This window comes from Paraburkholderia caribensis, assembly GCF_002902945.1.
GTDB lineage: Bacteria > Pseudomonadota > Gammaproteobacteria > Burkholderiales > Burkholderiaceae > Paraburkholderia > Paraburkholderia caribensis.
Genome location: NZ_CP026101.1, coordinates 2697632 through 2755302, shown reverse-complemented (window position 1 = coordinate 2755302; position 57671 = coordinate 2697632). Strand labels below are relative to the sequence as shown.

At 58.9% G+C, this 57671-nt stretch carries 44 protein-coding genes and 4 pseudogenes (1 of these 48 cut by a window edge); 16 read left to right on the top strand and 32 right to left on the bottom strand.

Going from position 1 to position 57671, the window contains the following annotated elements; all coding sequences use genetic code 11:
* Positions 1–304 precede the first annotated feature (304 nt).
* The 4 genes and pseudogenes from C2L66_RS12260 to C2L66_RS41425 all read right to left on the bottom strand — a co-directional run.
* On the bottom strand, positions 305–1111 hold the full coding sequence (locus tag C2L66_RS12260) for a hypothetical protein (protein ID WP_060599888.1): 807 nt from the start codon (positions 1109–1111) through the stop codon (positions 305–307).
* A gap of 57 nt (positions 1112–1168) precedes the next feature.
* Positions 1169–1624 (bottom strand): hypothetical protein, encoded by a 456-nt coding sequence (locus C2L66_RS12255; RefSeq protein ID WP_060599890.1) that lies wholly within the window; start codon positions 1622–1624, stop codon positions 1169–1171.
* 79 nt (positions 1625–1703) lie between these two features.
* Positions 1704–2765, bottom strand: coding sequence for an integrase domain-containing protein (locus C2L66_RS12250; RefSeq protein ID WP_233444912.1), 1062 nt, complete (start codon positions 2763–2765; stop codon positions 1704–1706).
* A 1363-nt stretch (positions 2766–4128) separates the two neighbouring features.
* A pseudogene (locus C2L66_RS41425) lies at positions 4129–4471 on the bottom strand (hypothetical protein); the annotation flags it as partial.
* A 231-nt stretch (positions 4472–4702) separates the two neighbouring features.
* Between C2L66_RS41425 and C2L66_RS12235 the strand changes: the two are divergent.
* From C2L66_RS12235 to waaA, 4 genes are all read left to right on the top strand, one after another.
* A complete protein-coding gene (locus tag C2L66_RS12235; protein ID WP_060599893.1) occupies positions 4703–6097 on the top strand; it encodes a phosphomannomutase/phosphoglucomutase in 1395 nt (464 codons plus the stop codon).
* Positions 6098–7055: 958 nt separating this feature from the next.
* Positions 7056–8057, top strand: a complete 1002-nt coding sequence (gene waaC / locus C2L66_RS12230) for a lipopolysaccharide heptosyltransferase I (protein WP_036003260.1) — start codon at positions 7056–7058, stop codon at positions 8055–8057.
* 196 nt (positions 8058–8253) lie between these two features.
* Positions 8254–9138, top strand: a complete 885-nt coding sequence (locus C2L66_RS12225) for a Kdo hydroxylase family protein (RefSeq protein ID WP_054928736.1) — start codon at positions 8254–8256, stop codon at positions 9136–9138.
* Positions 9139–9229: 91 nt separating this feature from the next.
* Positions 9230–10531: a lipid IV(A) 3-deoxy-D-manno-octulosonic acid transferase gene (gene waaA / locus C2L66_RS12220; RefSeq protein WP_060599894.1), complete on the top strand. Its 1302-nt coding sequence runs from the start codon at positions 9230–9232 to the stop codon at positions 10529–10531.
* Positions 10532–10760: 229 nt separating this feature from the next.
* On the opposite strand, the gene C2L66_RS12215 is transcribed toward waaA, so the two are convergent.
* Together C2L66_RS12215 and C2L66_RS12210 are read right to left on the bottom strand one after the other, a co-directional pair.
* Positions 10761–11366, bottom strand: a complete 606-nt coding sequence (locus C2L66_RS12215) for a hypothetical protein (RefSeq protein ID WP_060599895.1) — start codon at positions 11364–11366, stop codon at positions 10761–10763.
* A gap of 458 nt (positions 11367–11824) precedes the next feature.
* Complete coding sequence (locus tag C2L66_RS12210) at positions 11825–12631, bottom strand: hypothetical protein (protein WP_148654559.1); 807 nt, start codon at positions 12629–12631, stop codon at positions 11825–11827.
* A gap of 289 nt (positions 12632–12920) precedes the next feature.
* Here C2L66_RS12210 and C2L66_RS12205 point away from each other — a divergent pair, with 289 nt between their 5' ends.
* On the top strand, positions 12921–13346 hold the full coding sequence (locus C2L66_RS12205; RefSeq protein WP_060599898.1) for a hypothetical protein: 426 nt from the start codon (positions 12921–12923) through the stop codon (positions 13344–13346).
* Positions 13347–13632: 286 nt separating this feature from the next.
* On the opposite strand, the gene C2L66_RS40630 is transcribed toward C2L66_RS12205, so the two are convergent.
* A complete protein-coding gene (locus C2L66_RS40630) occupies positions 13633–14028 on the bottom strand; it encodes a DUF6228 family protein (RefSeq protein WP_060599901.1) in 396 nt (131 codons plus the stop codon).
* A 1210-nt stretch (positions 14029–15238) separates the two neighbouring features.
* Here C2L66_RS40630 and C2L66_RS12200 point away from each other — a divergent pair.
* Positions 15239–16060 carry a DUF2971 domain-containing protein gene (locus tag C2L66_RS12200; protein WP_148654561.1) on the top strand — a complete coding sequence of 274 codons (822 nt, stop codon included), beginning with the start codon at positions 15239–15241 and terminating at the stop codon, positions 16058–16060.
* Between the two features lie 344 nt (positions 16061–16404).
* Here the strand turns inward: C2L66_RS12200 and C2L66_RS12195 are convergent, their stop codons facing one another.
* Complete coding sequence (locus C2L66_RS12195; protein ID WP_158660357.1) at positions 16405–17199, bottom strand: hypothetical protein; 795 nt, start codon at positions 17197–17199, stop codon at positions 16405–16407.
* 967 nt (positions 17200–18166) lie between these two features.
* Between C2L66_RS12195 and C2L66_RS40625 the strand changes: the two genes are divergently transcribed.
* Positions 18167–18535, top strand: coding sequence for a hypothetical protein (locus C2L66_RS40625; RefSeq protein WP_148654563.1), 369 nt, complete (start codon positions 18167–18169; stop codon positions 18533–18535).
* 46 nt (positions 18536–18581) lie between these two features.
* On the opposite strand, the gene C2L66_RS12185 is transcribed toward C2L66_RS40625, so the two are convergent.
* The 3 genes from C2L66_RS12185 to C2L66_RS40620 all read right to left on the bottom strand — a co-directional run bounded on the left by C2L66_RS12185 (position 18582) and on the right by C2L66_RS40620 (position 22303).
* Complete coding sequence (locus tag C2L66_RS12185) at positions 18582–19607, bottom strand: hypothetical protein (protein ID WP_060599907.1); 1026 nt, start codon at positions 19605–19607, stop codon at positions 18582–18584.
* Positions 19608–19706: 99 nt separating this feature from the next.
* Positions 19707–20087 (bottom strand): hypothetical protein, encoded by a 381-nt coding sequence (locus tag C2L66_RS12180; protein ID WP_060599910.1) that lies wholly within the window; start codon positions 20085–20087, stop codon positions 19707–19709.
* 500 nt (positions 20088–20587) lie between these two features.
* Positions 20588–22303 (bottom strand): hypothetical protein, encoded by a 1716-nt coding sequence (locus C2L66_RS40620; protein ID WP_148654564.1) that lies wholly within the window; start codon positions 22301–22303, stop codon positions 20588–20590.
* Between the two features lie 972 nt (positions 22304–23275).
* Here C2L66_RS40620 and C2L66_RS12175 point away from each other — a divergent pair.
* From C2L66_RS12175 to C2L66_RS41615, 6 genes and pseudogenes are all read left to right on the top strand, one after another.
* Complete coding sequence (locus tag C2L66_RS12175; RefSeq protein WP_148654565.1) at positions 23276–24118, top strand: glycoside hydrolase family protein; 843 nt, start codon at positions 23276–23278, stop codon at positions 24116–24118.
* Between the two features lie 52 nt (positions 24119–24170).
* Positions 24171–25406: a caspase family protein gene (locus tag C2L66_RS12170; protein ID WP_158512153.1), complete on the top strand. Its 1236-nt coding sequence runs from the start codon at positions 24171–24173 to the stop codon at positions 25404–25406.
* Positions 25407–25761: 355 nt separating this feature from the next.
* A protein-coding gene (locus tag C2L66_RS12160; protein ID WP_098021519.1) for an IS3 family transposase occupies positions 25762–26849 on the top strand; the annotation gives its coding sequence in 2 pieces (ribosomal slippage) (positions 25762–26023 and positions 26023–26849; 1089 coding nt in all).
* Between the two features lie 100 nt (positions 26850–26949).
* Positions 26950–27165 (top strand): annotated as a pseudogene (locus tag C2L66_RS12155) (IS3 family transposase); the annotation flags it as partial.
* A gap of 1172 nt (positions 27166–28337) precedes the next feature.
* The gene (locus C2L66_RS12150; RefSeq protein WP_060599915.1) at positions 28338–30998 is read left to right on the top strand and encodes a M12 family metallopeptidase; all 2661 of its coding nucleotides are present in this window, start codon (positions 28338–28340) and stop codon (positions 30996–30998) included.
* Positions 30999–31103: 105 nt separating this feature from the next.
* Entirely contained in the window at positions 31104–32156 is a 1053-nt protein-coding gene (locus C2L66_RS41615; protein WP_060599917.1) for a hypothetical protein, read from the top strand.
* Between the two features lie 16 nt (positions 32157–32172).
* Here the strand turns inward: C2L66_RS41615 and C2L66_RS41610 are convergent.
* The 4 genes and pseudogenes from C2L66_RS41610 to pdxR form a co-directional block, all read right to left on the bottom strand.
* Positions 32173–32301: pseudogene (locus tag C2L66_RS41610) on the bottom strand (calcium-binding protein); the annotation flags it as partial.
* Positions 32302–32869: 568 nt separating this feature from the next.
* Positions 32870–33604 (bottom strand): IS6 family transposase, encoded by a 735-nt coding sequence (locus C2L66_RS12140; RefSeq protein ID WP_060599919.1) that lies wholly within the window; start codon positions 33602–33604, stop codon positions 32870–32872.
* Positions 33605–34012: 408 nt separating this feature from the next.
* Positions 34013–34645, bottom strand: coding sequence for a HEAT repeat domain-containing protein (locus C2L66_RS12135; protein WP_060599921.1), 633 nt, complete (start codon positions 34643–34645; stop codon positions 34013–34015).
* Positions 34646–35803: 1158 nt separating this feature from the next.
* Positions 35804–37246, bottom strand: a complete 1443-nt coding sequence (pdxR, locus tag C2L66_RS12125; RefSeq protein ID WP_060602519.1) for a MocR-like pyridoxine biosynthesis transcription factor PdxR — start codon at positions 37244–37246, stop codon at positions 35804–35806.
* A 161-nt stretch (positions 37247–37407) separates the two neighbouring features.
* On the opposite strand from pdxR, the gene C2L66_RS12120 reads away from it, so the two are divergent.
* Together C2L66_RS12120 and C2L66_RS12115 are read left to right on the top strand one after the other, a co-directional pair.
* On the top strand, positions 37408–37854 hold the full coding sequence (locus C2L66_RS12120; protein ID WP_060599925.1) for a carboxymuconolactone decarboxylase family protein: 447 nt from the start codon (positions 37408–37410) through the stop codon (positions 37852–37854).
* A gap of 459 nt (positions 37855–38313) precedes the next feature.
* Positions 38314–39744: pseudogene (locus tag C2L66_RS12115) on the top strand (IS1182 family transposase).
* A gap of 283 nt (positions 39745–40027) precedes the next feature.
* Here the strand turns inward: C2L66_RS12115 and C2L66_RS12110 are convergent.
* The 5 genes from C2L66_RS12110 to C2L66_RS12090 all read right to left on the bottom strand — a co-directional run bounded on the left by C2L66_RS12110 (position 40028) and on the right by C2L66_RS12090 (position 44083).
* Positions 40028–40315 (bottom strand): phosphatidylserine/phosphatidylglycerophosphate/cardiolipin synthase, encoded by a 288-nt coding sequence (locus tag C2L66_RS12110; RefSeq protein ID WP_148654566.1) that lies wholly within the window; start codon positions 40313–40315, stop codon positions 40028–40030.
* Between the two features lie 511 nt (positions 40316–40826).
* Complete coding sequence (gene ureG, locus C2L66_RS12105) at positions 40827–41468, bottom strand: urease accessory protein UreG (protein WP_054928733.1); 642 nt, start codon at positions 41466–41468, stop codon at positions 40827–40829.
* A 32-nt stretch (positions 41469–41500) separates the two neighbouring features.
* Positions 41501–42181 (bottom strand): urease accessory protein UreF, encoded by a 681-nt coding sequence (locus C2L66_RS12100; RefSeq protein WP_060602520.1) that lies wholly within the window; start codon positions 42179–42181, stop codon positions 41501–41503.
* On the bottom strand, positions 42168–42818 hold the full coding sequence (ureE, locus tag C2L66_RS12095) for an urease accessory protein UreE (protein ID WP_060599929.1): 651 nt from the start codon (positions 42816–42818) through the stop codon (positions 42168–42170). Before ureE ends, C2L66_RS12100 begins: the two co-directional genes overlap by 14 nt.
* A gap of 62 nt (positions 42819–42880) precedes the next feature.
* Positions 42881–44083 carry an RNA-guided endonuclease InsQ/TnpB family protein gene (locus tag C2L66_RS12090; protein WP_060599930.1) on the bottom strand — a complete coding sequence of 401 codons (1203 nt, stop codon included), beginning with the start codon at positions 44081–44083 and terminating at the stop codon, positions 42881–42883.
* A gap of 14 nt (positions 44084–44097) precedes the next feature.
* Between C2L66_RS12090 and C2L66_RS12085 the strand changes: the two genes are divergently transcribed.
* Positions 44098–44385, top strand: coding sequence for a transposase (locus C2L66_RS12085; RefSeq protein ID WP_409372562.1), 288 nt, complete (start codon positions 44098–44100; stop codon positions 44383–44385).
* Positions 44386–44401: 16 nt separating this feature from the next.
* Here C2L66_RS12085 and ureC read toward each other — a convergent pair whose 3' ends face one another.
* The 12 genes from ureC to C2L66_RS12025 form a co-directional block, all read right to left on the bottom strand.
* Positions 44402–46108 (bottom strand): urease subunit alpha, encoded by a 1707-nt coding sequence (gene ureC / locus C2L66_RS12080; protein ID WP_054928731.1) that lies wholly within the window; start codon positions 46106–46108, stop codon positions 44402–44404.
* Positions 46109–46148: 40 nt separating this feature from the next.
* The gene (locus C2L66_RS12075) at positions 46149–46454 is read right to left on the bottom strand and encodes an urease subunit beta (protein WP_007735637.1); all 306 of its coding nucleotides are present in this window, start codon (positions 46452–46454) and stop codon (positions 46149–46151) included.
* A gap of 10 nt (positions 46455–46464) precedes the next feature.
* Entirely contained in the window at positions 46465–46767 is a 303-nt protein-coding gene (gene ureA, locus C2L66_RS12070) for an urease subunit gamma (protein WP_006048588.1), read from the bottom strand.
* 139 nt (positions 46768–46906) lie between these two features.
* The gene (locus tag C2L66_RS12065) at positions 46907–47710 is read right to left on the bottom strand and encodes a transporter substrate-binding domain-containing protein (protein ID WP_060599932.1); all 804 of its coding nucleotides are present in this window, start codon (positions 47708–47710) and stop codon (positions 46907–46909) included.
* 231 nt (positions 47711–47941) lie between these two features.
* A complete protein-coding gene (locus tag C2L66_RS12060; RefSeq protein WP_060599934.1) occupies positions 47942–48823 on the bottom strand; it encodes an urease accessory protein UreD in 882 nt (293 codons plus the stop codon).
* A gap of 33 nt (positions 48824–48856) precedes the next feature.
* Positions 48857–49549 carry an urea ABC transporter ATP-binding subunit UrtE gene (urtE, locus tag C2L66_RS12055; protein WP_036003283.1) on the bottom strand — a complete coding sequence of 231 codons (693 nt, stop codon included), beginning with the start codon at positions 49547–49549 and terminating at the stop codon, positions 48857–48859.
* 795 nt (positions 49550–50344) lie between these two features.
* Positions 50345–51208: an urea ABC transporter ATP-binding protein UrtD gene (gene urtD, locus C2L66_RS12050; protein ID WP_054928726.1), complete on the bottom strand. Its 864-nt coding sequence runs from the start codon at positions 51206–51208 to the stop codon at positions 50345–50347.
* Complete coding sequence (gene urtC / locus C2L66_RS12045; protein WP_054928725.1) at positions 51208–52395, bottom strand: urea ABC transporter permease subunit UrtC; 1188 nt, start codon at positions 52393–52395, stop codon at positions 51208–51210. The genes urtD and urtC overlap by 1 nt, the downstream gene beginning before the upstream one ends.
* 1 nt (position 52396) lies before the next feature.
* Complete coding sequence (urtB, locus tag C2L66_RS12040; RefSeq protein WP_082433718.1) at positions 52397–54079, bottom strand: urea ABC transporter permease subunit UrtB; 1683 nt, start codon at positions 54077–54079, stop codon at positions 52397–52399.
* A 178-nt stretch (positions 54080–54257) separates the two neighbouring features.
* Complete coding sequence (gene urtA, locus C2L66_RS12035) at positions 54258–55559, bottom strand: urea ABC transporter substrate-binding protein (RefSeq protein WP_054928724.1); 1302 nt, start codon at positions 55557–55559, stop codon at positions 54258–54260.
* A gap of 484 nt (positions 55560–56043) precedes the next feature.
* Positions 56044–57516 carry a DUF3443 family protein gene (locus C2L66_RS12030; RefSeq protein WP_082670317.1) on the bottom strand — a complete coding sequence of 491 codons (1473 nt, stop codon included), beginning with the start codon at positions 57514–57516 and terminating at the stop codon, positions 56044–56046.
* Positions 57513–57671, bottom strand: partial view of a DUF2844 domain-containing protein gene (locus tag C2L66_RS12025; RefSeq protein ID WP_060599938.1) — the end only. It continues 291 nt past the right edge of the window; only the last 159 of its 450 coding nucleotides appear in the window; its start codon lies off the right edge, out of view; its stop codon occupies positions 57513–57515. Before C2L66_RS12025 ends, C2L66_RS12030 begins: the two co-directional genes overlap by 4 nt.

Genomic DNA, 57671 nt, shown 5'->3' with positions numbered 1-57671 from the left:
TCTCAGGTCCCCGCACCGGTGACAAAGCTGCTTTGCTGCGGCCGGTGCTGGCGAGGTGCCGGTTGGTATGCCACGAGAAGCCGCCCCTGTTGTGGTCTGGGCGCGGACCGGCGCACAGGGGATCAAACTTGACTTCGTGGCTGAAGCGATAGTGCATCGACGCTTTCCTGACCTAAACGGATTTCCTGAAGTCGCGCCTTCGGCGATCGGAGGCCGAGTAGTCGCGCGGATCAACGGACCTTGAGTGGAAGTGGGCCGTTAATCCGCCTTGCAGCTTCGTTACCCGGAGGCGTATTAAAAGCCCTTAATCGAGTGCCTCTGTCCTCGCGCGCTTACGGTTCGTAGTTGGCGCGCATTCGGCACGCCACTCGTCCTGCGAAATGCACGGTAGGCCGAGTGTGTCGGCGACACGTTTGAACGCATCCGCAGTGCCCAGGAGATCGCGCTGCGCGATTACTTTATGAGCGAGCGCATGCACGATTTTTTCAGGCGCGCCATTGACCCGCGCCGAGGTCAATTCCGTTTCGAAATCGACCGCGCGGTTCAAGACAGCGGCGATCGGCATCTTGAATTGTTGGGCCTTGGCGAAAGATGTTGACACCGGGAGCACAGCCTCGGGCGTTACCGTGATTTGGGCTTCGCGGGCATAGTCAACGACTGGCGGGTAGACGTCGTCAAGCCGGGCGTCCGCCGGAGCGTCGGTAGCGAGAATCCGGATGCAGGCCGGAACCACGCCCGCCGCGCAAATCGCGGTAAGCGTTTCTACGGCAGCCTGCTGTGACGCGGTATCCGGGGACACCGAGACAATGATCGTTTTGAGTTCGGTGAGAACATGACGCCTCAACTGGATAAACGCGATCATGGCGCTCCGATGCTCAGTCGGGACGTCGATGATGCCGCCGCGCGGGGAAGTCATCATCGTGCAGTAATGATCCTGAAGCGCATTTTCGCTTTCTGTCAGACGTGTGTTGTTGTTCACGTGCTCACCCTGTCCATCGAGCGGGCCCGGTTTCACGAGCAAACCTCCCATCTGCGCGTGAAGGATTTGCGCCGCCGATGCCTGCGCTGCGCTGTTCGAGCTTTGAAAGTGAGCCACAATCAGATGAGTCATTGTCGTTCCTGCAAGGGTTGTTAGTGAAGGTATCGAATGTGTTAAGTGCGTTGCTGTTTACGTGACGGAGTCTTCGATGCGAGCGGGATCGCTGGCGTACGCCTCGAGCTTGGCCCTGCGTCTGCGACTTCGGGCGAGTTGCGAGTATTCGAGCGGTCGGTACGTTCGAAGGCGGAATGCATCCCATTGGCGGTTCTGGACGGGGCGACGGATCCGCGGGATTACGATGGAGCGCAAGACCTTGGCCTTGTAGCCCGCGTGCAGGCACACGAGAAGCACGGCGCTCAGGGCGACAAGAGCGTCATCGACGTGCCAATCCTGGTAGTCGAGAGACGTCGCGTACGCGCGAAGCGATTCCTCCGGAAGGTCAGCGATGGAAGATGGCAACGTGCCGCGCGATTGCAAAAAAGCTTCGAACTTGAGCCATAACGGCAGCAGTGTCTGGGCCGCTTTGTCGCTGCTGTACCGGGATAGCGCTATGCGAGCTTCGTTTGAGAGTCTGGATTCCAACACTTCTTGCTTACCTCCTTTAGACGGGTGGATCGTGGTTGGTGGTTGGTCGGTTCGCAATGCTGATTATTGAAAATTGCGCTCACAGCTGAAGCGCCGCGTGATTCGTCCGGGCGCGGCGTCCGCGCGCCGGCCGTCGACGCCTATGTTCGGCACCATTGCCGAGCTGCGTCCGGTCGCCCGCGCCGGACATTGCAGGTATTGAGTGGTTTCTCTTGTTTGCTTTCTCCAAAGGTACGAAGTCGCTGGGTAACTGCATCTTTTCGGGAAACCGGTGCCTGATCTGCCAACAGTAGACTTCGAGGATCATCTTCACGCGTGACGGGCCGTGTCCAAGCCGGTCCGATAGTTGGGTCAGTACCTCGACAGGCGGCATTCCGCGATCGAGTGCGGCATTGCCGAAATCGACTGCATAGGTAAATCTCAGGCTGTGACTTCCGAGCTCTCTACGCATCGGCAATTGGTCAAAGCGAGACTTCAGGCGGGCCTTTGCGCTTTTGAGGTCGTCGTTGCAACCGGTGATCAGTTCAAAGTCGCGACTGCGGCAGAACGCCAGCGCCGCGTTGATCGCGTCGAGCGTTTCCTCGACGTGATCAACAAGCACCTCGGTGCGACGCGGACGCCCGTTCTTGGCGCCGCGCTCGATGGGCAGACGTCGATTTCCCTGCAGGATCAGATCGCGCCAGGTTTCCAGCGACTTGCCGCACATGAGTGCTTCGCGCATGCGAAGTCCCAGCCAACGCATCAGGCGAATCACGTGCACGACACCGTCATCGAGCCGTTGTGCCGCGGCGAGCAGTTCGCTGAACTCCTGCGGCGTGCGAGCACGGTGCTTGCCATGCCGGTCCCGTCGCTCAAGCTGGAGGGCCCGGCTGCGGATTGAGCGCGACATATCCTGTCCGGCCATATCCTGTATTACTGAGAGCGACGCTCGATAGTTTGCGAGCGTGCCGGGCTTCATTGCCCCTGCAACCAGAAACCAGATGAAGAATTCAAGCATCCAGTCCTCTGCTTCGTTGACGGCCTCCAGCGTGTGACCAATCCGGGCCGCGAAACGCGAGAACTCGCTCCAGTGCAGGCGACGGTGTTTCTGCGAGTCTTTGCTTCCGCCGGCTTCACGGCTCATCTGTGCGGCATGGTTCACGCCCGTTGATCTTCGACCCATAGCACTCCTTTGATGTGGCTGGTTGTTCCGCCTGTACCTGACCTCACGCGCGGGCGGGCACGCGAATGAGGGCACCCTGCTGCCATCGCTTGCGATGGCGACGTGTCTAACCAGACACGTGAGTGAAACGAGCAGGTACAACGAGGGCGGGACGTTGATCTGCTGGCATGCGGGAGTGCAAAGAGACGGGCAGAGGCGGTTTAGCTGATGGTCCCCGGATGACACCGGTGGAAAGGTCTGCGCTGGAAGAGAGAGCCCGGGGTGGGTTGAACACCCGGCGTCGCATGGCGGCGCATTCGATGTTCAACCGTATTCGCGTGCATGCAGCACGTGGGCAATGACCGCTCGCGTGAGGGCGAGCGCGAGGTGGTGGGCGGATTCTCGGGTGAGCATGTCACGTCGAGATCTCGCCTGATGGTGTGTGAAAGGATTGATGTGCGCCAGAGCAGCGCGTCGCAGACCGAAACGATCGATGAGGTCGACCGTTTCAAGAGACAACGGAAGCCTGTTACCGTCCGCAAGCGGACAATCGAGGCACGTGGACGATCCCGGTTACACCGGGAAGCAACTCATGCTCTCGGATAGGCCCCCTTTTCACTGGGAGAAGTAACGTGTGTTGCTGCTCTCACGCGCGAACGGGTGCGTTCCGCGCGAAACAAGCAGCACGACCTTCGGGGAGAGCTTGGCTCCCGCAAGGGGTAAAAAAACGATGGGCGACTGGTTAATCGTCTATCAACATCAGGCCGCTGGCCAATAGTCTGGCTCGAAGCAGCGAAGGCCTTCTTTTAAACAATCCATATCCGTTGCCCGCATCTCGCGGCACGAAGTTTTCAATGGATTTTCAGCGCCCTCCGGGTGTAGCCAGTCAGTATTGGCGTAAGGACCCGAGAAGAAGGGTAATGTCACGCTCGCCTAGCCCCAGGTTCGTCGAGCCAGGAGGCGTGAACAATACGAAGCGAGCTGGAAACTGGAAACGCGTGCGGTCACATGGACGCGATATCCCGTCCGGTCGGCGAAGAAAAAGCTGCTGACCGGGCGAACTCCCCGAGGGGGTTTACATTCTTTGGTCCAGCCAGGGACGGCTAGATCAGCATCTCACACAATTTTGGGCGCAAAAGCCCCCCAAACCCCCAAGAAGGGGTTGCTAGGTCGATGCTCGTGACGTGAGCGAACGGTGCGCTGATTAAATGTCAATCGCATGGGGCGCGTCAAGCAGTTTTTTCACGCGCGGTGTGAATCCCGTCTAAGGCGATTTCGCATTCGTTGTTCAGCCGCCCCTGTAACGGCGAGCCCGGCCAGGTTCGCCGTTACAGGGGCGGATGGATGAAGCCCGCCGCTGTGCCAGCAGAATGTCCGCCCACGGCAGCAGCAGCGCCGCCGCCGACGCGGAGAGCCAAAACGCAAAGGCGCTGCCAAATTGTTCTTCTGCCGATGGACGATGGTCGGCAGGAGGATTTCCGCGCCACAGACCCGTGCAATCGGCGACAGGAGGAGCAAAAGCGTATGGGCGTATTGCCATTTGCCGAATAGGTCGCGACCGAAGTAGCGCGCCGGCACGCTGCTGTCTGCGATCGCCACGCCGATCTGCATGAGGCGCTCGAGACCAGGCCAGACAAGGTATCGACAGCGCGCGTGCCGTCGGGATTCGTAAAACGCTTAAGCGCGGACCTCCGTATGGCAACCATCTGCTGTCTGCGGGCACGGGAGGTGCGTGTGGTCTGCAATTTGGCGCGCCCAGCCGAACGAACGATGCGGCAACTTTGTGAGCCTGGGGCATCTAAGCATTAGAATGGTGCCAGTAAGGCGACGCTGAAAAGCGCAATTATAAGTTGTATCCGGACCGCTTCCGGCAAGGCACAGTGCCATGACCACGCTGTGTCATCCAAATTTTCCATTGCACGTAAGTGAGCCAATCCATGATCTCGCAATCCATATTCAAGGCATATGACATCCGCGGAGTGATCGGCAAGACGCTCGACGCCGAGACTGCGCGTTCGATCGGTCGCGCATTCGGCAGCGAAGTTCGCGCGCAGGGCGGCGATGCCGTCGTGGTCGCGCGCGACGGCCGGCTTTCCGGTCCCGAGCTGATCCAGGCGCTGTCGGACGGACTGCGCGCGGCGGGTGTCGACGTGGTCAACGTCGGCATGGTGCCGACGCCCGTCGGTTATTTCGCGGCCAGCGTGCCGCTCAAGCTCGATGGCGGCGAACGCCGCGTCGATTCGTGCATCGTCGTCACGGGCAGCCACAACCCGCCCGACTACAACGGCTTCAAGATGGTGCTGCGCGGCGCTGCCATCTACGGCGAGCAGATTCAGGGGCTGTACAAGCGCATTACGGAAAACCGCTTCGAAAGCGGCGCCGGAACTTATCAGGAGTACGACATCGCCGATGCGTATCTTGATCGCATCACGAGCGACATCAAGCTCGCGCGGCCGCTGAAGCTGGTCGTCGATACGGGCAATGGCGTCGCTGGCGGTCTCGCGCCGCGCCTGTTCAAGGCGCTGGGCTGCGAGCTGGTCGAGCTGTTCACGGAGATCGACGGCAACTTCCCGAATCACCACCCGGACCCGGCACACCCGGAAAACCTGCAGGACGTTATCCGCGCGCTGAAGGAAACGGATGCTGAGATCGGCTTCGCATTCGATGGTGACGGCGACCGTCTGGGCGTGGTCACGAAGGACGGCCAGATCATTTATCCGGATCGCCAGTTGATGCTGTTTGCGGAAGAGGTGTTGTCGCGAAACAAGGGCGCGCAGATCATCTATGACGTGAAGTGCACGCGCAATCTGGCGACGTGGGTGAAGCAGAAGGGCGGCGAGCCGCTGATGTGGAAGACGGGGCATTCGCTCGTAAAGGCGAAATTGCGGGAGACTGGCGCCCCGCTGGCGGGTGAGATGAGCGGTCACGTGTTCTTCAAGGACCGCTGGTATGGGTTTGATGATGGGCTTTATACCGGTGCGCGGTTGCTGGAAATCCTTGCCCGTGTGGCGGATCCGAGCAAGCTGCTCAATGACCTGCCGAATTCGCATTCGACGCCTGAATTGCAGTTGAAGCTGCAGGAAGGCGAGAATTTTGAGCTGATCGCGCGGTTGCAGAAGAGTGCGACGTTTCCTGACGCCGATCAGGTTGTGACGATTGACGGGTTGCGTGTCGAGTATCCGGATGGGTTTGGGCTCGCGCGGTCCTCTAATACGACGCCTGTCGTTGTTATGCGGTTTGAGGCTGACAATGATGTCGCTTTGAAGCGGATTCAGGAGGATTTTCGGCGCGTGATTCTGGCTGAAAAGGCTGACGCCAAGTTGCCGTTCTGAGCATTATTTTGTCTGCGACGCTGGGGTGGGGGTTTTTCGCCTTTGCGTCGTGGTTGATGCCTGGTTTGGTTTGGTTTTGGTTTGGTTTTGGTTTGCTTGCGTTTGCGCTGGCATCCGCGATTCGTTAGCTCGCTTCAAGCGTCGCCCCTGTGCGGGGCGGCACCTACTTTTCTTTGCCGCCGCAAAGAAAAGTAGGCAAAAGAAAGCGGCTCACACCGCCAATTCTTGACGTTTGTCCACGGGCCCCCGACGGCCCCACGCTTCACGCGGCAACCACGTGACCCACGTTCGTTGCCAACGCTCTGAATGAGCGCCTCACCCGCTTCACGCACCTGCGTTTGAGCGTGCCGTGCCAGACAGCCCATCGCCGCCCAGGTGGCAAACTGTGTGTAGGCCCTCGGTGCTCCACATGCTTCACTCCAGACCAATAGCGCACGCGTCCCACCCGATAAGAGCGCCAAGCTATACGACGCGACAACCTACACACAGTTTGCCACCTGGGCGGCACAGACCATTCGCTGCCGCTAACTCATCTACGGGTGTTTGAAGTGGGTGAGGCGCTCATTCGAAGCGCTGGCAACGCACACGAACAAGGGCGTTGCCGTGCGAAGTGTGGGGACGTTGGGGGCCCGTGGACAAACGTCAAGAATTGGCGGTGTGAGCCGCTTTCTTTTGCCTACTTTTCTTTGCGGCGGCAAAGAAAAGTAGGTGCCGCCCCGCACAGGGGCGACGCTTGAAGCGAGCTAACGAATCGCGGATGCCAGCGCAAACACTAGCAAACCAAGGCCAACGCCCGCGCCACGCCGCCAAAACCGCGAATGCGAGCGCAAAAGCAAAAAGGCAAAAGCAAAAAGCAAAAAGCAAAAGCAAACACCAAAAAATCACATCCCCAACCCCTCCCCCAGACCGCGCTAAAATTGCGTTCCTTCAAAGCATCTTCAACCCGGCAATCCCATTCTTGAGCGCGCAAAAGATCCTGATCGTGAGAGTGTCGTCGCTAGGCGACGTCGTTCACAACATGCCGGCCATCGCCGACATCCGCCGCCGCCATCCCGATGCGCAGATCGACTGGCTCGTCGAAGAGAGCTTCGTCAAACTGGTCGAACTGGTCGAAGGCGTCCGGCGCGCGATTCCCGTGTCGCTGCGGCGCTGGCGCAAGCGCATCCTCTCCGTCGATAACTGGCGCGAGATCGGCGCATTCCGCCGCGCGCTCGCCGCCGAAAACTACGATCTCGTGATCGACTGCCAGGGGCTCATCAAGACCGCGTGGGTCGCGAAGATGGCGCGCGGGCCGCTAGTCGGTCTCGGCAACCGGACGGATGGCGCAGGCTACGAATGGCCCGTGCGCTTCTTCTACGACCGCTCCGTGCCCATCCCGCCGCGCACGCATGTGGTCGAGCGCACGCGGCAACTGGTCGCGGCAGCGCTCGGCGACCCCACGCCCCAGCCCACCGACGAGATCGACTTCGGACTCGACACGCAGCGCGCCGCGCTCGCGCTGTCCGAAGCCCAACTGAATCTTCCCGTGCCTTACGTGGTTTTTGTTCACGCCACGTCTCGCGCCGACAAGCAATGGCCTGATGCCGCGTGGATCGAACTGGGGCAGTCGCTCGTGCGGCGCGGCGCGTCGATCGTACTGCCGTGGGGCAGCGACGCCGAGCGCGCGACCAGCGAGCGTCTCGCCAAAGAGTTCGGCGCTGCCGCAATCGTGCCGCCGAAGCTGTCGCTTCCCGCCGTCGTCGGCCTGATCGAGGGCGCGGCGGCGACGGTCGGGGTTGATACAGGTCTGGTTCACATCGCAGCCGCGCTGAAGCGCCCGACGGTCGAGTTGTACAATTTCGCCACTTCATGGCGCACGGGCGGCTATTGGTCGCCGAACGTCGTGAATCTCGGCACGGCTGGCCAGCCGCCGACGCTGCAACAGGTAAAGTCCGCGCTGGCGGAATTCGGCCTGTTGTGACGCGGTGCGGCAATGGCGGCGCGGGCATCGTGGGATGCCGGTTGCCAGCGCCGCCCGAGGGACGCCGGCAGCCGGCCGACGCATCCCGAAGCCCATAATCAGGACTATGCCGGATGCCGGGTGGCCGCCTTCATGGAACGTCAGTCACCGCCGGCCGCAACGTGCGCCCAGCTTTATCCGCTTTCAAAAGGCGATCATGAACGAATCCCAGATCATCGAAGTACCGAGCGCCGACTGGCACGGCCAGGGTTTGTCGATGCCGCGCGAGACCCTGCTCGCGGGCGTCGAGCGCGGCAAGGTGCTGTATTTCCCGAATCTCGCTTTTGCGATCGAGGGCGGCGAACGGGCGCTGCTCGATCCCGCGCTGGCCGATCCGAAGCGTAAGAACATCAGTCTCGAGCCGAACGGCGGCGCGCTGCACGGCGTGCTGGGCGATGCCGTCACGCAATCGGCCGTGCGCGCGCTAATTGCGCGCTATCAGGCGAATGCGCGCTCGCTCGTCGACGGGCTGTTTCCCGAGTACAAGGGCAAGCTGCGCGTCGCGCCGACGAGCCTGCGGCTGCATCAGGTGGAGACACGCGAGACGTCGTGGCGCAAGGACGATAGCCGCCTGCACGTCGACGCGTTTCCGTCCCGTCCCAACTATGGCGAGCGCATCCTGCGGGTGTTCACGAACATCAATCCGAACGGCGCGCCGCGCGTGTGGCGCGTCGGCGAGCCGTTCGAGGATATGGCCAAGCGCTTCCTGCCGCGCATCAAGCCGCAGATGCCCGGCTCGGCATGGCTGCTGAATCTGCTGCATGTGACCAAGTCGCCGCGCAGCGAGTACGACCATCTGATGCTGAACCTGCACGACGGCATGAAGGCCGATCTCGATTACCAGAAGGCGTCGCCGCAAGTGACGATGCCATTCCCGCCAGGCAGCGTGTGGGTGTGCTTCTCGGATCAGACGTCGCATGCGGTGATGTCCGGCCAGTTCATGATGGAGCAGACGTTCTTCTTGCCCGTCAAGTCGATGGCGCAGCCAGAGTGCGCGCCGCTTGGCATTCTCGAACGGCTGAAGGGCAGGGCGCTGGTTTGAGCGGCGCGCTGCTTTTTCCCGCGAACAGGGTGCGAGGCGCCGCAGGCGCGGCCGTCTTCATGCCGTTCCTGATGCCGCGCATGGAGGCCCGATGCTAAGGGCCGTCTATAACGCGTTGTGGTGGCTGATCGCGCCGCTCGCGGTGCTGCGTCTTCTGATCCGTTCGCGCAAGGAGCGTGGCTATCGCGAGCATATCGGCGAGCGTTTCGGTTTCGTGCGCGGCCGCGTGCCCGAGGACGATACGCCGTTGATCTGGGTGCACGCCGTGTCGGTCGGCGAGACGCGCGCCGCGCAGCCGCTCATCGAGGCGTTGCTCAAGGCGCGGCCCGACGCGAGCATTTTGCTCACGCACATGACGCCGAGCGGCCGCGCGACGGGCGAGCAGATCTTCGCCGATCGCGTGCTGCGCTGTTATCTGCCGTACGACATGCCGCGCGCGGTGCGGCGTTTTTTGAGGGCGTGGCGCCCGTCCATCGGGCTCGTGATGGAAACGGAAGTGTGGCCGACGCTGATCGACGAGTGCCGCCGCGCCGACGTGCCGCTGGTGCTGACGAATGCGCGGATGTCGGAGCGTTCTTATCGGCGCGCCGCGAAGTTCGGCAGTGCGACGCGCGGCGTGTTCGGCGGGTTTGCGCGCGTGCTGGCGCAGAGTCCGTCGGATGCGACACGGCTTTCTGCGCTGGGCGCGCGCAATGTCGCTGTGCTTGGCAATCTGAAGTTCGACATGAGCACGCCCCCGGAACTGGCGGCGCGCGGGCATGCGTGGCGCGCGGCCATCGGTACGCGTCCGGTGTGGGTGGCGGCGAGCACGCGCGAGGGCGAAGAGGAACTGGTGTTGCAGGCGTTCGCGGCACTTGGCATTGACGATGCGCTGCTTATTCTCGTGCCGCGTCATCCGCAGCGGTTCAATGAAGTTGCGGCATTGGTCGAGAAGAAGGGTTTGCGGTGTGTCCGACGCTCGGCGTGGGCGCCGGAGGGCGCGGCGGCTGCGGGTGAAGTTGTCGTGCCGGATTTGCCGCGTGATGTGAAGGTGCTGCTCGGCGATTCGATGGGCGAGTTGGGCGCTTACTATGCCGCGTCGGACGTTGCGTTTATTGGCGGCAGTCTGCTGCCGCTGGGCGGGCAGAATCTGATCGAGGCATGTGGTGTGGGTGTGCCCGTGCTGATCGGGCCGCATGTGTTCAATTTCACGCAGGCGACGGCGGATGCTGTGGCTGCTGGCGCTTGTGTGCAGGTGAAAGATCCAGCGGACTTGGGGCGCGTGTTGCGTGAGCTTTTTGAGGACAAGGCGCGGCGGGTGGCCATGAGTGGGGCGGCTTCTGCGTTCGCCGCAAGGCATCGGGGCGCGACTGCGCGGACGGTCAGTGTGTTGACGACTTTGTTGTCAGCCTGAGGCGGCTCGCCTTTTTGGGGTTTTGTTGCGTCTGTGCTGGCGTCTGTGTTTTGGTTTCGTGGCGCGGGTGTTGGTTTTGGTTTGCTTATGTTTGCGCTGGCATCCGCGCGTTGTTAGCGTGCTTCATGCGACAGTGGTCACCACCGTATCCCAATCGTCAGCGTCGAGTCCGTGCGCATTCCGAAGCGGACGTTCGCAAGTGTCCGCGAAGGCGCAGAGGTGCCAGCGGTTAGGATTTGCTGCAGAATTTGCCGTACGGCGTCCGATCGGTAATCGAGCGCTTGTTGAGCGCGGCGTCTCGAAGCGCCGTCGCGCGGTCGGTCAGCGGTTTGGCTTCCGCGGAGCGTCCTGCTCCAGCAAGGGCGCGTGCGTACTCGTTCAGAATATCGGAATACGCAACAGGTGCTTTGTCCGCGACATTCGCTCCGTCCAAGAACGGCATTGCGCGTTCGAAGTATGCGGCGGATTGCGAAAACTTCTTCTGGTCCAGATTCAACCGAGCCAGTTCGATCAATGACAGAAAAAGAGGTTGACCTGCTTGCTTGTCAAACTCGTAAGCCGCGGTAAGTTCGCGTTCGGATTCGTCAAAGAAACAGGTGACGCCCAACGAACGCCCGTATTCGTAATGTGCGATAGCCCTGCTCGCTGGAGGCAAGCCCGCTTGATCAGCGTTTAGGGTTGCACGGGCAAAAGCTCGACGTGCGGTGTCCCAATCGCCGCGACGCTCGGCTGCCGCACCGACCCTAGTGTAATTGGTGGCCACCCGTTCGCTGACTGCCGAAGCGCATCCGCATAGAACAACGCTTAAGATGAGAACCGCGACAATCGCCTTCATGCTTCTCAATTGCAGGGATAATTGTTGTCGAAATGAACTTCGCTCAGACGGATCCACGCAGCGTCGCACATAACTTTTTTCAAGGCACATGTGAAAGACTGTCGTATCAAATCTAACGGCTCGTCAGAGAGAAACTTGAGCGTAGCGCCGATGGTTCATTGCAGAAATGCTGGGTCAAATTCATACGGAAGCAACGGAAAGCGTGCGCCACGGGTGAGCTTCGTTTGTTGACGATCCAAATAACCCTGTCGACCGGCCGCTTCTGGCCGATAGGGTGAGGCCGCCAATGGCCGCTTATTGGCACTCCGGTCTGCAAAATCTGGATTTGGCTGACTGACCGGTTTGAAGAAAGTTGTCTGGCCGAAGTGAGGCGACAAGCGCGTTGCGCGCTAGTCGGGTTGCTGCGAGCAAAACTGCCTTACAACGTCGCCAATGCCTGGCGCCGCCGTCTCAAGCTGTCAAACGTCCGCAAACTGACGACTGGTCAAGGCTGTGCCGAGGAAGTTCGCCGCGCAGATCATGACGGATAGCAGCGCAAACCCTACTTCCGCCGTCCAGCGGTCATACAGATAACAGGAGCTTGCCTCCACGAATTTATCTTTTGCATGAGGTCCCGGCTCCGAACGCGGCACGCAGCCGACCCAGACTTGAAATCCTCCAGAGCTTCTTGCAGGCATTAGGGAGGTTAAGGAGAACCCTACCAGCGAAGCCCTTCGAAACCGGAAACTTTCTTCGCGCCAGCGAAAGCCGGCCCATTCTCCGTCACGGGAGCGGAACACGAACAGATGGCGACCATCCGCAACGCTTGGCACCCACCTCTGCAAAGTGTGAAAGCTGGAGAGTTCCGCGGCGGTCGTCATTGATGCATCCGATCCCAAGGCGCCAACCTCGATCGCGCTAATCCTGCCGAAGGCATCTTTCAACCCAGCGTATAACTCACCGTTCATGCGTCCGTTTCTGGCTGCCTCCTCGTTGTGGTTACTGTTCTCGGTATGTGGCCACAACTCGATATGCTGAAAGACGGCCTGGTCGCCGACTAATCCCCATAGACGATTCTCGCCAGGTGACTCACGAGAGTCTCCCTCGCCGATCGGGTAGGGAAGTTTTTCGACCGGCATGCGCAGATCGCTGCGCCGCGCCGACAAGCGAAGCGGTTCGGTGGGATCAGTTGTCATCTCGCGGTTACGGTGAGTTACGGTTTTTGAACTGAGCGACCTGATGCTGCGATATTCTATCGCCCTGTAAGGCGTCCAGAGAATCGTCATTTGCCTGGACCCCATGGAGGACTGCCGGCCATAATGGGACATTGGACGCTGAGGGCTAGAATGGCGACAATCCCGGCAGGCAAACTTCCCCCGTTCATGAATCAAAATACCTAAGCATTGGTGGCATTCGACGTTTCTCAAATCGCGGTGGAAGACCATGGCGGGAGAGGTGCACTGATGCTTCTACTTCATGGCTGGTCTCTCCGCTGCCGACTGGACTCACCTGTAACCCTTCAAAGCGAGGGGCGGCGAAGAGCATCGCAGATATCGTCAATGATGTGAAAGGAACATGATTGTGCGGAGAACCGGAACTGTGCTTTGTGTAGCAATTGTGCTTGCTGGCAATGCGCAAGCGGCAGTCAAAGACCTGAACAGTCTCGAATGCTCTGTTGACCAGAAAGAGGTGTCTCACGATCTTGAGGTGAAGCAGTCCAATGGTGTCATCGTCAGCTTTTCGTATCTGTCTAGCGTTCCCACCCAAGGTCTCGCGACGAATTGCACCATAGATTCCGGCCTGGTCAAGGGTACACCCATCGTCTCCGGTACTACGACTAGATATCCGATGCTGGACGATGATGTCGTGACGGTCACAAAGACGGCGCGTGGCTTCCTGTTTGATATGTCGAAGCTGGACCAGGTGAAATACTGCAGCGGTCCTATCGCGACGAGAATTCTTCTTCAGCCTGGGAAAAAGAGGTGCGTGCTCATGCCTTGAACGGTGCGCCGAAATAGCTCGTGATTTTGTGAGGTGACATCGAGGGTTCTCCCGCGACGCGACCGTCTTAGATAACTGCTCAGTGGTCGGTGCAGGGCAGTCTGAACTGGCCTGCCGAGGTGCTCCATGAAACTTCAATGCCAAAACCTCTGCCTGGTCTGGAACTCTGCCGGCCCGAACAGAGGAACTACGACCGTCCGCAAACGAGAAAGCCGGAGGTCCGCTATGGGTCGGGATATGCTTCTTGCATGATACGCACACCCGACACAACTTCTGTAGAAGGCTCTCATGCAGATCGAAAAATAGAACGCACGTCGTGGGCAATGCGATCAAGGCTGCCAGCCTCAATTTTCAATGTTGCTTTGAGAGTGTCGTCGCCAGAATTTGCGCTCATCTCTACGACTAACGTCACATTCCCTAGAGAAGTGATTGTTGCTCCAAATGACAGGTCACCGTCGATCGCATGCCAATCCTTCGAGCCGCTCCAGCCAGTCCACGACGTTGCCATGTCATCAAACAGCGTTGTCGGCGGACCGTTAACGTAAGTGGACGCAAGAACTTCGCCTGAAAACGGGGCCGCCGAAATCTTGGCCAGAAACAGAACCTCGTCGGGGTTCCGGCTATGCGGTGACAACGTCAGCACTGTCTGGGAGTCGCAAGATTTAATTTCGATGACGTTCATTTACATCGCCCCGTCGATAAGTGGCGTTACCCTAGCATGAACGGCTGTTTCCGGAAAATCTCGAGGTCCGCTCAGGGTCCGATTGTGTCAGCGCGCTCGTAAAATCTATTCGCGGGAAAGCGGCCAGTGGGAGTCTGCTTCCTGGAAGCGGCCGGTCGGCAGTGCGTACTCCCGACCCACTCCTGTCAGACAACTTTCTTCAAACCGGTCAGTCGGCCAAATCCAGATTTGGCTGACTGGAGTGCCACTAAGCAGCCGTTGGCGACCTCACCCAACCGGCCACAACCGGTCGTTCGACATCGTCGCATGAATCGTCGACAATTTTCGAGTCTTCGACGAACGTAGACCGCAATAAAACCGTCAACGTCGCGACGATAAATGTGTCACTCCACGACCGCCGGACTCAACGGCGACCGCGAACGCTTGCTGGACAAAGACTTAAGCTAAGCGAAATAAAAGTTTCACCGGCGAGCGGCTCGTCTCCACGTCATCCGGCAAAGTGCGGCCAATAATTGCCATTCGCGCAACACTCGAAGCGAGCACTCCAACGGCCGGTTCACTCCGCAACCTGCCGGATTCCCGACAAGAGCAGTTCCGCCTGAGATGACATTCAGGCATTGAGGTTTGCGAGGCAGCTTCAGATCCCTTTCCTCTCGTTCAAATCTACGCGGCCGCGAATGTCTCTATGTACTTTAACGTTACGATGTGCGCATTGGGGGCGGCTCCGCCGAGTAGCCACTCCTCCATGCGTCTCTGATTGACTTGCTACTCCCTTTGGGTTCCCTCCATTGATGCTAGACATCCATCCCGCCATACGCCATACAAGGTTAGGCTACAGAACAATCGCTCACAGGCTTCAAACATTCGCTAGGTAGCGCGCTACGCTTCACGAAGGAAGGAGCAAGAGAAGAAGACCACCAATGATGACGAACGCCCAGAAGACGACTTGGCCGCGATCTGTAAGTCCTACTGCCTTGTACTTTTCGACCATCTGTAGCAATGTGCCATGTGACATAGGATTGACCGGGAATGCAACTTCCCGTGACACCGTCACTTGTGCATATTGTTGATTTTGAGACGTCTTCCCATCGATGCCGTCGCCTTATTGCCACCAGTCTGTGTGCTGGCCGATACAGCTTCGCTATCCTTCTCAGTGTATGGGTTGTCGTCTATCAGCTTGGCTCATGACGTTGCGCGTCCGGAGACCATCATGCCGCCTGATTATCTGTACAAGTACACACCGTTGCGTGACGCGGCCGACGCAAAGCGCAACGAGCGTTTTGCTAATCTCCTCACCGATTCGGCACTATGGTTTACGGCTCCGGTAGACTTCAACGATCCGATGGACTGTAGGCCAGTATTCCGTTTCGAAGGCGGCACACCGGAAGAACGTGACGAGTTCCGCCACACCGTGTTCCGGTCACTTGTATCGCGTAACTTCCCGAGCCTGCGAGGCAAGGAGCTGAAAGCGCGGTATCGCGCGTATGAGAAGCAGTATCCGTCGTTAACTGAAGAGGTTTGCGCAATAGGCCACAAAGCGCTCGCGGCAGATATCCGTGATCGCCTTGTTGGTGTGCTCTGCTTATCTGAGTGCGAGCGCGATCCAGTAATGTACTATCACTACGCGGATAAGCATAAGGGGATGTGCCTTAAGTTTAAGGCTCTCGATTTTTTTCAGCATGCAGAGTTAGTTGAATACAGCTCGACGTATCCCGTTGTCGATTATTTCGATAGCTCGAACAACGAGCAACAATTCAGGAAAATATTCCTGACTAAGTACGAGGGCTGGCGGTACGAGCACGAATACCGCGTCGTCAACTTCCACCAGAACCCCAAGGAGCGCTCAGCAAAGTATCCGCGGATCCTGCTAGAGGGCGTCATCTTCGGCTACCTGATGCCAAACGCAGACCGTGACTATGCGAAAGGTTTGCTTGAGCAGCGAGGGAGTCTCGTAACGCTCTATGAAGCGAAGGTTAGTTCCGAGCGATACCTCATGGATATCGTTCCGCTGGAGCAGATAGGGAGCCGTTAGCCTTCGGGCTTCTATGCGGGGCCAAACCCGACGTGAATGACTGTCGGTCACGTGTAGCCAGACGGCAGTAATTTGCAATGGTGACTGACCGAAACGGGTAGTCCATGGAAGTTCGGCTTTCGACCTGAGATCGCGCTGTTCTAGACGATCTCGTATTTCCGGGCCCGGCCCAGTTGCGGTCACTCGACTTTGTAGGCTGAGGACGATCGCTTCGATCAACTTACCTGATGTCTTTCAGAGAAAACGATCGAAATGGTGAGTTTTAACCGAAGTAGTCACCATGCGAAATCATCGTAGTAATCGACTCAACTGCGTTATTCAATAATCTGTGAGGCCGAATTTCGTCAAAGCGGACTGACCTTCACCATTGGATCTACATTTCGACGCTGCCGATCGTTTTCGTAATGGAGCGCTCGAGATAGGTAATAAAAAGTCATGCTCTTATTGACAGCGACCTCGGCATTATTCAATCCGTGGACGCAATCGGTGTCTCTCAGTAACGCAATCGCCGCAGACACTTGAAGCAAGTCGGCAACACTGTCAGGAGTGTTTGAATCTAAAGAAGACGTCGAGTCGGGGAGTCGCATTGGCCCCGCGACATGTCGTTCCGTTGCACACTCTGTTGCAGCCATGTAAAGTGCATCCGCTTGAGAGGGTGGCGGAGACCTCTTGTTGCCTTGCCATTCTGATAAACTGGACTTTAGTACCTTTTGTGTTGCAGGATCTGGCACACTCCGACTCTCAGACATAATGATAATCGCATCGATACTTCCGATAATCTGGTTGTACCGGTCAACCCGTTTATCGAATGTGTCTTTTTTTACTCCCATCCCGGTAACAGCGTAGACAGTCATTAACTCCTCGGTAATACGTCGAATTTCGTCAACAATATGCTGGTCGTATGCTGGCCCTGATTCAGGCGTCCGGCTCAAATAAATCTGTATTTGCCCATAGGCCGCAGTTACCAAACCAGTAAGAACCGTAGCCAGCAACCAAAAACCAACCTTTGTCTCAAGGAAACCGTTGATTTTGGCGAATCTGGATTTGGGTGCGCCAGCTTCTGCAATTTCCTTCTGGACATTGGCACGTATTGTTTCTTCCTGCCTTATGCTCTCTTGCTGCTCGACGGTCAGTGGCATTGTAGACCTCTCGAAAAAGATAATGTCAGGCTTGTCCGACATCCGACTTCAGGAGTTGCATGACCCAACGGGAGTGACGCCAAGGCTGGCATTTGGTTAAACGTAGGCGAAAACGCAGCGTGGCGGTATTGGAAATACGACAGTCTGTGCTTTTGCCAACATTTGGCCCAGCGACGAGAGTCCGTCGCCGAGCCTCGCGGCTTATCCATGGACGAACATCCGATATATGCTCGTCAGAACGACTTGATGATGAACCGGTTCGCACGTATAAGGCCTTTCGAAGCGCTCCAAACCGGCCCACAAAGTCGCCCGCTACCGCAGATGTTGGCGGAGCACGACTCGCGTGATAATAGTAATTATCGCGACAATAGCGTTTCAGCCGCAACCGACTTCGAGTTGAGAGTCTTATGCCGAAGTTCAAAAGCTGCTCATCATGCCACGGCAATCCACGCAGCGTGACATTTATGATTTCCACGACGTCCGATTTTCGACGGTTACACGCATGGGGAAAAGGTATTAGAATAATCCATGTAAATCTTTCCGAACTTGAACCGGATCAGAATGAACAGATTGCGCGGACAATTCGGCGAGATTATTTTGAGTGCGGATGCAAGCAAGGACGATTGATCGGATACGTCAGCTTTTTTGCAATCTTGACAACCGTAATATTATATTTTTTCTCTGCGATCGACCTCTTCACTGCGGAATTGCTCGCTTACCTTTCACTGATCGCACCATTAATTACAACGTTCTCCGTCATAGTTTATGCACGGATTCGCTTAGTGCATAATCTACGAGTCTGGGATAGATATGCCAGCGCGGAACGACGCCAGGTCGATAGCGTTACGCGTAAAGACCTATGAGTGGTCCAATTCGCCACCTCTTGAACGACGCGGACACGCGACCGCCAAATCTCGGACAAATGATCGACTAGACCTAAAACCTAAACGACAACACCAAACTGATAATGACGACATCAGAAAAGAAGACTGAGCTACGATGGGTCGAGATACAGCTGCAGGACGTCCTGTCGCTGTATGTCAGACAGTTTGAATTCGACGCGGGTGAAACGCTCGTGCGTCACGATACTTTCGTGGACCCGAGTAAGGGCATTGTGGTTTTCAAGCTTGAGACTGAACTGTCCGCCAAGCTGCCTGTGACGGAAGGAACAGCGAGGCCATGCCCACATTGCAAAGGACCAGTGCATCATCATGTGCCGGAGTACACCCGCCCCGAGGACGAGCGGCATCAATTCGGATGCCAGAAATGTGGACTCGAAACGGGACAGTACCTGCGTATCGAAGACGCGGTGCATGCGTGGAACACGATGGAGTGATGCCATTGAGGCGTGTGCCAGAGCAGCCGGGCCTGGCGTGCGACAGCTACACGTCGCGCCCGGCAGATCCGGCAGCAACGCGACGCGGACCGACGAAGTGAAGCATCGACGGTCCGCTGAGCAAGCCAAAAGCGATTCCCGAACAGATCAATGCGCCAGGCCGCAAGACAGGCCACGGCAGCAACCATAGAACAAGTGACAGGATGAAGGCGAATGTCGTCGCTATTCCGAGGCGTAACCACGAGCATCGATAGGGCTTCAGTTCGAAGATGTTCCGGCTGACGCATTCATCATCGACGCGTTCTTGCTGCTTCAGCTTGTCGAGATCGAGCGTACGCTCTTCCTCCGATATCGTCTGCGGCTGTCGGTGCAAGCCGGTCCGGTAGATCTCGCGCAGAACGGACTCCCTGCTGGGCGTGTCAGTCAGGTCACGCCATCGGCAGACCTTGACGCCATAGGCCTCCAGCATCATGCGCGATACGCGCGGGCGTCGTAACAACTGGACATACCGACCGTCAAGCACCGCAAGCCATTCGCCCTGGCGATCATCGGGCTGAACAATAACGATGCGATCGGCAGAGGGGTAGGTCGCCTCTCGTACCCACGCAGCGATCGCTGGCTGGTCGTGCGCGCGCATAAATGCGACGCGGTGCTTCCCCTCATGCGCCGTCAGAATGCCCAAAGGCCGGTACCAGATATAGAGTGCATTGTCCCGCGTGCCGAAGACGCTGGCGTATCGCGTGATGCGATCCTGCACCTTGTCCTGGGGGATATGCTCGGGAAATCCCTTGATACTCGCGCCGAGGACGTAACGCGAATCGACGTACGCCTGGAATGCGTCGCCGCTTCGACGCTCCCAGCCGAGAAACGGAATCACAAGACGCAACAGTTCGTCGCCCCAGTAAGCGCACGTATCCTGACTGCCCATCCAGTCATCCAGAAACGGCTGACCCAGCAGACCACGCGAGTAGCGGTCCATTTCCAGCTTGAGACTGCACAGTAAGCCCGAGGCCAACTGCATCCTTGCGGACACGTCGAGTTCAAGCGCGCGAGGCGCTTCTGCAAGCTCCATATACTGTCACCCTGTTTGTTCGCTGGAGCGTGATTCGTGCCGCTGCCGATCGAACGAACACGGTCCGGTCCGGCCGCCCGATCAGCTCAGGCCTGTCAGTCAAGCTACCGGAGTAAATTCCAGATCTTCCCAGTGCTTGAAAATCCGCTTGTAGGCCTCAAGCGGAAGGCCGTTCGGATACAGTTCATCGCGCACAATTCCCTGCGACAGCACAGCGCAATGGTAGGCCCACCCCGGTTGCGGACTGTGATAGCGACCTGCAGGAAGCCAGAAGGGGCCAATAAAACCCGCGCCTGTCGATCGCCACACCGCATTCGGCTCGATCCGGATGATTACAGCGTCGCTGTCCGGCTGGGCGGCGGAGATCCGTGCCACTTCCCGCGCGGCCCACGTGTCGCATTCCATGGTCCGGGGGTCGTTCGGATCTGTAGCGTGAAACGCTTCCAGATCTTCATCTTCGTCATAGCCGGTTGTGCTCATCCAATAGCCCTTTTTATAGCTGTCTATGATTCTCGCTCGACCGTCAGTCCAGTCGGAACTTCTGCCTGCGGAAGAACGTGATGATGTAGCGATTGATCGCGGCAGTCGCCGTGAGTCGGTCGTAGACCGTAGTAAAACTGTCACCGTTGCGACAATAAATGTGTCAATTCGCGCCCGCGCGATCCCGCTGAGGACCGAGGCCCTTGCAGCGCAAAGGTTTTGACCGCGCGAATTAATTGTGTCACCTCCAGCCTGCCGGGAGGACGCCCAGTTCCGCTGGGCGCGCCGACGACGTCGCCCTCGTCGGGCAGCTCGCGGCCATTTCCGGCCGTTCGCTTGTGACGCAGAACAGTCACTTGAATGGCTGCTTTAGTCTGATATCGACCTTAGGTGGATACCTTTCGAACCGCGACAGGCCGCCGTCACCTTGGCTAAGGGGACGACAGGCGAGCGTTACCGACAATCGACTTCCACGGTCGCGAATGCCTGCGCTTATTCAATCACGATGGACACACCAATGGCTTAGTAACGCAGATCGGCTCATGGTTGCCGACCTGATTAAAAAGACAAGCAGTAACCAATTCCGGGATGCTCGCCATTTCATCAGCAGAAACGGGCGTCAAGCCGCCAGCGTACGAGAAATCCAAGTTTGCATCCGTGCTTGCATCCGTCCCGCTGCGCACACATGCCGGGATAAATCCCAGACCGCCGCCGTCAAGATGCGTGCCCATCCAACCTTTGGAGCACGTGATTGTCCCGCCACCGTGGCACCCAAAGCAAGAGCGGCTACCAAATCGTAGCTCCATTAAGTCCCGTAAATCCGACGACTCTGCGTTTCCCGAAACTGTTACGCTGTAGAGAGGAGAACCGCCGGGAGTTGGGTACGTCTTGGTGCATGCGGCCTGCGACAGTTCTACCTTATTGTCATTGCAAGTCACGATGTTGCCGCTGTGCTTGCACACTACGAAGGAAGACTCATACGTCCAATAGTTAAAAGTTTCGCCAACCGTGCCGACTGTGTTCACGAACGAGCGGGTAAGATTCAAGGCGCGCCAGATCGCTCCAATGGTCGAGCCGAATATCTGCGTTGGGGTAGGCAGTTTGCCACATTGGGAAAATTTTTTATAGACTTCATCGCCGCTGGCTGGCAAAAGTTTTGCGAAATATTCCGCAGCAGAGGTGGCATTGGGCTGCGCTGCAAAGTCTGGAAATTTCTCGTTAAAAATCGACGATACCACTCCGAGAATGCAGTTATTCGTATCCCCATTTGGATAATAGCCAATCGTAGCCGAAACTATAAACAAATAATATTTGAGCGCTGATCCTATGCCGTTTAGGTTCCTGGTTTCGGTATTTTGCGATAGGATAAGAGTAAATCTCGGCTCTACACCTGTTACGTCTGTCGTCGACGCACTTCCGCCGTAATACGCAATTAGTTGAAGTGACGTCGTTGTCAAGGGGGAAGCGACCTTCGTGTCGATCAAGGCGCCGTTTTCTTGCTCGCTCGTTAGACTCCACGATATAAAGGTCTGATTTCTAGCTCTGGTCGCGAGCGTCCCGGGTATATCATCCAACCAGAATCTAGCGTAAGGCTCGGAATTGTTGATTAGGTAGAATGGCAATGGTGGCGAAACGGGACTAGATGCATGCACAGCATATCGCACGTTGTTCACGCTTGATCCTAGCGAACCTAGCATTTCTCTTATTACGTCCCACGCCTTCGTAACGACGCCATCATCGAGCAACGGGGATCGTACCGACTCAAGCGCCGCTTCTACGCTGAGCCGCAGACTGTTGTAGCTGGGCGACTCGGAAATAGCTTGATTGATTTGGAGGTTTGTCATTTCCCCGGGCGGCTGCACAAGATCAAGCCCGACGCGCACTAACGACACGGAGGTGCTATCGACGTCCATTACCCCGTCTGAATTACCGATTGCCAACAAATAAGGGGTGTTATCCATATCTGTTGCAACGAGGACCGGGAACGTGCCGTTGGTTTGCCGTTCAATCTTCTCCCCGGGAGTTATCGTCAACGATGCGGTGTGAATTGATTTAATTAAACTTGCTACTGACGTCGGCACACTCTGACCTATCACAATGGGAGCCTTGTCGGAGGGGGCTTCATTGTTATCACCGCTGCCTCCGCCACAGCCCGCTACGCAAACGAGTAGGACGAATGCGACAATCGACTCCATCCATCCGTACGAAAAAGCCATTGCGTCCTCCGTCGTTGCAGCGAATCGACGATCGGCTTGATCTTGCGTTCAGCTTTCAGAGCTTAGGTCGCACGTTAGAAATCTGCAAACTCAGTCATTAATAGAGATCTTACGATCGACCCCACGTTGGAAGCGGACGCTACGTGCGCGAGGCACAAAGCGTGAAAAATCACCTAGCATCTGCAAAGGCTCGACGAAAAATCCGTTGGCTTCATTCCCACGAACGTCCACTTTGCTCGGGCATGCGCCGCAGGGTTAATGGGCCCTGGACTGACCGCTGAAGGTTGCCACTCGCGTAACGCTGTCGTTGATTGCACACTGATGAGCAATTAACGGCCAACGCGCCATTCGGCGAATCAGGATGCGTGCCGTTGGAACGGCTGTATCATTCGCGCACCTGACGGACGAGTTGCGAGCACAACTCACGCACGCGTGCGCGGATTTCCGCGAGATCCAGTAAGGCACGTCTCCCTACGTTCGATAGCGTGGGCAAGGTTGCTATTTGGCTCTGGCGAACACTCTTCCACAGACGTGCCCGCGCGAGTGACCGTTGTAGCTAGGTAGCTGCCATCAAAGCGTCACTAGATGGAGTAACGGGTGGCGGTCGCGTGTTGCCGTTCACGCAATGATTTCGTTGATTGCACACCGATTGGCAATTAACGGAGAGGCGCGGCCGGTCAAGGCAAGGCCGAACAGAGGCTGTTAGTTCCGTGCGGTGCCACACACTCTCTTGCAAATAATGTTTTGTCAAAGTTTTCTTTCGCCTTCTAAACTGGATGAAAGCTAACGTAATAAAGAGGAGGCGGAGGATGGGCGATGCGAACACCGGTCGGGCGACGTGCATCACCATCTTCGGGCAACAGGCGAAGCGCGTTGCGTAGCTTCGCGGATCTCGAGGTTAGCTGACTAGCAGACGAAGGCCGATTTTGATGGGAAGCAGATGCTTCGCCCTAGGACCGCGAAGGAGTGACAATGCTAACAAGACGCGAATTCAACTTTCTTGCCCTTGCCTTAGGGGCAAGTGGTGCAATGCCGGCATTTGCATCTACTTCATCCTTTCAAGACCTTCTTGCGAAGGTAATACAAACTCCACAATTAATGAACGGAGCAGCTACCGGCGCGAACATAATTCTTGAAGAAATGTACGATGTAACCATAACGAGGGCTATAGCCCCTCGGACTAAGCCGAGCGACCTTCCTATATCAAAAGACGCTGAAAATCTCATAATCCTCTCCGAGGTAACCGGTGAGTCGCAATACAAAAAAAAGCTTGAACGTCCGATTTGGCCCGGCGGAAATTCTGGTGTAACAATGGCTTTTGGCTACGATCTCGGCTATGTGACAGCTGAATGGCTGAGACAAGATTGGAAAGATATCCTGGCCCCGAGTCAATTGGCCATCTTGGAGAGAGCTTGTAAGTTGCGCGGCGCCGCCGCTAAGACGCGTCTCGGGGAGTTCTCCTCCGTATCCATACCATGGTCCCTAGCCGCTCCTCAATTTCGCAGTCGGTTGCTCCCTCTATATGTAGGTGAAACGATCAGGAGATTGCCGAACGCTGCCTCTCTTCCCGAGGATAGCCGGGGCGCACTGGTTTCGCTGGTATATAACCGCGGAGGCGGCGGCTTTCAAAGTGATAAACCGCAGTATAGAGAGATGAGGGAGATTCGCCTTTTAATGAACGAGGAGCATTATGAAAAGATTCCCACACAAATCAGGAAAATGAAGCACTTGTGGGACGGCAAGCCTGAGATGAAAGGCTTATTGACGCGAAGAGAGCTTGAAGCGCGGCTGTTTGAACAAGGTTTGCAAGCGTAAGTTGAATCGTAGCTTCCTTAGGATCGTCGGGAGACAGGCGATGAGAGCCTCTATGATGAAATTCGTGACCTTTTTGTTTGTCTCGATGATATCGTTGAGCGCCTTTTGCCAAGATGGCGCTCCACGGCGGATGGCCTTATTAGTTGGGAATTGGGACTACAATCTTAATGGAAAGTACGATGAGATTGCAAAAGACGGCTATTCGCATGATCTGAGAACACCGTGTCAGGACGCTAATTTGATCAAGAATAGCCTGCAAAAAAACGGGTTCGAGGTCTTCGATTACTGTAATCTGCAATACGACGAATTCAACAAAAAGATTTCCTCTTTTGGTTCTTTCCTATCGAACATCCCAAAGGGGTCAATCGTATTTGTATTCTACTCGGGCCATGGTTTTCAGTTTCATGGACGGTCTTTCACTGTTCCCGTGCTTTTCAAGTTCGACCAAACTAAAATCAACAAAGTTTCAGCAAACGAAAAGTACAAGTTTTTTCGACAAAACTCCAACGATTTGGCCGTCACGTTACAGAAGCTGACTGACGATCGGAATGTCGCGTTGGTTATCGCGCTGGATAATTGTCGAGAAAACCCGGTAGATGAAGAAGTAGCATACAACGAAGCCGTTTCGATTCGCACTGGGCCAAATACACTCATCCAATACGCAACAACGGCCGGTGATCTTGCGCCGAGCGACAGCGAGTATGCCAACGTACTACATGACGAACTTGAGAAAGGAGGCGACGTTGGCGATATAATGGCTCGCGTCGGATCCCGCATATGGAAGCTCTACGTTAAGGAGAAGCGAGGTACTTACGCGGAGACTAACACAGGGCCGGCTTTTGCCGCGTTGAAATTTACCCCTCTGAAAGTTGGAACGGCGACTGCGGTGGCAACAGTTTCTACTCCTATCGATCGAACCAAAAAAATCGTTCGGAATAGCTACGACGGGGTGAGCCTAGACATTCTCTGGTGCGAAGGAGAAGGAGAGGAGGCGCGGTTTGAGTTCGCGCGGTCGCTGGCTCAAGAGCTAAGTGCGAAAGCGAAGGAATTTGGCGTCGGCCGAATCCAAATTAAGCCTCTCTCAGTGGCCCGTAACGAGCATGATGGATATAACGTACATCGAAATCTCATGCGTTATGACGTGAAGTATCCCAACGAACGAGCACTGCTGGTCAGAATAGCCAGTGCCTTCCCTGAAGGCAACTTTCTTCCACAACGCGGAGTTGGGGTCGGAGGTCATCCTACGCCGAACTACGTTTCGGCGTTCGTCTGCGGACGTGTTTCTTAGCGACGACAGCGTGATCTCTCGGGATCAGTTCAATTGCGCCTGTGAGATAGGTCACGAAGCAGCAGTAAATCGAAGCTTCGAGGAGCAGCTTCCGGTTTCAGTGCAAGAGCGGTCAATCGAATCTGGAATTGTGAGTGTCTCATCCGGGTCGATCAGGGTCAACCGCATGAGAAGCGTGCGCAGGCGGTGTGCAGAGCCAGACGGTGATCAGAGGCGACGACATCGAGGCATTCCTGAACGATGCGCTGCGTCGCGCGCAAATCGCACTCGGGTCACGTTGCGATGATCTATGGTAATGCCCCCGTCCGGTAAGCGGGATCAGAAGTAGAATTTCCAGCAAAGGGAGTTCTACGCAATGAAGAAGTCGAAGTTCACGGATAGCCAGATCATGGATGCGCTCAAGCGGGCGGAATCCGGGCTGGCGGTACCGGAGATTTGCCGGGAGCTGGGGATCAGCACGGCGACCTTCTACAACTGGCGCGGCAAGTACGGCGGCATGGACGTGTCGCTGATGGCGCGGATGAAGGAGCTGGAGGCTGAGAACGCACGACTGCGCAAGATGTACGTTGAAGAGAAGATCAAGGCTGAGATCGTCGCGGAGGCACTGGCAAAAAAAGACTGAGGCCATCTTCTCGCCGCGAGATGGCCAGGGACGCAGTAGCACGCCGAGGCGTATCGATCCGGCTTGCATGCGAGGCATTTGGCGTAAGCCAGACCTGTTTCCGCTATGAGCGAAAGCGCAATGCGGAGAACGATCAGATCGCTGACTGGTTGCTGAGGCTGACCGACAACCACCGTAACTGGGGATTCGGGCTGTGTTTCCTGTACCTGCGCAACGTGAAGGGCTTCAGGTGGAACCACAAGCGGATTTATCGCATCTATCGCGAGCTCGAACTGAATCTGCGCATCAAGCCGCGTAAGCGGCTTGTGCGGCAGGCCCCGGAGCCGTTGGTCGTGCCGGTGTCGGTGAATGCGGTGTGGTCGATGGATTTCATGCACGACCAGCTGAAGGACGGTCGCAGTATCCGGCTGCTCAACGTGATAGACGACTTCAATCGGGAGGCATTGGGAATCGAGATCGACTTCTCGCTACCCTCTGCCCGTGTCATACGGGCGTTGGAACAGATCATCGAGTGGCGGGGAAAACCGGCGGCTATAAGGTGCGACAACGGTCCGGAGTACCTGAGTGACGCGATCACGCAATGGGCGTCGGCGCACGGTATTGCGTTGAACTACATCCAGCCTGGCAAGCCGCAGCAGAATGCCTACGTCGAGCGCTTCAATCGGACGGTACGCTATGAGTGGCTGTCGCAGTACTACTGGGATGACCTGGCGCACGTGCAGCACTTCGCAACGGAATGGATGTGGCAATACAATCACGAGCGCCCCAACATGGGCCTTGGCGGCATCACGCCGAAACAGCGGCTGATGGCCGCGGCATAGTCTCTACTTCTGCTTCGCGTTAAAAGCGGGGGGATTACCGTACCCGCTCATCCTGGCCGATCTGGCCGATTCGGCGTACGTTGCTTGACATAGGAGCGTCAACGCGCCGACGGAAATCTTTTTTAACAGCCTGAAAAACGAGCGCGTCCATGCGACACGCTACCGGACGCATCAGGAGGCGACAGCAGACTTGTTTGAATACTTGGAAGTGTTTTATAACCGCAGTCGTCGTCATTCGTCGCTCGGCTTCGTACCGCCGGTTCAGTTTCTGCAAGACTGGATCAAAGCTCAGCAGACCAAGGATGCCGCTGCATAACTCGGGACCTGTGGAAGGTGAAAAACCGAGGGAAGCTCACCCGTGTCGTCCACTATCCAGAAGATCGGAAAAATCCATGCGAGGAACAAGCCACGGACTTACGCGGCGGCTTCGGCCTTGGTCGGCCACGAAGTGGTGTGATCCAGATTCCCTGGATTGGCGTTAAGCGGATCAACACTGCCATTGGGACGACGCTCTTGCGTCCGTGGCAGTATCAGGGTGGTGCAATATGCCTTCAGGCCTGAGCGGAGGGCCGCATGGCCCAGTCCGCCGGTCAGTTGCTCAGGGTACTGCGCGCTTATGCATTCGGCGTTCCACTCAATGCCTGGATATCCTTATTGTATGTAATTGCGATGTCCAGCAATCCACGCAAAATCCTCGGAGGTGCACTATGTACTTCAACCGGAAGCAAAGTCCGGTGATTTGCTTAATCGACCGCGACATATGCGAGGATGGCGTGTAACGGTACGTCGCAACAATGGGTCCTGAGATTACCAAAGTTCTGTTGTCGTCTACCTTGAAACAGCTTTGAAACTTTCCTAAGCTAATCGCACGGTGTCTTAAATCCACTTATGCGATCAATGGTGACCGTTACCAATCGCGCTCGTGGCGCACCTGTATTCTGCGGATGAAAGCGTTTTGGCGCGAATAACGCTTTTCTAATCGACCATTTCCAGATCAAGAATACCAGCGTTGCTTATGTCCGGTTTGGTGAACGATTGCAAAAAGCGAGGATTGTTTTTTTCAAAGCAAAAACGTTGGTCCGTTTAGAACTTTGAGAAGAATTGGGTGCGAAATAGGAGATCCGAGTTTCGGTCGTATGAGGCCGTCGTTTCATCAATGCTCGCCTGAAAGAGTTTTAGGCCAGTCTCGGGAGTTCCAATTAAAGATTGGATGCTGTGAACGATCCGCTATATCAAACCCTATCTCGCGATCGCGCGACGAAGCCGACCGGGCGCGCTGTTCTTTTTAACTTTAGTGATTTTTTGTCTGCCTGATTCACGAATGTGCACTTGAAGTGATACGTCAGCCCCAGCTGAATTGGTCACGTAAGTTACGCTTTCGGTCGACGGGACAGCACACAGTTGCATTCCAGTCGGCACCTCCAACGTCTGCCCCTCCAACGTCTGCCCCGCACAGTAGCGTTGACAAGCAGAACGCAAGGAAACGAAATGTCATACACGATTTTCCACGGAACGCACAAATGGCTCAATGGGAGGGTGCCTTTTGCTTTCGACGAACTGTCCTTTCCAATCGGCTCACCGCATCGCGCCAACATTGAAAACGCAGTAAATGCGTGGAACACCGGGGCCGCCGTGGTGAGGATAGTCCCCCGTGTAGACGAAAGCGATTACGTCAGGTTCGTTCCGGACGAGATCGTTGCTCAGTCCAAAGTTGGTCGCAGGGGAGGGCGTCAGGACATCAAGGCCGCCTATTTTCCGGCGATTCCCGCTGGGGCGGCAGTGTCCGCGATCAATCAATTAGCGGATCAGGTCGACTGCTTTTACTTCGATGGCGACGGCGCGTTGCGAGTTAACTTTGTTGTTGGAACTGGTACTTGGGTAGGACCAAATGCGGTGACTGGACCCAGGGTCGGTCAACCCGGCCAGCCGATGGCGACCGCGCGGCAGTCGGACAGCCAGATCGATGTGTTCTTCGCGGACAACAACGGCGCAGTCAACGCCATGTGGGCGGTCGACTCAGGCGTGTGGGAAGGGCCGGTTCCCCTCACGCCACCCGCTACGGTTGCGCCCGGCGCCTCTATCGCGACCGCCCGACAAGCCGAGGATCAGCTCGACCTGTTCTTTGTGGACGGCCACGGTGTTGTGAATGTGATGTGGGTGACCGACACAGGCATCTGGCAAGGGCCGGCCCCGCTCACGCCACCCGCCACGGCCGTGCCGGGTGCTCCGGTCGGGTCCGCCCGACAAGCCGAGGATCAGCTCGACCTGTTCTTCGTGGACGGCCACGGCGTTGTGAATGTGATGTGGGTGGCCGACACAGGCGTCTGGCAGGGGCCGGCCCCGCTCACACCACGCGGCACGGCCGTGCCGGGTGCTCCGGTGGGATCTGCCCGACAAGCCGAGGATCAGCTCGACCTGTTCTTTGTGGACGGCCACGGTGTTGTGAATGTGATGTGGGTGACCGACACAGGCGTCTGGCAGGGGCCGGCCCCGCTCACACCACGCGGCACGGCCGTGCCGGGTGCTCCGGTCGGGTCCGCCCGACAAGCCGAGGATCAGCTCGACCTGTTCTTCGTGGACGGCCACGGCGTTGTGAATGTGATGTGGGTGGCCGACACAGGCGTCTGGCAGGGGCCGGCCCCGCTCACACCACGCGGCACGGCCGTGCCGGGTGCTCCGGTCGGGTCCGCCCGACAAGCCGAGGATCAGCTCGACCTGTTCTTTGTGGACGGTAGCGGTGGGTTGAACGTTATGTGGGTTGCTGATCTGGGTGTATGGGAAGGACCAGTTGCGTTCGTGCCTGACAAATATAAGCCCGGTACGCTGATGCATGAACTTGGTCATACGATTGGGCTCTTTCACGAGCATCAGCGGCCTGATTCGGCAGCATTCGTTACGATCGTTGGTGGTGATGGTGATTCGAACTATGGACCATCCCCGGAAGCCACTCCGATTGGGCCGTACGACCTCCAATCGATCATGCATTACCCTCCCAAAAGCACCCCTCCGACCACCCTGAAGGTCAATAACAAAACCAACATTAACGTTGGACAACGTGACGCGCCCAGCGTGGAGGATCTTGCAGCTGTCGACTACGTGTATGGGAGGGTAACGACGTCAGGCGCGCGGATTTGTATCTCTGACCAGACGCCTGCACAGCTAGACATCTTCGTCGCCGATCGCTTCGGCGCGGCGGCCGTCAAGTGGGTACTGGGACGCAGTCCCTGGCAGGGAGCCGTCGAGATTAGCCCGCTGGGAAGCGTCACGCCCGGCCAGCCGATGGCGACCGTGCGGCAGTCGGACAACCAGATCGATGTGTTCTTCGCGGACAACAACGGCGCAGTCAACGTCATGTGGACGGTCGACTCAGGCGTGTGGGAAGGGCCGGTCCCGCTCACGCCACCCGCTACGGTTGCGCCCGGCGCCTCTATCGCGACCGCCCGACAAGCCGAGGATCAGCTCGACCTGTTCTTCGTGGACGGCCACGGCGTTGTGAATGTGATGTGGGTGGCCGACACAGGCGTCTGGCAGGGGCCGGCCCCGCTCACACCACGCGGCACGGCCGTGCCGGGTGCTCCGGTCGGATCTGCCCGACAAGCCGAGGATCAGCTCGACCTGTTCTTTGTGGACGGCCACGGTGTTGTGAATGTGATGTGGGTGACCGACACAGGCGTCTGGCAAGGGCCGGCCCCGCTCACGCCACCCGCCACGGCCGTGCCGGGTGCTCCGGTCGGGTCCGCCCGACAAGCCGAGGATCAGCTCGACCTGTTCTTCGTGGACGGCCACGGCGTTGTGAATGTGATGTGGGTGGCCGACACAGGCGTCTGGCAGGGGCCGGCCCCGCTCACACCACGCGGCACGGCCGTGCCGGGTGCTCCGGTGGGATCTGCCCGACAAGCCGAGGATCAGCTCGACCTGTTCTTTGTGGACGGCCACGGTGTTGTGAATGTGATGTGGGTGACCGACACAGGCGTCTGGCAGGGGCCGGCCCCGCTCACACCACCAAACACTACAATCGGTGGCACACTCATTGTCGCGGCCCGTCGGTTCGAGAATCAGCTGCATATATTCTTCACCGACGGCAACGGTGCCGTCAATTCGATGTGGATCGTCGGTGCGGGCGCATGGCAAGGGCCGATCGTGATCTAGAAATGCAATCGATCGTCGATGGCATGACGGTATCGCAGGGTATTCATTTTGCGCTTAGGATGCGCCCAATGGCACTGCTCGGAACGTAATTTCAAGAGGTTTGACATGACCGCAAACACTCGCCCGATTCCACCGGCCGTATCAGACCCGTTCGGCTATGTATTTATCGACGAGCAACACAACCTGATCCGGTCAGCAGACGGCAACATTCGAGCGCAATGGTTTAATTACGATGGTGGCTGGCATCAGGAGGATCGCTCGGCAATTGTGCCGAACACACCCACCGCAATCGGCGATCTGTGTGGCTATGCGTTCAAAAACGAGCAGCACAACCTGTTTCGCTCGGCCGACGGTCATATTCATGCCCTTTGGTTCAACTACGCGGACGGGTGGCACCACGACGACCGCACGGCGATGATGCCAGGCATCCCAGTGTCGATAAGCGGCCCATTCGGTTACGTATTTAATGATGAGCAGCACAACCTATTTATTTCGGCCGACGGACACGTTCACGCACTGTGGTTCAACTTCGAGACCGGTTGGCACCATGAGGACCGTACAGTGATTCCACTGGGCGTACCCGCCGCGATTGGCCAGCCATTCGGCTACGCTTTCAACAATGAGCAGCACAACCTCTTCCACTCAGCTGATGGTCACATTCACGCGCTGTGGTTCACTTACGATAGTGGCTGGCATCATGAGGACCGCACGAAGATGCTGAGTGCTCCATCGGCTGTCGGTGCGCCATTTGGCTACGTTTTTAACAATGAGCAGCACAACCTCTTCCGCTCACTCGACGGTCATATTCACGCGCTGTGGTTCACTTACGATAGTGGCTGGCATCATGAGGACCGCACGAAGATGCTGAGTGCTCCATCGGCTGTCGGTGCACCATTTGGCTACGTTTTTAACAATGAGCAGCACAACCTCTTCCGCTCACTCGACGGTCATATTCACGCGCTGTGGTTCACTTACGATAGTGGCTGGCACCACGAGGATCGTACTGCAATGCTACCGGGCGTACCCTCGGCCGTCGGTGATCCATTTGGATACGCCTTCAAGAACGAACAACACAACCTTTTCCGTTCCGCTGACGGCCATATCCACGCACTTTGGTTCAACTACGACAAAGGGTGGCATCACGAAATCAGGGATTGATGCCCGGGTGCTTGAATGGAAACGTAAGCTGCTCTTCGAGATAGCAATACCATCCCATCGCCCGTTCTTCTTCGTTATAGGCGTCGACGACCACTTCCATCTCGATGCGATGTTCACGCTCCGCGTTGCGTTTCATGTTGGCCATGATGTCGTTCGGTATGCGTAGAGCGAAGTAATCTTGTCACTGGTCAATCCACGCCCGGGCAGGGCGTGAGCCACAGAGTTGACGCCTTTACTTCGTTGCGCAGCGAAGCAAATTTGTCATCCATTGAAAGGCCAAGGTCAAGAGACAAACACGCGCCTCTCAGGCCTGTCCCTGCTTATGTGAAGCAATTTCAACGCCTCTTCACGTTGAAGCGCATGAGTGCGCATCCGATTTTTCTATCATCTGGTTGCAGCGCTGGTCTGCACCAGTCATCCATCGGGATCAAGGCGAGGGCCGGTACTTTGGCGTTCGCCCCTCGCTCATGTAGAGCCCCAGAAAACCATCGGTACCAGACCGGTGTCCACGGGAGTATTCACCAAGTTCGGCATACCGCGTCAGCAACGCCAACCTTATTTCGGCTCATGGTCTGGCCGTCCCAGCATTCGTCAACGGAAGGTGGCAGGAGTGCGTGGCCCAATCACTTGCTTGGGTTTACGCCAACAAATTTACCGGGGGCTCTGTCAACTTATCGAGACTGAGGCGGAAAGACGGCAGGAAAAAGCGTCCCTTAGAACACGTAGGACGGATTTTGGGTAACGTTGGTGAGTTCGCACCAGGCAACGAATCGCGCCGCGAGCTGTCTGCGATAGAGTGAAGCGTGCAGCAGATGCCGCTTGAGTGCGAAGTGTTGCCTGATCGGCCCGAAGCCCGAGAGAAATTTCTGCGTGCGTTTCGGGTCGCGAAAGCCGCGCATGCGACGCTCGCGTTCGCGCGTTGGTTGGTGGCTGTTTTCTGCGCGATTGTTCAGTCGGGCCGCTGCTTTGACGAACACGTGCTTTACGTTCGCGAGTTCCGGGATCTCCGCTTTTGCCGCAGGATAGCTGCGCAACTGATCGGTGACGATCTTGCGTGGTACCGGGCTCGAGCGCAGCACACGCTTGAAGAAACGTTTGGCTGCGGCTTTGTCGCGCCGCTTTTGTAGCAGGATGTCGAGTTCGGAGCCATGCTCGTCAACCGCACGCCACAGCAGGTGCGGTTCGCCACGCAGCGCGACGAACATCTCGTCGAGGTGCCACGTGCTACCCGGCTTGCGTCGCGCAGCTTTGACCCGGTGAGCGAAGCCCTTGCCAAACTTATCGCACCAGCAACGGATTGTCTCGTATGTCACGGACACGCCCCGCACGAAGAGCAGTTCTTCGATGTCGCGCACGCTCAACTGAAAGCGGAAATACCAGCGCACAGCGCAACTGATGACCTCGGCTGGAAAACGGTGACCGTGATAGAGCGATTTCGATTTCTTCATCACGCCATCTTACGTGACCGGGCCATCAACCTGACAACGCCCTTTGGGCCGATGCGGCGATACCAAGGGGCGTCATTTTTCAGGCTTTCTTTCCGTTTGCGGAAGAGACCACTTCAGAAAAATGATCGCTGACACGAAGCAGATAGGATTGGGTGTGGATCGTGCCGTGCGGACGAGGGGAGTGTGTCAATCGGGTTTCCGAACGGAGCCGAACCACGGTTGCCGTACCATTACGCGGAACATGCGTACGTCCGAACAACTCCGGTAGCGGCCGTTAAATTGTGTCAGCGCGGGAGACCGCTTCGGGTCGAACCTTCCCAGCCGTGACAGACTCACGCCGACCCACAAGGGACACTCGCATTTCCTAAAAGTCGCCGTTCGATATATATTTTCCGAGCCAACTGTCGGTCATCGACATGCATCTAGCGCATCTTGTGCATTCTCCACGACAAACTTGCGGCCATCCTCCTTAGCCAGTTGCACATACCCCACAAGTTTGTCGTGAGCAACATCTTTGAGAACCCATAAAGCGGCGATGCGTTGATATTCGTGACCCGTGAGCCATGCCCTCTCCGCGAGGAACTCGGCACGCGCCGACTTCAATGCTCCAAGTGCAAGTAACGAACGTCTGCTGACATATTCGTCTTCATCATCTACGAGGTGCAGCAGGAGCGTTTCTGCTTCCGCCTTTCTCGCAGCTTGTGTTCCGAGCTGTGCAGCCAGTTGCCACTTGGCATCTGACTCGGGTGAGTTTACTGATAAACGCGCCAGCTTTGACAGCGCATCAGGCTTGCCGGGAAGTTGGCCTGCAATCCATTCCATCTCATTATCGCGTGCAATTGCGTAGAGCAAGTCCGCACTACATTTCTCCGTCCACGCGTCTGGGGGAAGCGATTCCAATACCGCAATAGCGGCGGCCCAGAGCGGTCGCCACTGTTCGTAGTCACACTCCCACGCACCGATCCGCTCATGGATTGGGTACAACGCCGCCCATTCTCTAAATCTATCGACCTGTTCTTGCAGTAAGCCCGATGCATCCATGAAGAAGTTTTTTGCCGACTATTGGAGTGTTGAAGATTCCGGCGTCGCGTGCCGGTGACCGCATGTTGCCGGCCATTGCCCGGAGATGCCTACCGCGTTGAGAGCACGGGCGGCATCTCCGTCTGGTCCAAGGGCGATGCATGCGGGAAGAGCGTTGCGGACTCGTCCGGGCAGAGCCAAACGTCGTGAAGGTAACCCAGTGTCTTCCTCATTCAGTACGAGCCCCCAAGGAATTTCCTATACTTTCGCGAATTGTCGACGAGCCTCTCCGTAAGGTCGAATGGCCGAAACTGGCCAACCACGGCCTCATGTGCCTCGCATAAACCGTCTGCAGCTGGCTTGACTCCTGCAATCGGCTAGAAGCAACCCTGAGCGACCCTAAGAGATCGCCGTAAGCGTCCGCTCGATGTGCCATTGCGGTACCGTTTATACTCCATCGTCCACGAAAAGCTAGGCTGGAAATATGCTCCCCGTCCCAGACGTCCTGCAAGCTGGCTTTATAGAGCGGTTGCAGGCGCGATTTGACGAGACAGGATCGGCGCCGTTGCTGTCAGCATGCGACTTTAAACGCTGGACTCAGATTGTCGGATCAACGAGGCGCCACGCGTACGACGTGATGGCTCGGCACCTCGCTCTCGGGTTTCACGAGGGCAGACTGTCATTTTGGTTTTGTGACGCGGTCGCGATCGCTGTAGTCGGATTCGTGTATGACGATTTTGTCACACAGGGTGAAGACTCTTGGCCCGCCTTCTTTAATCAAGTCTATTTAGCATTCGACGCGGGTGAAGTTAGTCGACCCGGAGTGGATCCGATAGAGACGTTCACGCGCCCCATGATCGCGAAGATTGTCCGCGATTTAGCTCACGACGCTGGATGACCGTTTGTGGCCGATCCGGTGAGGTCGCCAACGGCCGCTTATCGGCACTCCACTTCGCAAAACCTGGATTTGGCTGACTGACCGGTTCGGAGAAACTTATCTGACCGGAGTGGGTCGGGCTGCGTCAGCCCGCTCTTCAAATTCATCGCCGGAAAGCGGCCAGTGGAATTCTGCTTCCTGGAAGCGGCCAGTCGGCAGTGCGTACTCACGACCCGAAGTGGACCGTCGATATGCTCAGACGGATGACCGCGAAGCTGTCCGTACCGGTCACGCCAAGCCGATCAAAAGAAATGATGGCTTGCATCGACGCCTCGACGTTGCGAGATGCGTGCTGAAACAACAGCTTCGAGAGCAGCACACGCCGCACGGATGTTGTCGGGCCGAAGATTCGTTACGCTCAAAAGTAGGCCGTTCCTCGCGAACTCGGTCCGCAGGTACCACGCAGACAGCGCTGACGGTGCAAGATTTTGCTTGCGCGCGGAATGAACGATTTCCAGGTCATCGACACCATCAGGCAACTTGACAATCAGCCCCAATCCCGATTCCACGACCTCCGTAAATCGCTTCCTGAGCAGTTCAACAGCGAAATGGCGGCGCTCAGCGTAGACCTTCTTCATGTGTCGGAGGTGGCGCATGAAGTGTCCATCTGCGAGAAACTCCGTTAGTGCCAGCTGTGTCGTCCTATTCGGAGCAGGTGCCATTACTGAAACAGTCTCGACAACGCGTTCGGCCAGTGCGCGCGGCGCGACGACGAAGCCGAGGCCCAGCGCGGGGCTGATTGTCTTACTGAATGCGCCGATGTGGATCACGCGTTGCGCACCATCACCCGCAGCCAGGGCGGGCGCCGCCCGTCCGACCAACTGTAGTTCGCCCAAGTAATCATCTTCGATGATCCAAGCATCTTTCGCTTCAGCCCATTCGAGCAGCGCCCGCCTTCTTACCGGCGAGAGAGCGGCGCCCAGCGGCGCATGTTGGCCGGGCGTGACCAGTGCTAACAGGGCATGCGGAGCACGAGCGATGCCTTCCTCGACGCGTAACCCCTCCATATCGACGGAGATAGGGGCAACCGTGAGCCCCGCCAGCTCCAGAGCTTTCCTTCCGAGCGGATAGCCCGGTTCTTCGATCCACGCGGTGCGACCGTGAGCTCTGAGCGCGATGAGCGTAAGCATCAGTCCTTGTCGGTATCCGCTGGTAACAATAACTTGATCGGGATGGCATTGAATCTGGCGACTGATGGCCAGGTGACTGGCAATCTGTGCGCGCAAGTCGCGCTCGCCGCGAGGGTCGGCGTAGGTCGTGTATCCAGTGGCGTCCGCACGGACTGCCCGCGCTCGCATTCGAGCCCAGAGCTTGGCGGGAAATGCATCGTGAGCCGGTACGCCCATCTGGAACGGTAGCGGCGCGCTCGAATACGGTCGTGTAAAGGTATACAGTGGCCCGTCCAGCGGAATCTCGGTCGCGATTGGCGCTGGAGGAAGTTGCGCGCAGACGCGTGTGCCGGCGGGGCCTGCGCCGAACACTAGCTTCTCGGAAGCCAGCCGCTCGTAGGCCACCAGGATCGTTCCGCGTGCGACGCCGAGCTGCGCAGCGAGATCCCTGCCGGAGGGTAACCGTCTTCCGGGTTGAAGACGACCGTCGATGATTGCTTGCCTGAGGCTCGTGTAGATCTGCTCGCCTACGGACGCCGCCGCATTACGGTCTATCTCAATTGCGAGCGTGGGCATAGTCTTTGGCTCAGTCATTTCGCCAATTCTTGGGCCTGTTGTCCGTGATCTCGGGCTAGTAAAGTCGCGTTATGCCATGAGTCACGCGCGAAGGGGAAGTAACCAACCCGCGCCCGTGACGCAAGAGACGTTATTTTATGGCCAAACGGCAAAGGACGAAGATGACACGCTTGAACTGGAGCGAGATCGCCCCGGACGGCGCAAAAGCGCTTTTCGGTGTCCATCACTATGTGACCAAAAGCACCAACCTGCCCGAGGAACTCATTCATCTCGTGTTCCTCCGTGTTTCACAGATTAACGGATGTGCCCATTGCATCGATATGCACAGTCGCGATCTTAGAAAGACCATGTCCATCGACAAGGTGACGCTGGTGCCCGTGTGGGACGAAGTCCCGCACCTGTTCTCCGCTCAGGAGCGCGCCGCCTTGGCTTGGGCCGAAGAGGTGACTCTCGTCAGCGAAACGCATGCTTCAGATGAAGCCTATGCGGCGGCCTCGGCGGCGTTCTCGCCAAAGGAACTTGTCGACCTCACGATAACGATTGCTGCGATGAACGCCTTCAACCGTCTCGGCGCCCCATTCCGACTCCCGGTCGCCGCCAAGACGTGAGTTCACAGAGGCATCGGACGCCGACGGGTCCGACTAAATCCGCGCTGTGTCGTCAAGCCAATGGATACGGTTAATTGCCGCAGCGGCTACTGAAAATACATCAGCCAGTTGCGACCTCATGTAGAAGGGCGAGGCGGATACCGGAGCTCGTGTGCACCTCGCGTTGCCAGGCTAAGGCTCGGTCCATAGCGTCCGAGTCAATCGAATCTGACCGGCGGTCATCCGGTCATCCGCCAGGAAATGGTCACTCTCCTTGCGTCTTGTGCGGCCGCTTCTGGCCGCGTGGAGGCAATGCCACCTGCGATCTGCTCACCGAAGAACGGCCATTGAGCGAGGGCGGACGAGGCCTTGGTCAGCCAAACTGGACGACGACCTCGACCGGCCGCTCATGGCCCAGATTGTGTCAAAACGCATTTTGGATGCGTTAAAATTTGCCATCCGAAAGCGAGGATGAGCAACATGAAACGGTTCGTTCAAGGCGACAATCGTACACAAAGCTCTCTCCTTCCTGAAGCGCTCGATGACTACGTGACGGACACCAATCCCGTGCGCGTAGTTGATGTCTTTGTCGATGAGCTTGATCTTCGTAAGCTTGGGTTTGAGGGCGTCGAACCAGCGTTGACTGGTCGGCCGTCGTATCACCCCGAGGTGATGCTCAAGATCTAAATCTACGGGTACCTGAATCGTATTCAGTCGAGCCGCCGCCTTGAACGCGAGGCTCAGCGCAACGTCGAACTCATGTGGCTTACGGGCCGCCTGGCACCAGACTTCAAGACCATTGCGCGGTTCCGTAAAGACAACGGCAAAGCGATCCGTAGCGTCTGCCGTCAGTTCGTCGTGCTGTGCCAGCGTCTGGACCTCTTCGCCGAAGCGATCGTTGCGATTGACGGCAGCAAGTTCAAGGCGGTGAACCACCGCGACCGTAACTTCACGAGCGCGAAGCTTGAACGACGCATGCGCGACATCGAGTCAAGTATCGCTCGCTATCTCGAGGCAATGGACACAGCGGATCGTCAGGAGCCGGCAGTCGCGAAGGTCAGGACAGAGCGACTGCAAGACAAGATTGCGGCCTTGAAGGAGCAGATGCGAAGCCTCAAGGAGATCGAGGTGCGACTGAACGCGACACCTGACAAGCAGGTTTCGCTTACCGACCCGGACGCGCGTTCAATGAAGACGCGTGGGACCGGAGTTGTTGGCTACAACGTCCAGACGGCAGTGGATACGAAGCACCATTTGATCGTCGCGCACGAGGTAACTAACAACGGCATTGATCGTGATCAACTGACGTCGATGGCGAAGCTTGCCCGAACGGAAATGGGTGTAGGCAAACTCACTGCGATCGCGGATCGAGGCTACTACAAGAGCGAAGAGATACTTGCATGCCACGAAGCTGGCATCACCGTATTCGTGGCAAAGACGGTGACATCAACCGCCACGGCGCATGGCCGTTTCAGCAGGGATGATTTTATTTACAACCCGGAAACGAACGAATATCGGTGTCCGGCTGGTGAGCGGCTCATCTGGCGATGCTGGACCATAGAGCGTGCTCTGAAGCTCGGCAAGTATTGGAGTTCGAATTGCCAGCAGTGCTCGTTAAAAGAGAAATGTACGCCGGGCACTGAGCGGCGTATGACCCGCTGGGAGCACGAGACCCTTGTTGAGGAAATGCAGGCGCGACTTGATCATGCTCCTGAGATAATGCGTACCCGGCGAGAGACAGTCGAGCATCCCTTCGGCACGATTAAGGCATGGATGGGGGCCACTCATTTCCTCACGCGGACCATCGAACGAGTGAGCACTGAAATGAGCTTGCACGTGCTGGCGTACAACATGAAGCGAGTGATCCGGTTACTCGGTTCAGAAACGCTTATGACAGCAATGCGGGCGTGATGCCCGCATGGGGTTGTTGAACCTTTGCAATCTGTTCGCCGGGTTTCGTTCGGCTTGTCGCAATCGAAAAGCTGCAACGTCCGATGAGACCGGTTTCGTTATTTCTTGTGGCCGCCCGTTTCGACACAGTCTGGGCCGATCACTGCCTGATGGGGAACGCACGACAAGCCCACTCGCATGTTCAGACGATGCGCCGACGCGCGCAGCTTGGGGCAAGTTCTCTGCGTCGATTCGGGATGCGGGTAGTTGAACTCCGCCCGTTAGAGCCGATCTGATGAGCGCTCTATTCGTGATCAAGCCGTGGCAGGTCCGCGAGCGTTCGGTCTGCATCGGAATCAGCGACCACCATTTCGATGCCTTCGCGTCCGGCCTCGTCGACGACGCGTCGGACTTCTGGGCCAGCGACACGCTGTCCATCCAGCGGAAAGACTGTTACGACGGTGTCGCCCTTAGCCAGTGCATCCACCACTTCGATTACAGGCGATGCGTGCGGAGCGACCTCAAATTGCTCTCCGCTGACGGACACCTGCCCCCAAAGCACATGTGTGACCCTTTGCGAATTCCCGTCCATCCGAACCGCCGTTATAGCGTGCACTGCCATCGCTTTTTCCCCGTTTGTTGGGGGAATCCTAGCATGAGCGCAACGATCAACCATTTCCGTACCTACCGATACCGCGAGCCGGCGACGCGCCCTTCGTTGACCGTGCACGGACGATGTTCCTCATGCTGAACCCGGGCGCGGTCGACACCAGTTGCGACGACCGATCATCAGGCGCTGCCGCTTGCGAACCTGGCAAGGAGGCAAGCGGCTGCATGCAACCTGAGTCGCTTCCCCATCCCGGCAGTCTTACTAATTCGGGAAAAATCCGGCGATTCTCACGATCTCAATCCTGTTTGCGCCGACCAGTATCGAGTATTGGTGGTTATGTGTTTGATTTCATTGGAAAGCGCAGCCTCACTAACTCCGCCTCCCTGCAGCAAAGGCCAAAACACACGAACGGCAAAGCCCGAATCACACTAACAAAACGCGGATGCCAACGCATAGCCAAAGCAAACCACCCCAGCGTCGCAGACAAAAAACATCACACCCGCAATAACCCCTTCTCCTCAATAAACGAAACCACCCGATCCAGCCCATCGAGGGCCTTCAAATTAGACATAACGAAAGGCCGCTCGCCACGCATCCTGGCGGCATCCGACGCCATCACCTCGAGATTCGCCCCGACCATCGGCGCAAGATCGGTCTTATTGATCACAAGCAAATCCGACTTCGTAATCCCTGGCCCACCCTTGCGCGGAATCTTCTCACCGCCCGCGACATCAATCACATAGATGGTCAAGTCCGACAACTCAGGACTAAACGTCGCCGCAAGATTATCCCCGCCCGACTCGATAAAAACGATATCCGCATCGGGAAACCGCGTCAGCATCCGGTCGACCGCTTCGAGATTGATCGACGCATCCTCGCGTATCGCCGTATGCGGGCACCCGCCCGTCTCCACACCCATGATGCGCTCGGCAGGAAGCGCCCCCGCCACCGTCAGCAGGCGCTGGTCCTCTTTCGTGTAGATATCGTTGGTGATCGCGATGAGATCGTACTTGTCACGCATCGCCTTGCAGAGCATTTCCAGCAGCGTCGTCTTGCCAGAGCCGACAGGCCCGCCGACGCCCACGCGCAGCGGCGGCAGTTTCTTCGTGCGATGCATCGGATGAGGAGCGTTCATGTTCTGACCGTGAAAAACAAAAAAACCAATGACTATGAGCGAAAGAGCCGCGAATACTGCGACTCGTGCCGCCCCGACAAAATGCCGAGTTGCGGCGCAAACGTGTTGATGTCGTCGGCTGAGGTGGCGAGCGCCTGCCGGACGGCCGCGTCGATCGGCTCGCGCAGCGCAACGATGATCCGCTGCCCGGCAAGCTGACCGAGCGGCACGGCCTTCAACGCGGCGGCAGCCTGATTCTCCACCCAGCTGAACGCATAGGCGGCGAGGGCCGCATCCGTGGAAGCGTCGTGCGCGAACGCGGCGAACGCGAAGGCCGTCGGTTGCGCAATCGGCGTGATCGACGCAAGCGTCGCGCGGCGCTCCGCATCGCCCCATTCGAGCGATGCACACAACTGCCGCAGCGACCAGCCCATCTGCTCCGTTTCGCGCCGCAATTCCATCGACTCGCGGCTCGCGAGAAACTCACGGTTACCCTGCCTCAACGCAGCGGCATCATGCGCGCGCCAACGTTCGATCTGATGCGCGAGAAACGGCAACTCGCCCTGCGCGAGTACGTTCGAGAGGCCACTCCCGATCCACGCGCATGCCGTGTCGCCGTCCGTAACGAGCTTCGCTTCGATCGCGGCTTCGAGTCCCTGCGAATAGCTAAATGCGCCGATCGGCAAAGCCGGCGACGCGAGATGCAACAGCGCCGTCAGCTCAGCGATGCGCATGATGTTGACCGTGACCATGATCGTGACCGCACGACGAATCACAGTCACCGTGAGCGTGGTCATGATCGTGGTCATGAGCGTGTTCGTGCGCATGCCCATGATCGTGCGAATGCGCATGCCCATGATGCTCGCCATACACCTGCTGCGCGAGCGCATAGTCCTCGGCGAAGGTCTCGTCATGCCCATGCCGATGCCCGCCGCCATACGCGCCCGTCTCGGGCTGGAACGGCATCTCGACCTGATCGACGAGTGCGCCCAGGCGCTTGAGCATATCGGCAAGCACCGGGTCGTATTCGAGCTTCAGATAATCCACACCGACTTCGACGGGCGTATGCCGGTTGCCGAGGTGATACGCGGCGCGCGTCAACGTCAGTACATCGGGTGCGCGCACATACAGCACCGACTCTGGCGCGGCGACCACGCGCACGAGGCCGCCGTCGTCGGCGACGAGTACATCGCCGTCGCGCAGCACGGTGCCGCGCGGCAGCAGCAGCGCAACGTCTTCGCCGCTGTCGAGCGTCGCGGCAAGACGGCTCTTGCACCGCGCGTCGAACGCGAGCGTCAGCATCGGCGCGCGTTTGATGAGAACGGGCGCGAGCTTGATATGAGCGCCCAACAGCTTGTCGATCGTTCGCATTTGACATCCTCCCCTGCCTGAAGGCAGGGAATTCTACTGCGTCTAAAACGGTGGTGCGTGTTTCAGATCGCCTCGGTGGGTTCCTGCTTCGCGGAGCGGCCCGACTGCACCGGCTCTCCACAGGCTGCAACGCGATGTCCTCGCGCCAGGATGTTGATCGCGCCGACCAGATCGGCGTTTTCCTCGAACCCACATTCGACACAGGCGAATTTCGCTTGCGTCTGCCGGTTTTCCGCACGCACGCAACCGCAGGCCGGACACGTCCGGCTCGTGTTCTGCGGTGGCACGGCGATGAGGTGGCCGCCATTCCACGCCAGCTTGTAGTCCAGTTGCCGGCGGAACTCGAACCAGCCCTGATCGAGGATTGCCTTGTTCAGGCCGGACTTGGCCCGAACGTTCTTGCCCGGTTGCCCGGTGTCGCCTGCCGCCGACCTTGACATGTTGCGCACCTGCAAGTCCTCGATACACACCATCGCGTGATTTTGGCTGATCGCGGTCGTGGCCTTGTGCAGATAATCGCGGCGGGCGTTGCCGATCCGGGAATGAATGCGCTGGACGTGGGCTTTTGCCTTCTTCCAGTTGCTGCTGAACTGTGTCTTGCGGCTCATGGCCCGCTGTGCGAGGCGCAGTCGGGCTTCGTGCCGCCTGAAGCTGTTGAGCGGCGCGAGGTAATTGCCGTCGCTCATCGTGGCAAAGCGCGTAATGCCCATATCGATACCGACTGCGCTGGTGACTTGCGGCAACGGCTGATCGACATTGCGCTCGGTCTGGATGCTCACATACCACTTGCCGCCGCTGGCCGACACCGTGACCTGCCTGATCGCGCCGAGCACATCCCGGCTGTTGCGATAGCGCAGCCAGCCAAGCTTGGGCAGGAAGATGCGGCTGTTAGCCTGATCGAGCTTCACCTGTTTCGGATCGGGATAACGAAAGCTGTCGCCTTGGCCCTTCTTCTTAAAGCGCGGGGAGTCGGCCCGCCTGGCAAAAAAGTTGGTATAGGCGCGTTCCAAATCCTTGAGCGCCTGCTGAAGCGGGTGATTCGGCGCATCCTTGAGCCAAGGCGTCTGCGCGCCATTTCGCCATTCAGTGAGCAACTTGCACAGACCGGCATAACCCAGCTTCTTCTCGCCCTGTTCGTAACGTTCCTTGTGTAATGCCAGCGCCTTGTTGAACACGAAGCGACACGCCCCGGCGAAGCGGCGCATCTTGCACTGCTGTTCGCCCGTTGGCATGAGTTCGTATTTGAAGGCTTGGAGGCGTTGCATGCGGATAGTCTAGTTTGGTCTATGAACAACAACAACGATATCCGGCGCGGAAGACACAACGGCCTTTGATGCATGTCCACTTCGTCTTCGTTACCAGATATCGCCGGGACGTGTTCACCAAAGAAATTCTCGGCGACCCGCACCACATCTTTTCCACCACCTGCGCCGACTTCGAGGCTTTGCCGGTAGCGGTGGCGGTGCGCCAATCGAAATCATCCGCTAATACATCGAACAGCGGCAAACGCCGCACTGACCACCCAAAGGCAGCCTGCGTCGTCCGCGCTATCCTTCCCCGGCACTGAAGTGCTGCGCACCGGGTCAGAACAGGAAATAGCGTTGCGCCATCGGCAGGACTTTTGCCGGCTCGCAAGTCAGCAATTGCCCGTCGGCGATCACCTGATACGTCTCGGGATCGACGCTGATCGACGGCTGCCACGCGTTGTGGATCATGTGCGCCTTCGTGACGCTGCGGCAGTTCTTCACCGCAACGATACGCTTGCTCAAGCCATACCGCTCGGCGACGCCCGCGTCGAGCGCCATCTGCGACACGAAAGTCAGCGACGTGCGTCCCAATGCGCCGCCGCGCGTCGCGAACATCTCGCGATAGTGCACCGGCTGCGGCGTCGGAATCGACGCGTTCGGATCTCCCATCTGCGCCATCGCGATCATGCCGCCCTTGAGGATCAACGCGGGCTTGATGCCGAAGAACGCGGGCTCCCAGAACACGATATCGGCCCATTTGCCCGGCTCGATCGAACCGACTTCATGTGCGATGCCATGCGTGAGCGCCGGATTGATCGTGTACTTCGCGACATAGCGCTTCGCGCGGAAGTTGTCGTTGCGCGCGTTGTCTTCGGGCAGCGCGCCGCGTTGCACCTTCATCTTGTGCGCGGTTTGCCACGTGCGGATGATGACTTCGCCCACCCGGCCCATCGCCTGCGAATCCGACGACAGCATCGACAGCGCGCCGAGATCGTGAAGGATGTCTTCCGCTGCGATCGTTTCGCGACGGATGCGCGATTCGGCGAACGCGATGTCTTCCGCAATCGACGGATCGAGGTGATGACACACCATCAGCATGTCGAGATGTTCGTCGAGCGTATTGACGGTGTAAGGGCGGGTCGGATTGGTCGACGACGGCAGCACGTTCGCTTCGCCGCATACCTTGATGATGTCGGGCGCGTGGCCGCCGCCTGCGCCTTCCGTGTGATACGTGTGGATCGTGCGGCCCTTGAACGCGGCGACCGTCGCTTCGACGAAGCCCGCTTCGTTCAGCGTGTCCGTGTGGATCGCGACCTGCGTGTCGGTGTCGTCGGCCACGGACAGACAGTTGTCGATCGCGGCGGGCGTGGTGCCCCAGTCCTCGTGCAACTTCAGGCCGATCGCGCCCGCTGCGATCTGTTCGAGCGCGGGCTGCGGCTGGCTCACGTTGCCCTTGCCGAGAAAGCCGAGATTCATCGGATAGCCGTCGGCGGCCTGCAGCATGCGCTCCATGTGCCACGGCCCCGGCGTGCAGGTCGTGGCATTCGTGCCCGTCGCGGGGCCCGTGCCGCCGCCGAGCATCGTCGTCACGCCGCTCGCGAGCGCTTCGTCGATCTGCTGCGGGCTGATGAAGTGAATGTGCGTATCGATGCCGCCCGCCGTCACGATCATCCCTTCACCCGCGATCACTTCCGTCGCCGCGCCGATCGCGATCGTCACGCCGGGCTGGATGTCGGGATTGCCCGCCTTGCCGATGCCCGCGATGCGGCCGTTCTTGATGCCGATGTCGGCCTTGACGATGCCCCAGTGATCGAGAATCAGCGCGTTCGTCACGACGGTATCGACCACCTCGGCGGCAACGCGCTGCGACTGGCCCATGCCGTCGCGAATCACCTTGCCGCCGCCGAACTTCACTTCTTCGCCGTAGATCGTGTAGTCGCGTTCGACTTCGATCAGCAGATCCGTATCCGCGAGGCGCACGCGGTCGCCCGTCGTCGGGCCGAACATTTCCGCGTATGCGCGGCGGCCAATGCGTAATGTCATGTTTGAGAGGTTCCCGAATGTTCGCGCGTCAGCACAGCGATCAGAGCTTGCCCATTACCTTGCCGTTGAAGCCATAGACGACGCGGTCGCCCGCCAGCGCGACGAGTTCGACCGTGCGTTCCTGGCCCGGCTCGAAGCGTACGGCGGTGCCCGCCGCGATGTTCAGGCGAAAGCCGCGCGCGGCTTCGCGATCGAATGCGAGCGCCGTGTTGACTTCGTAGAAGTGGTAATGCGAGCCGACCTGCACGGGCCGGTCGCCCGTGTTCGATACGGTGACCGTGACAGTCGCGCGGCCCGCGTTGAGTTCGAGTTCGCCGTCGTCGGTAATCAGTTCACCTGGGATCATGCGCGCCTCGTCACGGAATAGGGTGATGGACGGTCACGAGCTTCGTGCCGTCCGGGAAGGTGGCTTCGACCTGGATATCGGGAATCATCTCGGGCACGCCTTCCATCACGTCGTCGCGCGTGAGCAGCGTGGTGCCGTAGTGCATCACTTCGGCAACCGTCTTGCCGTCGCGCGCGGCTTCCATCAGCGCTGCCGTGATGAACGCGACGGCTTCAGGGTAATTGAGCTTGAGGCCGCGTGCGCGGCGCCGTTCCGCGAGCAGCGCGGCCGTGAAGATCAGGAGTTTGTCTTTTTCGCGTGGAGTGAGCTTCATCGCATTCGCTTATCGCATTCATCCTATGGCGCCCGCGTGAGCGAGAGCCGCGTTGGCCATTCCGGCGCTGCCTCGCCGCCGCCCGTCTCGCGCGCGGCGCATGGCCGCGTCACGATACCAGCTTCAACCGACGCACTGCTTACAGATCGGCGGGCAAGGGCGCGCTGAACCACTTCTTCGACATCGCGTTGAGCGTGCCGTCCTGCTTCGCCTGCGCGATGGCGGCATCGACCTTCTGTTGCAGGCGCGGCTCGTTCTTGTTCATGCCGACGAAGCACGGCGAGTTCTTGATGACGAACTTCGGTTCCGGGCGGCGCGGCGGATTCTTCGCGAGGATGGCGGCGGCGACGATGTTGCCTGCCGCGATCAACTGCACCTGGCCCGACAGGAACGCGGCGATCGTCGCGTTGTTGTCTTCGAAGCGCTTGATGGTCGCGTTCGGTGCCATTTGCGTGAGCGCGATCTCTTCGAGCGCGCCGCGCGTTGCGCCGACGGTTTTGCCCGTGAGATCGGCGGGGTTGCTGACCTTGATGTCGGCGGGACCGAACACGCCTTGATAGTACGGCGCGTACGGCGTCGAAAAATCGATGACCTTCTCGCGTTCCGGCGTTTTGCCGAGCGACGAGATCACGAGATCGACCTTGTTGGTTTGCAGATACGGGATGCGGTTCGCGCTGTTGACGGGCACGAGTTCGAGCTTCACGTTCATCGACTTCGCGAGCAGCGCGGCCGTGTCGATGTCGTAGCCTTGGGGCTTCAGGTCCGGGCCGACCGAGCCGAACGGCGGATAGTCTTCGGGCACGGCGACCTTGAGAACGCCTGCCTTCGTGATGTTGTCGAGCGTGTCGGCGTGGGCGAGGGGCGCGGCGAGCGTCAGGAGCGGCGTGAGCAGCAGGGCGGCGAGCCACGCGCGGCGCGGGCGATGTGCGGTCGTTTGGGTCATGTTGGCGATGAGCTTCGGCGTGTGATTTTTAGCGGGCTTCGCAACGCGCCTTCAATGCGGCGTTCGCGAGGCGCCATATGCAGCAAGGGCTATGCCATGCGGACCAGGCAAGGCTTTCCTGTAGCTTGCATGTGTCGTTGCACCACGTTGGCGCGTCGCGATGCCCGGAGATGGTGCGGCGGCGCGATGCGCTCAGGTTGTCTACTCAGATGGAGCGCTCAGCTAGATCGCTCAGGTAGACCAGATCCGCAGCGGCTTCGCGTCGACCTGATGCACGACAGGCCGCAACTGTAGCCAGCATTGGGTCAACGCATGCTGAAGCGTTTCCATCGATCGCGCGACGGCCCGCACGATCAGCACGCCGTCGCACACGCACGAGGCGGCGGCGCGAATCGAATCGTCGAAGGGCAACTGGGCGGTGAGCGTTTCGGCGAGCGCGTCGCTGCATTGCGGGCTGACGGCCCACAGCGTGCCGAATGCGGGGAAGCCTGCCAGACCTTGCGGCGCGTCGCGCAGCGGGTCGCTGGCGGCGAGCCTGGCGCGTTCGAACCACAGCGGCTGGCCATCGGGGCCGACGATGCGCGATACCGCGCGCAGACGACCCGCCGACCAGGTTTCGCCCGCGGCCTGCCGGCCGAGTTGCGTGGCGTCCCAGCCGAGTGCGGTGGCGCCCTCGTCGAGCGTCAGAGAGAAGTCGAGCGAAGCGTTGGCGTGATCGAAGACGATGTTGTTTTGCGGCAGCCAGTCGAGCCTGGCGTTTGCGCCGACGCGGATCGCGATGCGCTGTTGTGCGGCGCGGCCATTCGACTTGTACCACTTGGTTGCGCCGGGCGTGGTGAGTACGGCGTGGGTCTGCGCGTCGAGGCGGATGTCGATATCGAGCCGGTCGCCGCCCGCGACGCCGCCGGGCGGATGCACGATGACGGCGTGGCAGATGGACGGCCCTTCGGGGTAGAGCGGGCGTTGCAGGCGCAACGGGCCTTCGTGCAGGCGATGGGCGAGGGTGGTTCGCTCGCCGTGTCTGGCGAAGCCGAGTTCGAGCCGCGCGCGCCATAGGGCGTGCGATGGGTCGTCGATGGTGGCGAGCGTTTCGTGAAGTTCGTGAAGCGACATGCGGCGAGGATAGCAGCTAACGATGGCTTGCCGTTATACCGTGATCAGCGTGCGTACGCCGTCGTTGTCCATGTCGGCGCCTTCGCCGCCCGCGATGATTTCGCCGCGGCTCATGACCCAGTAGCGGTCGGCGATGGCTTTGGCGAAGTCGTAGTATTGCTCGACGAGCAGCACGGTCAGGCCCATTTCTTCGACGAGTTGTCGGAGGGTTCTTCCTATGTCCTGGATGATGGACGGTTGGATGCCTTCTGTGGGTTCATCGAGGATGAGCAGTTGCGGTTCGCTCATGAGTGCTCGCCCTATTGCGAGCTGTTGCTGCTGGCCGCCTGACAGGTCGCCGCCGCGGCGGGCTTTCATGTCCTTCAGGACCGGGAATAGTTCGTAGATCCGGTCGGGGATTTTTTTCGGTGCTTTTTTGCTGGCTGCGCCGACTAGCAGGTTTTCTTCTACTGTTAGTCTTGGGAAGATGTCTCTGCCTTGTGGCACATATGCTAGTCCTTGCGCTACGCGCGCGTGCGGGGCCAGTTTTGTTATCGGCGTTTCTCGCCATCTGATTTCGCCAGTCTTGATGGGGACTACGCCCATTAAGGTTCTTAGCAACGTGGTCTTGCCTACGCCGTTTCGCCCTAGCAGTACCGTTAGTTTTCCGTCTGGGACTGTTAGCTTCACGTTCCGCAGGATGTGGCTGCCGCCGTAGTACTGGTTCAGGTTTTCGACTTCAAGCATTTTGTGTGTCCTTTTTTGCTCGTTGGCGAGCGGCAGGTGGTTTGGACTTTGCGCTGACATCCGCGTTTTGCTTTTGCTTTCGCTGGCATCCGCGATGCGTTATCTAGCTTCACGCGTCGCCCCTGTGCGGGGCGGCACCTACTTTTCTTTGCCGCCGCAAAGAAAAGTAGGCAAAAGAAAGCGGCTCACACCGCCAGTGCTAGTTCTTGCCTGAGGGCCCCCAAAGGTTCTTACACTTCACACGACAACCACGTGACCTACGTCCGTTGCTAACACTCTGAATGCACGCCTCACCCGCTTCAAGCCCCCACGTCACAGCCCACCGCGCCAGACAGTCCACCGCCGCCCAGGTGGCAAACTGTGTGTAGGCCGTAGTGCTTCGCACGCTTCACTCCGGACCGATATCGCACGCCTCCCACCCTGTAAGAGCGCTACCCTATACGACGCGACAACCTACACACAGTTTGCCACCTGGGCGGCACATATGATTCGCTGCCGCTTGCCCGAGTACGGCTATTTGAAGCGGGTGAGGCGCGGATTCAGCGCGCTGGCAACGCGCACGTGCAAGGGCGCTGGCGTGTGAAGTGTGGGGACGTTGGGGGCCCGTGGGTAAACGTCAAGAATTGGCGGTGTGAGCCGCTTTCTTTTGCCTACTTTTCTTTGCGGCGGCAAAGAAAAGTAGGTGCCGCCCCGCACAGGGGCGACGCGTGAAGCACGAAAGCAAATCGCGGATGCCATCACAACGCAACCACCTGCAGCCCACTCAAAAGCCCGTTGCAAACGAAGAAAACTCATTCAACGCCCAAGATAACTCTCAACCACAGCCGCATCACGTTTAACGTCATCAAGCGTCCCTTGAGCCAGCACCCGTCCCTCGGCCATAACAGTAACCTTCCCGGCATCGCCGGCCAACGCAGCCACAAACTCCATATCATGCTCAACGACCATCATGGAACAGGTCCCACGCAAGTGGTTAAGAAGAGCAGCCAGTTCCATAGTCTCATCATCTGTCATGCCAGCCGCAGGCTCATCGAGCAACAACAACGCGGGCTGCTGCATCAACAACATCCCAATCTCGAGCCGCTGCTTCTGCCCATGAGAAAGCTCACCAGCAGGCCGCAACGCCTCGCCTTCCAGGCGAATCAACGACAACGTCTCTTCAATTCGCGCTTGGGCCGCCCTATCCAGCCGCGCGCGTAACGACGCATACCAACCCTTATCGGTCTTCATGGCCAGTTCGAGGTTCTCCCACACGGGATGCTGCTCGAACACAGTCGGTTTCTGAAACTTGCGCCCAATCCCTGCACGCGCAATAGAAGGCTCATTCATCCGCGTGAGATCGATCGTCTGCCCGAGAAACACCTTGCCCGAATCGGGCGAAGTCTTCCCGGTAATCACGTCCATCATCGTCGTCTTGCCGGCGCCATTCGGCCCGATAATGCATCGCAACTCGCCCACATCGATCGACAGCGACAACGCATTCAACGCGCGAAATCCATCGAACGAAACCGTCACGTCTTCCAGATAGAGAATCGCACCGTGCGACACATCGATCTCGCCAGGCGTGACCACACGTCCCATCGACGCCACGCCGGAAAGCGCGCGGCCATCGTGTTCCTCGGGAAGCGAAAGATCGGGAACCATCGGGTTCTCATTCATCAGCGGTTCCTCCTGCGCGTGACGAGCTCGACGAGCCCCATGATCCCGTTCGGCAATAGCAACGGCACGAGCACGAAGATCAAACCCAGAAAGAACAGCCAGTACTCGGCAAAATAAGCCGTGAAAAAGCTCTTCGCGCCATTCACCGCGAACGCGCCGATAATCGGCCCGATCAGCGTGCCGCGCCCGCCCACCGCCACCCAGATCGCCATCTCGATCGAGTTGCCCGGCGACATCTCGCCCGGATTGATGATGCCGACCTGCGGCACATACAGCGCGCCCGCAATCCCGCACAACACGGCCGACACCGTCCACACGAACAGCTTGTACGCCAGCGGGCTGTAACCGAGGAACATCAGACGCGTCTCGCCGTCGCGCACGGCCGTCACGACACGCCCGAGCTTCGATGTCACGATCGCGCGCGCGCCGATGAACGCGAGCACGAGCACCGCGAACGTCAATAGAAAAAGCGCCGTCCGCGTGCCTGCATGCGTGATCGGATAGCCCGCAATCCGCTTGAAATCCGTGAAGCCGTTGTTGCCGCCAAAGCCCGTCTCGTTGCGATAGAACAGCAGCATCGCGGCGAAGGTCATCGCCTGCGTGATGATCGACAGATACACGCCTTTCACGCGCGAGCGGAACGTGAAGAAGCCGAATACCCACGCGATCACAGCCGGCACCAGCACCACCAGCAACAGCGCGTAGCCGAGATGCTGCGTGCCCTCCCAGTACCACGGCAACTGATGCCAGTCGAGAAACACCATGAAGTCGGGCAGATCGCTGCCGTACTTGCCGTCATGGCCGATCGCGCGCATCAGGTACATGCCGATCGCGTAGCCGCCAAGCGCGAAAAACAAGCCGTGCCCGAGGCTCAGGATGCCGCAGTAACCCCACACGAGATCGAGCGCGAGCGCGGAGATCGCATAGCACATCAGCTTGCCCGTCAGCGTCATCGCATACGCGGACAAATGGAATGTGCTGGTTTCCGGCAGCACCAGTGCCGTGAACGGCACACCCAGTCCGATCGCGATGATCAGCGCGATCAGGCATTGCCACGCGCGCCGCGACAGCAGGGCAGGGCGCGGCGGCAGGCCGAGCGCGAAACCTTCGAGGGACTCGCGTTCGCTCGCCTGAGCGTCGCCGCGTGCCTCGACGGAAGTGGTGGCGGAAGAAGACGCGGATGTCATGTCATGCCTCCGCGCTGCGGCCCTTCAGGGCGAACATGCCCTGCGGACGCTTCTGGATGAACAGCACGATCAGCACCAGCACCGCGATCTTCGCGAGCACCGCGCCCCAGAACGGCTCGATGGCCTTGCTGACCAGCCCCAGCCCGAAGCCGCCGATCACCGTGCCCGCCAGCTGCCCGACGCCGCCCAGCACGACGGCCATGAACGAATCGATGATGTAGCTCTGCCCGAGGTCCGGACCGACATTGCCGATCTGCGACAGCGCGCAGCCGCCCAGCCCGGCGATGCCCGCGCCGAACGCGAACGCATACGAATCGACATACGCGGTCTTCACGCCGACGCACGCGGCCATGCGGCGGTTCTGCGTGACGGCGCGCACGAACAGGCCGAGCCGCGTCTTCGTCAGCACGGCCCACGCAATCCCGACGACGATCAGCGAGAACGCGAGAATCGCGAGCCGGTTGTACGGCAGGATCAGGTTCGGCAGCACCGTGACGCCGCCGCTCATCCACGAAGGGTTCACCACTTGCACGTTTTGCGCGCCGAACAGCATGCGCGTCGCCTGGATCAGGATCAGGCTGACGCCGAAAGTGGTCAGCAGCGTTTCGAGCGGACGTCCATAAAGATGCTTCAGCACGAGCCGTTCGAGCACGATGCCGACCAGCGCCGCCACCGCAAACGATGCGGGCACAGCGATCAGCGGATACCAGTCGAACGCGCCGGGCATGTAGCGCTGCACGAGGTTCTGCACGACATAGGTTGCATATGCCCCGATCATCAGGAACTCGCCGTGTGCCATGTTGATCACGCCGATCAGCCCGTACGTGATCGCAAGGCCGAGCGCGGCGAGCAGCAGCACGCTGCCGAGCGACAGCCCCGCGAACAGCGTGCCCGCGATCTCGCTGCGGCGCTGGATCGAATCGAGCGCGTCGATGCCCGTCTGCGCCGCCTCGCGCACCTGCGCGTCGCTTTCGGCGAAGGTGCCGTCGGGCTTCTTCGCGACGAGCGGGCGCAACAGTTCGTACATGTCGAGATCGTGCCGCGCGGCGACCAGCTTCACCGCTTCGAGACGCTTCGCCGCATCGGTGTCGTGCAGCGCCGTCATCGCCCAGAGCGTGTCGAGGCGCTTCTTCAGCGCCGGGTCGGTTTCCCTGGCGCGCGCTGCGTCGATTTGCGGTTTCATCGACGGATCGGGACTTTGCAGCAACGCGGCGATCGCGGCGGCGCGCTTCGCCGGGTCGGTCGAATCGAGTTGCAGGCCCGACAATGCGCCCGCGACTTTCGAGCGCAGCAGATTGTTCAGCGTGACTGGCTGCGCGTCGCCTGCGGCGACGCTCTTGCCCGTGACGGCGTCGCGCGCGGTGTCGCCGTCCTGGATCAGCACGGCGCCGCTATCGGTGGCGAGCGCGCTGTCTTCGGATAGCGCCTTCAGCAGCGCGAGCGACGGCGCGTCGTGGTTCGCGATCAGCTTGTCGATGGCGGCCGACTTCGCATCGAAGTCGTCGCCGGCGAGCGGCGCGACCTCTTCGGCCGTCAGTGCATGGGCGCTCGCGGGTGCAAGCACGGCGAGCGCCGCGCCCAGCGCACACGATGCGGCGGCAATGCGCACGCGCGCGCGCATGCCGCGCAGCGTGTCAGCGCAGCGGGCCTTGAGCGAAGCGAGCGTGGAAAGTGAGTACGCCATAGTGGTCTTGAGTGAGAAGCCTGCAGGCAGGCGCGCGATGCCCTCGCACGAGAAGCGGCAAGGGCATCGCGCGCTTGCGTGGGCGCGCCGGATGGCTCGCGCGAGGCGAGCCGGCGGCGCGTTGCGCAAGCCGGTGCGTCCAACTGGTGCGACACGCCGGCACGTTGCTCATGCCACGTTATGCGACGCGTGAGCGGCGGCGCAGGAACTCGGGAATCGAGCTGACGACATCCGGCTTGCCCTGGTTGCCTGCGATATACGGGCTCCACGGCTGCGCGCGAATGGCGGTCTTGGTCTTCCACACGACGTTGAACTGGCCGTCCGCGCGCACTTCGCCGATCATCACCGGCTTGTGCAGATGGTGGTTGCCGTCCATTTCGAGCGTGAAGCCCGACGGCGCCGCGAACTTCTGGCCGACCATCGCGACGCGCACCTTGTCGACATCGGTGCTCTTCGCTTTTTCGACGGCCTGTTTCCACATGTGGATGCCGACATAGGTCGCTTCCATCGGGTCGTTGGTCACGCGCTTCGTGCCGCCCGGCAGGTTCTGCGACTTGACCCACTCGGCCCATTGTTCCTTGAACTTCGTGTTGTTCGGGCCCTTCACCGACATGAAGTAGTTCCATGCCGCGAGGTTGCCGACCAGCGGCTTGGTGTCGATGCCGCGCAGTTCCTCTTCACCGACCGAGAATGCGACGACGGGCACGTCGGTCGCTTTCAGCCCCTGGTTGCCGAGTTCCTTGTAGAACGGCACGTTCGAATCGCCGTTGACGGTCGAGATCACGCACGTCTTGCCGCCCTGCGAGAAGGTCTTGATGCTGGCGACGATAGTCTGATAGTCGCTATGGCCGAACGGCGTGTAGACCTCCTGGATGTCGGTCTCCTGGACGCCCTTGGATTTGAGGAACGCCCGCAGGATCTTGTTCGTCGTACGCGGATACACATAGTCGGTGCCGAGCAGGAAGAAGCGCTTGGCGCCGCCGCCTTCCGCGCTCATCAGGTATTCGGTGGCGGGGATCGCCTGCTGGTTGGGCGCGGCACCCGTATAGAACACGTTGCGCGACATCTCCTCGCCTTCATACTGCACCGGGTAGAAGAGCAGGCCGTTCAGTTCCTCGAACACGGGCAGCACCGACTTGCGCGACACCGACGTCCAGCAGCCGAACACGCAGGCGACCTTGTCCTGCGTCAGCAGCTGGCGGGCTTTCTCGGCGAACAGCGGCCAGTTCGAAGCGGGATCGACGACCACCGGCTCCAGCTTGCGGCCCATCACGCCGCCGCTTGCGTTGATCTCGGCGATCGTCATCAGCGCCGTGTCTTTCAACGACGTCTCCGAGATCGCCATCGTGCCCGACAGGGAGTGCAGGATGCCGACCTTGATCGGGCCGCTGCCCGACTGGGCGTGCGCGAAAGGAACCTTGCCCGCGAGCGCGAGCGCGCCCGACATGGAGCCGAGCTTCAGCAGACTGCGACGTTTCATGTGCTTCCCCTTGCCATAGATGGTGTTGAGTGGCGGACGAACGGCGTGCGTCCAATTGTTTGCGTTATGTGTGCAGGCGCTTGCGGGCCGGATACTGCAAGGCATATGCCAACTGCGCGGGAGCCGCTTCAATACACGCTTCGCTTGCTGCAAGGCGGCTCGATGCCGGTGCGGCATCGTGTGGCGTTATGCGCTTTGAGCGCGAAAGCGGTGCACCACGGGTGCGCGCGCCTCGTTCGGGTGCGCGCCGCGCTGCAACGGAGCGTGCGCCGCGATTCCTCGGATGGGTGGGCGCGACGCCGGTGCATCGCCGCTGCGCTGTTGTGCACGGACGTGCGGCTACCGGTGCTGTAGCGCCTGCCGACGTGAGCGATGGGAAGGTGAAAGAAACGGATTGAGCGGCGCGGAAGAAGTGAAAACGGCGGACAGGCTGAGGTGCCTGTCCGCCGTTTTGGTATGCACGCGTCGCGAAGTACGCGGCCGGTCAGAATGCTACGTAGGGTCCAGTCTGGGTGCCCGCTTTCATGCCGCTTAGCGCTGTGTAGACGTTCCGGCCGTAGAAGAACGGCAGACCCCACATGAGTTGTTGCGAAGAATACCCGCCAAGATTGTCGTGCGCGGCATAACCGAGAGCGAACAGGTTGAGCGAATTGGCAATCGAGAAGGCTATTGTGGAATTCGCATTGCCTGTGTTCGAGAGCAATGTGGCGCTCATGCTTTGTGTCGTGCTGGGCGCGAACCAGTGGGCGTCGTCGGGCGTGACGGGTATCGTTCCATCTGGAAGGAACAAGGCATTTGATCCGCTATCGAGGTAGCTTGGCATCGTGCGTCCCTTGTAGCTGGTCGAGAACATGCCGCGGTCCGTGACAGCGAGGAAAGTCGCCTTGGCGGGCAACGCGTTGTTGTCGCGCGTGCCGATACCGAATACCAGTTCGCCTGTGACGCTCAGCTGACCCATCGACGGCAGTGCGGGCAGGCGGATGATCGTGCCGTTGTTGTCGGTGGCGAAAGCGGTGACGGGGTTGGCCGTCTGCCTGTCGAGCGGCACACTGGCTGGCGTGCATGACCAGGGTGTCGGGCAATAGTAATAGTTGGGTGCAAGCGCTCTGCTGGCCGCTTCCGGATAGTCTTGCGCCATATGCCCGATGCCGACGATACCGTTCGCGCCGAGATCTTTGACGGTGTTCAAGCCCCGGCCACGCGATGAGCAGTCTTGCGGTGTCCATGTCGCAAACGTGCTGTCGCCGATCAACTGAATAGAAATGCCGCTTGCCGTCTTCTTGCCAATCGTGACATCGGCGGCTCGCATTGAACCCCATGTAAAGCCCGACGCGAACAGTGCGCACTGCGCGATGGCCGCCTTGCCGGTGCTGTCGTTGCTGGCGCCCGTCTGCATCGGCAGCTTGCCGGCGAACGACGCGTCGAACGCAGACGCGATGACGCGCACGCCGACCGAGCCCGTATCGAGCAGCATGTGATCGACGGTCGCGCATTGGGACGCGCCTTGCTTGCCCGGCGCGCAGAACGTCACGCTGACGTAGGGCATGTTCACGACCCGATAGTCCGTGTAGTCGCTAAAGATGTTGATGGGCACAATGTTGTCTGCGACAGGGGCGGGCGGCGGCGTGTCGTTGTTGCCGGATGTGCCCGTCCCGCTGGCCGGCGTGACGGCGGCAGGCGTGCTCGCCTCCGAAGGCGCACTGGCTGGCTCAGTCACGCTCGCAGGTTGAGCCGCGCTCGCGCCGGAAGGCGCGCTGGCATTGGCTGGTGCGCTGGCGGGCGGGGCGGGTGGGGCGGGCGTTCCTGCTGGCTTGGCAGGAGCGTTATTGGTCACGGGCTGGTGGGAGCCGTTGTCGTCGCCGCCTCCGCCGCCGCAAGCGGTCAGCGCGACGCTGGCCGCGACCAGCACGGCGAGAAGAGGGCTACCGGAAGTGCAATGCGAAAAGAACTTCTTCATTGCAGGTCCTCAACCTTCACCTTGGCAGGCACGAGCCGCGGCACATAGGCGCGTCCCGCGAAGGCGCCCTGGTGCCCGACCGATTCGATCTGCAGGTCGCCTTCGCGCCCGATCAGCGGACCCGTGCCGCGCGCGTGGCTTTGTCCCGCATTGAC

Excerpts from the sequence above, each read along its gene's own strand:
- C2L66_RS12135 (WP_060599921.1), bottom strand. The coding sequence starts at position 34,645 with ATGGATGCATCGGGCTTACTGCAAGAACAGGTCGATAGATTTAGAGAA.
- C2L66_RS41615 (WP_060599917.1), top strand. The coding sequence starts at position 31,104 with ATGACCGCAAACACTCGCCCGATTCCACCGGCCGTATCAGACCCGTTC.
- ureE (WP_060599929.1), bottom strand. The coding sequence starts at position 42,818 with ATGCGAACGATCGACAAGCTGTTGGGCGCTCATATCAAGCTCGCGCCC.
- C2L66_RS40625 (WP_148654563.1), top strand. The coding sequence starts at position 18,167 with ATGACGACATCAGAAAAGAAGACTGAGCTACGATGGGTCGAGATACAG.
- C2L66_RS12225 (WP_054928736.1), top strand. The coding sequence starts at position 8,254 with ATGAACGAATCCCAGATCATCGAAGTACCGAGCGCCGACTGGCACGGC.
- C2L66_RS12170 (WP_158512153.1), top strand. The coding sequence starts at position 24,171 with ATGATGAAATTCGTGACCTTTTTGTTTGTCTCGATGATATCGTTGAGC.
- C2L66_RS12175 (WP_148654565.1), top strand. The coding sequence starts at position 23,276 with ATGCTAACAAGACGCGAATTCAACTTTCTTGCCCTTGCCTTAGGGGCA.
- ureC (WP_054928731.1), bottom strand. The coding sequence starts at position 46,108 with ATGACATTACGCATTGGCCGCCGCGCATACGCGGAAATGTTCGGCCCG.
- C2L66_RS12210 (WP_148654559.1), bottom strand. The coding sequence starts at position 12,631 with ATGACGATTCTCTGGACGCCTTACAGGGCGATAGAATATCGCAGCATC.
- urtC (WP_054928725.1), bottom strand. The coding sequence starts at position 52,395 with ATGACATCCGCGTCTTCTTCCGCCACCACTTCCGTCGAGGCACGCGGC.
- urtD (WP_054928726.1), bottom strand. The coding sequence starts at position 51,208 with ATGAATGAGAACCCGATGGTTCCCGATCTTTCGCTTCCCGAGGAACAC.
- C2L66_RS12260 (WP_060599888.1), bottom strand. The coding sequence starts at position 1,111 with ATGACTCATCTGATTGTGGCTCACTTTCAAAGCTCGAACAGCGCAGCG.
- C2L66_RS12060 (WP_060599934.1), bottom strand. The coding sequence starts at position 48,823 with ATGTCGCTTCACGAACTTCACGAAACGCTCGCCACCATCGACGACCCA.
- ureA (WP_006048588.1), bottom strand. The coding sequence starts at position 46,767 with ATGAAGCTCACTCCACGCGAAAAAGACAAACTCCTGATCTTCACGGCC.
- C2L66_RS12185 (WP_060599907.1), bottom strand. The coding sequence starts at position 19,607 with ATGGAGCTTGCAGAAGCGCCTCGCGCGCTTGAACTCGACGTGTCCGCA.
- ureG (WP_054928733.1), bottom strand. The coding sequence starts at position 41,468 with ATGAACGCTCCTCATCCGATGCATCGCACGAAGAAACTGCCGCCGCTG.
- C2L66_RS40620 (WP_148654564.1), bottom strand. The coding sequence starts at position 22,303 with ATGGCTTTTTCGTACGGATGGATGGAGTCGATTGTCGCATTCGTCCTA.
- C2L66_RS12140 (WP_060599919.1), bottom strand. The coding sequence starts at position 33,604 with ATGAAGAAATCGAAATCGCTCTATCACGGTCACCGTTTTCCAGCCGAG.
- C2L66_RS12110 (WP_148654566.1), bottom strand. The coding sequence starts at position 40,315 with ATGGACGGGAATTCGCAAAGGGTCACACATGTGCTTTGGGGGCAGGTG.
- urtE (WP_036003283.1), bottom strand. The coding sequence starts at position 49,549 with ATGCTTGAAGTCGAAAACCTGAACCAGTACTACGGCGGCAGCCACATC.
- C2L66_RS12150 (WP_060599915.1), top strand. The coding sequence starts at position 28,338 with ATGTCATACACGATTTTCCACGGAACGCACAAATGGCTCAATGGGAGG.
- C2L66_RS12195 (WP_158660357.1), bottom strand. The coding sequence starts at position 17,199 with ATGCCACTGACCGTCGAGCAGCAAGAGAGCATAAGGCAGGAAGAAACA.
- urtB (WP_082433718.1), bottom strand. The coding sequence starts at position 54,079 with ATGGCGTACTCACTTTCCACGCTCGCTTCGCTCAAGGCCCGCTGCGCT.
- C2L66_RS12100 (WP_060602520.1), bottom strand. The coding sequence starts at position 42,181 with ATGCGCATCGCTGAGCTGACGGCGCTGTTGCATCTCGCGTCGCCGGCT.
- C2L66_RS12065 (WP_060599932.1), bottom strand. The coding sequence starts at position 47,710 with ATGACCCAAACGACCGCACATCGCCCGCGCCGCGCGTGGCTCGCCGCC.
- C2L66_RS12200 (WP_148654561.1), top strand. The coding sequence starts at position 15,239 with ATGCCGCCTGATTATCTGTACAAGTACACACCGTTGCGTGACGCGGCC.
- C2L66_RS12180 (WP_060599910.1), bottom strand. The coding sequence starts at position 20,087 with ATGAGCACAACCGGCTATGACGAAGATGAAGATCTGGAAGCGTTTCAC.
- C2L66_RS12215 (WP_060599895.1), bottom strand. The coding sequence starts at position 11,366 with ATGAAGGCGATTGTCGCGGTTCTCATCTTAAGCGTTGTTCTATGCGGA.
- C2L66_RS12075 (WP_007735637.1), bottom strand. The coding sequence starts at position 46,454 with ATGATCCCAGGTGAACTGATTACCGACGACGGCGAACTCGAACTCAAC.
- C2L66_RS40630 (WP_060599901.1), bottom strand. The coding sequence starts at position 14,028 with ATGAACGTCATCGAAATTAAATCTTGCGACTCCCAGACAGTGCTGACG.
- C2L66_RS12205 (WP_060599898.1), top strand. The coding sequence starts at position 12,921 with ATGATTGTGCGGAGAACCGGAACTGTGCTTTGTGTAGCAATTGTGCTT.
- urtA (WP_054928724.1), bottom strand. The coding sequence starts at position 55,559 with ATGAAACGTCGCAGTCTGCTGAAGCTCGGCTCCATGTCGGGCGCGCTC.
- waaA (WP_060599894.1), top strand. The coding sequence starts at position 9,230 with ATGCTAAGGGCCGTCTATAACGCGTTGTGGTGGCTGATCGCGCCGCTC.
- C2L66_RS12030 (WP_082670317.1), bottom strand. The coding sequence starts at position 57,516 with ATGAAGAAGTTCTTTTCGCATTGCACTTCCGGTAGCCCTCTTCTCGCC.
- C2L66_RS12090 (WP_060599930.1), bottom strand. The coding sequence starts at position 44,083 with ATGCAACGCCTCCAAGCCTTCAAATACGAACTCATGCCAACGGGCGAA.
- C2L66_RS12120 (WP_060599925.1), top strand. The coding sequence starts at position 37,408 with ATGACACGCTTGAACTGGAGCGAGATCGCCCCGGACGGCGCAAAAGCG.
- pdxR (WP_060602519.1), bottom strand. The coding sequence starts at position 37,246 with ATGCCCACGCTCGCAATTGAGATAGACCGTAATGCGGCGGCGTCCGTA.
- C2L66_RS12235 (WP_060599893.1), top strand. The coding sequence starts at position 4,703 with ATGATCTCGCAATCCATATTCAAGGCATATGACATCCGCGGAGTGATC.